Genomic DNA, 53,270 nt, shown 5'->3' with positions numbered 1-53,270 from the left:
CGGCCATGGTGGATCGATGGAGCGTGATCCACCCTACAGTCCGTGCCGTGCGTATAGCGAGTGCCGAAACCTGTAGGAGCGGGCCATGCCCGCGACCCTTACGCACCTCCGATGTCGCGGGCATGGCCCGCTCCTACAGGGGACACCGTCTTGTGCAGGACCGAGGCGCGCCTGTCGCGAACCGCCTTGTTGCGGTGCTCTGGTTCGCGAGCAAGCTCGCTCCTGCAAAAACGCTAGCGAGATGATCAGGCGCGCTGGGCCACCGGCGCGCGGGCCTTGGCCAGCAGGATCAGGGCGATGCCGCCGAGCACTGCCAGCGAGACCAGCAGCAGGCGCGAGGAGATGTGCTCGCCGAGCACGACGGCGCCGGAGAGCGTAGCGAGGATCGGCACGCTGAGTTGCACTGAGGCGCCCTGGATGGCTGACAGACCCGGCAGGGCGCTGTACCAGATGGCATAGCCGATGCCCGAGGTCGCGGCGCCGGAGAGCAGGGCATAGATCAGGCCGGCGGTGTCCAGGCGCAGCTGCGAGTGGAACGCCAGGGCGAGCAGGGCGGCGAAGGGGATGGCGCGAAGGAAGTTGCCGGTCGTCACCGCCAGCGGATCACCGCCGCGTCGGCCGAGCAGCGAATACAGGCCCCAGGCGACGCCGGCCAGCAACATCAGCAGGGCACCTTCAAGCGGCGGCGCGCTGGCGCCAGGCAGCAACTGGGCGAGGAGCCCGCCGAGGGCCAGCAGGAAACCGAGCAGCGCCTGTCCGGCCAGACGCTCCCCGCGCAGCAGGCCGGCCAGGATCATGCTCACCTGTACGGCGCCGAACAGCAGCAGCGCTCCGGCGCCGGCATCCAGTTGCACATAGGCATAGGAGAAGGCCGCCGCGTAGACGAACAGCGCCGCGGCGCCGCGCCAGTCGCCGCCAATCCGGGCGCCACCGCGAAAGCGCAGCAGCAGGCCGAGCATCAGGGCGCCGGAGAGGATGCGGATGCCGGTGAAGCTCGCCGCATCGATGCTGGTGGCCTTCAGGGCGAGACGGCAGAGCAGCGAGTTGCCGGCGAAGGCCAGCATCGCCAGGACGGTCAGCAGCAGGGTGCGGGTGCTGGGCATGGACAGTCCTTAGCGGCGCAGGTAGGTGGAGAAGTCGATATCGCTGGCGCTCAGGATGGCCTGCACGCGGTTGTGCACGTTGAGCTTGCGCAGGATCGCCGAGACGTGGGCCTTCACCGTGGTTTCGGCGATCTCCAGGTTGTAGGCGATCTGCTTGTTCGACTCGCCCTTGGTCATGCGCTCCAGCACCAGCAGCTGCTTGCGCGTCAGCGCCTGCAGCAGTTCCGGTGAAATGCTGTGCTCCTCGTGGCCGCTGCGGCGTGGCGAAGTCTTCTGCGTGCGGATGATGTCCGAGGGCAGGTAGACGTTGCCGTTGAGAATCTGCTCGATGGCTTCGGTCATCTGCCCGCGCGGCGAGGACTTGGTGATGAAGCCCACCGCGCCGTAGGTGATGGCCTGCAGCACCACCTGCTTGTCCTGCTCGGCGGAAACGATCACCACCGGGATGGTCGGGGCTTCGTTGCGCAGGCTCATCAGGCCGCTGAGGCCGTTCATCCCGGGCATGTTCAGGTCGAGCAGGATCAGGTCGAGGTCGTCGTGCTCCTGGGTCAGGCCCAGGGCGCTGTCGAGGTCGGCGGTTTCCATCACTTCGCTGCCGGGAAAGCCATCGGCGATGACGTTGTGGATGGCCTCGCGGAACAGCGGGTGATCGTCGGCGATCAGGATCTTGTACATGGCCTTTCACCTCTTGTTCTGATTATGGCGTGATGGCGGGCGTTGTCAGGGCGTTGCCTGGAGTGGGGCAGGGCGGCAGCCTGCCCGGGAGCGTCGATAGCGTAACCGTACCAGCAGAGGGTGGCGTAGCCCAGCGTACGGAGATGCGCGAAGGGCATCCGGTGCGGCCGGCGGTGCCGGGCGCGCCGGGATGCCGTGGGCGCCAGCGGGGTCCGGCAGCACGAAGCGGGGTAGGCAAGGCAGTGGTCCCGGCATCTTCTGGGTCTTGATGCGTTGTTCCGGGGTCATTAGAAGCGGGTCACGGTGCTTTGGGAATTGTCCGATGGGCGATGAAAACCAGTACCAAAGTAGTAATTCACCCGGAAAGTAGCGGTCGGACAGTACCAAGGTAGGAGCAGGGAGGAGGGTGCGACGACCTAGCATGGTGCTCAGGTTCAGCAAGGTCGAGGTCGCCACCATGCCTACCGTCATCCGTACCCTGAAAACCCTGGTGCCGCCCGTGTTGCTGTTCCTCAGCCTGGTCGGCTTCGATCGCCTGATGGAGCCGCGAGTCGGGCTCGACCAGCCGGGATATCGGGGTGTGCCGGCAAGGATCGTGCAGCCATGAAGGTGCTTCTGGTCGACGATCATGCCGTGGTGCGTCTTGGCTGTGCCGGGTTGTTGCGCGCGGCCCTGCCCGAGGTGGAGATTGCCGAGGCGGCCAGCGGCGAGGAGGCGCTGGTCCAGGTGCAGGCCTGCATTCCCGGTCTGGTGCTGATGGACATCGACCTGCCCGGCATCAGCGGTCTGGAAGCCACGCGCCGGCTACGCCAGCGTTTGCCGCAGTTGCGCGTGCTGTTCTTCAGCCAGCACGACTCGCTGCCACTGGTTCGCCAGTCTCTGGACGCCGGCGGCTCGGGCTACGTGACCAAGTCCGCAGCGCCCGAGGTACTGGTCGAGGCGGTGCGCCGGGTGCTTGCCGGACAACCCTATATCGAGCAGCCACTGGCTACCCGGCTGGCCTGTCAGAGACCCGGCGATCACGGCAGCGATCCCCGCCTTTCGGGCATGACACCGCGCGAGATGGAGGTGTTCATCATGCTCGCCCACGGCGTAGCCGTGCGGCAGATCGCCGAGCGGCTGTGCCTCAGCGGCAAGACCGTCTCCAATCACATGACCCTGTTGAAGAACAAGCTGGGGATCGACTCGCTGGCCGGGTTGGTGCACCTGGCAATCGAAACCGGGGTGCTGCGGGTGGCTGGCGACGCCTCGCCGCCGCATGGCGTTTGAGCCGGGAGCAGCCCATCCACCCGGAACGGCTCAATCCCAGCCCTTGGGGCAGTTCGTGCAGCCTTCCATGTTGGCTTCCTGAAAGTTGCCGAAGCGCGTGCGGGCGCCGGTGAGGTTGGCATTCTCCAGGTTCGAACTGCCAAGCTTGACTTCCTGCAGGTTGGCGTCAGTGAGATCGGCGCCCTTGAGGTCGGCCTTGTTCAGCCAAGTCATTTCCAGGTCGGCTGCGACCAGCTTCACGTCGTGCATCTTGGCCCCGGAGAGACGTGCGAATTCCAGATAGGCGGCGGACAGGTCGGAACCCTGGAATTGAGCGGCCTGGGCGAACAGGCCCCAGCCCTGGACGGCCACCAGCCTCGCCCCGGTGAGGTCCGCCAGACGCAGATTGGCCTGTTGCAGGCTGGCGCGGGTGAGGTTGGCCTTGCCGAGCCTGGCCTTCTCCAGGTTGGCCAGGTCGAGGTTGGCGTGGCGCAGGTCGGCGCCGGACAGATCGGCGCCGGCCAGGTTGATGCGGCGCAGGTCGAAGTTGCGCAGATCGGCACCGCGCAGATCGACTCCGGGGCATTGGCTTTCGGGCTCCATGCGGCATCCGGCGATGACGGTGACGTCGTCCCCTGCGTCCTGCGGGGCAGCGGCGGCAAGGGTGAGGCTGGGAAGCGGGAACAGCAGGCAGGCGAGCAGGGTGCGAGGCAGCATGGCGGTCTCCTGACGGAATGGAAAAGGCCCGCGCCGGATGCGGTGCGGGCCAGGGACTCAGCGGCTGGCAGTCTTGTTGTCCCAGCTGGGCAGCTTGAACACCCAGAAGGACCCGCCCTGGGCCACCGGCCGGGTCAGGTCGGCCATGTCGCCGCCCCAGAGCGGTACCGCTCCACCGTAGCCGACGGTCACGCCGATGTACTGTTCGCCGTCCTGTTCCCAGGTGATAGGCGGAGAGACGATGCCGCTACCGGTCTGGAATTTCCAAAGCTCCTTGCCGGTTTTCGCGTCGAACGCCTTGAGGAAGCCCTCGCCGGTGCCGGTGAACACCAGATTGCCGGCAGTGGCCAGCACGCCTGCCCACAGCGGCAGATGATCCTTGTACTCCCAGACTATCTTGCCCGTCGTTGGGTCCATGGCGCGCAGCGTGCCGACGTGGTCGTCATACATGCGCTTGATGCGGAAGCCCATGCCCAGGTAGGCGCTGCCCTTGGTGTAGTTGACCTCCTCGGTCCAGTAGTCCTCCTTCCAGTGGTTGGCGGGGACGTAGAACAGCCCGGTGTCCTGGCTGTAGGCCATGGGGTTCCAGTTCTTGCCGCCGAGGAAGGGCGGCGAGACTTCCACCGGCTTGCCCTGCTTCTGCCCCGGCTCGGGCAGCGGCGGGCGCTGGCCCTCGTTCTCCACCGGGCGGCCGGTCTTCAGGTCGATGTGGCTGGCCCAGGTGATGTTGTCGACGAAGGGGAAGGCGTTCTGCAGTTTGCCGTTGCTGCGGTCGACCACGTAGAAGAAGCCGTTGCGGTCGGCGTGGGCGGTGGCCTTGATGATCTTGCCGTCCTTGGACTTGTAGTCGAACAGCACCAGTTCGTTGTTGCCGGAGAAGTCCCAGGCGTCATTGGGGGTGTGCTGGTAGAACCACTTCACCTCGCCGGTGCTGGGGTCGACGCCGACCTGGCCGGATGTGTAGAGGCTGTCGTAGTCGTGCGGGTTGCCGCCCTTGGCGGTGCGCGCCCAGGTGTTCCACGGCCCGGGGTTGCCGGCGCCAACGATGATGGTGTTGGTCACGGGGTCGAAGCTGGCGCTCTGCCAGGGCGCACCGCCGCCGTGGTTCCAGGATTCGACCTTGCCGCTGGAAGAGTTCGGGTCGTCCGGCCAGGACGGCGCCTTCACGTTGCCGGTGACGGTGCTGTCCTTGCCGTTGAGGCGGCCCATGTGGCCTTCGACGAAGGGCCGCATCCAGATCTCCTCGCCGGTGTCCGGGTCGCGGGCGAACAGGCGGCCCACCACGCCGAACTCGTCGCCCGAGCTGCCGTGGATCAGCAGTACCTTGCCGGTCTTGCCGTCCTTCACGATGGTCGGGGCGCCGGTCATGGTGTAACCGGCCGCGTGGTCGGCGAACTTCTTCTTCCATACCACCTTGCCGGTCTTCTTGTTCAGCGCCACCACGGAGGCGTCGAGGGTGCCGAAGAAGATCTTGTCGCCGTAGATGGCGGCGCCGCGGTTGACCACGTCGCAGCACGGGCGGATGTCGTCGGGCAGGCGGTGGTTGTAGGTCCACAGGCGCTTGCCGGTCTTGGCGTCGAGGGCGAACAGCCGCGAGTAGGAGGCGGTGACGTAGATCACCCCGTCGCTGACGATGGCCTGGGATTCCTGGCCGCGCTGTTTCTCGTCGCCGAAGGAGAATGACCAGGCCGGGGTCAGCTTGAAGACGTTGTCGGCGTTGACCTGCTTGAGCGGGCTGAAGCGCTGGGCATTGGTGCCCATGCCGTACTGCAGCACGTCGCCGGTGGTCTTGTGGTCGTTGGCGATGTCGTCCCAGCTGACGTCCTTGGCCAGCGCGCTGCCGCCGGCGCCCAAAGCCACGGCGAGTGCGAGGCTGTGCAGGGCAAGGCGCAGGGGGGCGGCAGAGGCGGGTGAAGTTCTTGTTGTCATGGTCGGATTCCCGTTTGAATGAGGGTCGAGAAACGGCAGGCCGCTGCTCGTGCCGCGGCGAATCCATGGTGGAAGGGCGACGGTCGGACGGGAACGGAAATACTCCCGGCGGGAGCGGGACAATTTCCCGGTGCGGGTATGACTTGGGATTGCTGCCAAAGGGCTGGGCGAGGGGTACCGCCGCCTTGGTACGAAGGGAGTAGGCGGCCGCGTCCAAAGCAGGATTCGGCGCCGGGCCGGGCGTTCTTACCATCGTCATCACTGGCGCTCTGTCGGACGCCAAGCCTTGCCAAGCATCTCGATGAGGATGAAGTGATGAACAACAAGAATGCGCTGCGCGGCCTGCTGTTGCTGGCCAGTCTCGGTGCCTCGGCCCTGGCCCTGGCGCATGGCAACGTGACTCCCCAGGCGGTGGACACCACGGGCCTCGAACCGCTGGGCAAGGAATGGCGCGAAACCAATCCCTATCGCGAACCCTACGCCAACCATGAGCTGGCGGTGGAGATCGGCGCCTCGGCCTACAACCAGAACTGCGCGCGCTGCCATGGCCTGGAAGCCAAGTCCGGCGGTATCGCGCCAGACCTGCGGCTGCTCGATCTGGGGGCGGAGGGCGATGAGTGGTTCAAGGAGCGGGTAATCAACGGCGCGGTGCGTGATGGCGCCGTGTACATGCCGAAGATGGCCGACTTCATCAGCCAGGAAGGACTCTGGGCGATCCGCAGCTACCTCGAAAGCGTGCACGTCAACGAGTGACCGCATTCGCCGGACTTCGCTGGTCCGCATCAGGTCGTGACGGGCGCTGTAGCGGCGAGGCGGCCAGGCGCTCGGCGGGAGGTCGAAAGGACAGGGACCGGCCATCGTGCCGGCCCTTTGCTTTTGTTGCGGGATGTGATTGCAGGAGCGCCCTGTGGGCGCTCATCGCGGGCCTGCTCCTACATGGTTTATTGGATGACTCGCTGCGCTCGCCCTTCGGGCCGCACTGAAGTGCGTTCAGCGCAAGCGTTGTCCGCGAACGCGGGAAACCAGAAAACAGTTGCTCCCGCAGACAGAACGGTGCGTTCTGGCGAGGGGTAGGAGCCGCATGCACAGCATCTACTACCAAATGACGAACCCATCGCTCCCATGGGCGCATATCGGGCGGGGAAGGGCGCTGCCTAAGATCGGTCCATGACCCGGCCATCGTGGGCCGGGAACCGACAGGAGAGTTTCGCCATGATCTACGCCCAACCCGGAACCCCCGGCGCCGTCGTCACCCTCAAGCCGCGCTATGGCAACTACATCGGCGGCGAGTTCGTCTCCCCGGTCAAAGGCCAGTACTTCACCAATACCTCGCCGGTGAACGGCCAGCCGATCGCCGAGTTTCCCCGATCCACCGCCGAAGACATCGACAAGGCGCTGGACGCCGCCCATGCCGCCGCCGACGCCTGGGGACGCACCTCGGTGCAGGATCGCGCGCTGGTCCTGCTGAAGATCGCCGAGCGCATCGAACAGAACCTGGAAATGCTCGCCGTCGCCGAAACCTGGGACAACGGCAAGGCCGTGCGCGAAACGCTGAACGCCGACGTGCCGCTGGCCGCCGACCACTTCCGCTACTTCGCCGGTTGCATCCGCGCCCAGGAAGGCAGCGCCGCCGAGATCGACGACGGCACCGTCGCCTACCACATCCACGAACCGCTGGGCGTGGTCGGGCAGATCATCCCGTGGAACTTCCCGTTGTTGATGGCCGCCTGGAAGCTCGCCCCGGCGCTGGCCGCCGGCAACTGCGTGGTGCTCAAGCCGGCCGAGCAGACACCGCTATCGATCATGATCCTGGCCGAAATCATCGGCGACCTGCTGCCGCCCGGCGTGCTCAACATCGTCCAGGGTTTCGGCAAGGAAGCCGGCGAGGCACTGGCGACCAGCAAGCGCATCGCCAAGATCGCCTTCACCGGCTCGACCCCTGTGGGTTCGCACATCCTCAAGTGCGCGGCGGAGAACATCATCCCGTCCACCGTCGAGCTGGGCGGCAAGAGCCCGAACATCTTCTTCGAAGACATCATGCGTGCCGAGCCGAGCTTCATCGAGAAGGCCGCCGAGGGCCTGGTGCTGGCCTTCTTCAACCAGGGCGAGGTGTGCACCTGTCCGTCGCGGGCGCTGGTGCAGGAGTCCATCTTCGAACCGTTCATGGCCGAGGTGCTGAAGAAGATCGCCGTGATCAGGCGCGGCAACCCGCTGGACACCGACACCATGGTCGGCGCCCAGGCTTCGCAGCAGCAGTACGAGAAGATCCTTTCCTACCTCGATATCGCCCAGAGCGAGGGCGCCGAGCTGCTTGCCGGCGGCGCCAGCGAACGCCTTTCCGGCGACCTGGCCAGCGGCTATTACATCCAGCCAACCCTGCTCAAGGGCCACAACAGGATGCGCGTGTTCCAGGAAGAGATCTTCGGCCCGGTGGTCGGCGTCACCACCTTCAAGGACGAAGCCGAGGCCCTGGCGATCGCCAACGACACCGAATTCGGCCTCGGCGCCGGCGTCTGGACCCGCGACATCAACCGCGCCTGGCGCATGGGCCGCGGCATCAAGGCCGGCCGCGTGTGGACCAACTGCTACCACCTGTACCCGGCGCACGCCGCGTTCGGTGGCTACAAGAAGTCCGGCGTCGGCCGCGAGACCCACAAGATGATGCTCGACCACTACCAGCAGACCAAGAACCTGCTGGTGAGCTATGACATCAATCCGCTGGGCTTCTTCTGATCGCCTCTCCTGGCCTGCGTGATGAGAGGCGCGCAGGGCAACTTGCCAGCGCACCAGCGTGTGCGGCTCGCGCCGGGGCACCCCCGCTTTCCCATCAGCGAGCTTGGCGTAACGCGGCCTTCGGGCCGCGTTTTTCTTTTCCGGAGGCTTGCCCCTCGATCGAACGGATGGAACTGCCGCCGCGCGATCGCTACCAAATCAGGGGGGAAACTCCTTCCAAAGTATCATTCGGGCGCCTCGTCCCGGGTGCTTAACTGGACTTGCCGGAATCGACCGGCCAACAAGAAAGAGGACAGACCCATGTGGACCAAGCCTAGCTTTACCGACCTTCGCCTTGGCTTCGAAGTGACCCTGTACTTCGCCAACCGCTGATCCATTCGGCCCCGGTCCCGCCGGGGCCTTCAGCCCACGGGGCAGTCCCATGCACATCAAGATTCTCGGTTCGGCCGCCGGCGGCGGTTTCCCCCAGTGGAACTGCAACTGCCGCAACTGTCGTGGCGTGCGCGATGGCAGTGTCGCCGCGCAGCCGCGCACCCAGTCGTCCATCGCCCTGTCCGACGACGGGGTGAACTGGATTCTCTGCAACGCCTCTCCGGACATCCGCGCCCAGCTCGCCGCCTTCCCGGCATTGCAGCCGGCACGGCGCCTGCGCGACTCGGCGATTGCCGCGATCATCCTGCTGGACAGCCAGATCGACCACTGCACCGGCCTGCTCAGCCTGCGCGAAGGCTGCCCGCACGAGGTCTGGTGCACCGAGCCGGTCCACCAGGACCTGAGCACCGGGTTCCCGCTGTTCCCCATGCTCGCGCACTGGAATGGCGGCCTGCGCCATCGGGCCATCGGCCTGGACTGCGAGCCGTTCACGGTTCCGGCCTGCCCGGGCCTGCGCTTCACCGCCATCCCCCTGCGCAGCAGCGCGCCGCCGTATTCGCCGCATCGGGGCAATCCGCACCCAGGCGACAACATCGGCCTGTTCGTCGAAGACCTGCGTAGCGGCGGCGCGCTGTTCTACGCGCCCGGCCTGGGCCAGGTGGACGAGGCGCTGCTGGGCTGGATGCGCCGCGCCGACTGCCTGCTGCTCGACGGCACCCTGTGGCGCGACGACGAGATGCGCCACTGCGAGGTCGGCGACAAGCTCGGCAGCGAAATGGGCCACCTGCCGCAGAGCGGGCCGGGCGGGATGATCGAGGTGCTCGACGGCATCCAGGGGCCGCGCAAGGTGCTCATCCACATCAACAACACCAATCCCATCCTCGACACCGTTTCGCCCGAGCGCGCCGAGCTGGACGCGCGCGGCATCGAAGTGGCCTGGGATGGCATGGCCATCCACCTCCAGGGAGACCGCCATGACCCGTGAAGCCATGAATCCCGCCGAGTTCGAGCAGGCGCTGCGCGGCAAGGGCGCCTGCTACCACATTCATCATCCGTACCACCGCGCCATGTACGAGGGCCGCGCGACCTGCGAGCAGATCCAGGGCTGGGTGGCGAACCGTTTCTACTACCAGGTGAACATCCCGCTGAAGGACGCCGCGATCCTCGCTAACTGCCCGGACCGCGAGACCCGCCGCGAGTGGATCCAGCGCATCCTCGACCACGACGGCGCGCCGGGCGAGGAGGGCGGCATCGAAGCCTGGCTGCGCCTGGCCGAAGCAGTGGGGCTGGACCGCGAGCAGGTGCTTTCGCAGGAACTGGTGCTGCCGGGCGTGCGCTTTGCGGTGGACGCCTATGTCAACTTCGCCCGCCGCGCCAGCTGGCAGGAGGCGGCGAGCAGCTCGCTGACCGAACTGTTCGCGCCGCAGATCCACCAGTCGCGGCTGGACAGCTGGCCGCAGCATTACCCGTGGATCGACGCGACCGGCTACGACTACTTCCGCAAGCGCCTGTCCCAGGCGCGCCGCGATGTCGAGCACGGCCTGCGCATCACCCTCGACCACTACCGCACCCGCGAGGCCCAGGAGCGCATGCTGGAAATCCTGCAGTTCAAGCTGGACGTGCTCTGGAGCATGCTCGACGCCATGAGCATGGCCTACGAACTGGAGCGCCCGCCGTACCATACGGTCACCCGCGAGCGCGTCTGGCATAGGGGGCTGCTGTGATGAGCCTGCCGTCGCTCAGCAGCGTGCCGGCGTTGCGCAGGGGGTTCCGCCTGCAATTCGAACCGGCCCAGGACTGCCATGTGCTGCTCTACCCGGAGGGCATGGTCAAGCTCAACGGCAGCGCCGGGGAAATCCTCCAGCGGGTGGATGGCCACCGGGATGTGGCGTCGATCATCGACGAGCTGCGCGAAAGCTTCCCCGGCGTGCCGGGTATCGACGAAGACATCCTGGCGTTTCTCGAGGTGGCCCATGCGCAATACTGGATCGAGTTGCACTGAAACGGCCGGCCCGCCGCTCTGGCTGCTGGCCGAGCTGACCTACCGCTGCCCGCTGCAGTGCCCGTACTGCTCCAATCCGCTGGACTTCGCCAGACAGGGCGAGGAATTGACCACGGCGGAGTGGATCGAGGTGTTCCGCCAGGCTCGTGAGCTGGGCGCCGCGCAGCTGGGCTTTTCCGGCGGCGAGCCGCTGGTCCGCCAGGATCTCGAGGAGCTGATCCGCGCCGCGCGGCAACTGGGTTACTACACCAACCTGATCACCTCCGGAATCGGCCTCACCGAGGCCCGCGTCGCAGCCTTCAAGGATGCCGGTCTGGACCATATCCAGATCAGCTTCCAGGCCGCCGACGAGGAGGTGAACAACCTGCTCGCCGGCTCGCGCAAGGCCTTCGCCCAGAAACTGGCGATGGCCCGCGCGGTGAAGGCCGCCGGCTACCCCATGGTGCTGAACTTCGTCACCCATCGGCACAACATCGACAACATCGCGCGGATCATCGAACTGTGCATCGAACTGGAGGCGGATTTCGTCGAACTCGCCACCTGCCAGTTCTACGGCTGGGCCGAGCTGAACCGAGCCGGGTTGTTGCCGACCCGCGCGCAGCTGGAACGCGCGGAGCGCATCACCAACGAATACCGGGCGAAGCTGGCCGCCGAACGGCACCCGTGCAAGCTGATCTTCGTCACCCCGGACTATTACGAGGAGCGCCCCAAGGCCTGCATGGGCGGCTGGGCCAGCGTGTTCCTCGACGTCACCCCGGACGGCACCGCGCTGCCGTGCCACAGCGCGCGGCAACTGCCGGTGCAGTTCCCCAACGTGCGCGAGCACAGCCTGCGGCACATCTGGTACGACTCGTTCGGCTTCAATCGCTTCCGTGGCGACGCGTGGATGCCCGAGCCATGCCGCTCCTGCGACGAGAAGGCCAAGGATCATGGCGGCTGCCGCTGCCAGGCGTTCATGCTCACCGGCGACGCCACCGCCACTGACCCGGTATGCAGCAAGTCCGCCCATCACGGGAAAATCCTCGAGGCGCGGCGCCAGGCCGAGGACGCGCCGCTTGAGCTGGCCGATCTGACCTGGCGCAACGAGCGGGCTTCGCGCCTGATCTGCAAGGCATGAACCAGCGTTGCCTGCCCCACGGCGACTGGCCTAGCCAGTGGAGCGCACACCGTGCGGTTGCCGCCGGTCGTGACTTCGCCGAACTGCATGCGGCCCATGGCGGAGTGCTGTGGGTCGAGTTCGATCCGCCAAGCGCGCGCTGCCGCCTGTACCTGTACCGCAATGGCGCGCGCTGCGAGCTGACGCCGCCGGGCGCCTCGGTGCGCAGCCGGGTCTACGAATATGGCGGCGGGGCCTGCTGCGCCACCGCCGATGGCGTGGCCTGGGTCGAGGAGAGCGACCAGCAGGTGCGCTGGCAGCCGCTCGACGGCGCGCTGCGAACCGTCACCCAGCGCACGCAGAGCCGCTATGGCGACCTGCGGTACGTGCCCGCCTGGAATGCGCTGATTGCGGTGGAGGAAAGCCACGAGGCCGATGCCGTGCGCCACCGCATCGTGCGCCTGGACGCCGACAGTGGGCGGCGCGTGCTGGTCGAGGGCGCCGATTTCTACGCCGCGCCGGTGGCCGATGCCGGCGGGCAGCGCCTGGCCTGGATCGAATGGGACCGCCCGCAGCAACCCTGGACCAGCACCCGTCTGTGCGAGTCGCGCGACGGCATCAGTCGTTGCCTGGCGGGGGAGGCTGGCGGCGAGTCGATCCAGCAACCGCGCTTCGACCCGCACGGCCGCCTGCACTGGCTCAGCGACCGTAGCGGCTGGTGGCGCCCCGAATGCGAAGCGCCGAGCGCCGTCCAGCATGCCGAGGTAGACCACGCCGGCGCACCCTGGCAACTGGGCGCAAGCACGTGGCTACCGCTGGCGGCGGGCGAGACATTTCTCAGCCGCTTCGAGGACGGCTACGGCGTGCTCGCGCTGCGTGCCGCGGACGGCGGCGAACGCCGGCTGGCAACCGGGTACAGCCGCTTTCGCTGCCTGAGCGCCGACGACGGCTTCCTATATTGCGTCGCCGCCGCGCCGGACCGACTGCCGGCGGTGCTGGCGATTCGTCGCGAGGATGGCGCAATCGAGGTGCTGGCGGGAGGCGAGCAGCCGCTGGACGAGGCAGAGCTGTCGCGCGGCGAGCCGTTCCGCTACGAGGTGGATGCCGGCGACCACGGCCACGGCTTCTTCTATTCGCCGCGCAACGCCCAGTGTCGCGGCGAACCGGGACGGCGGCCGCCGCTGGTGGTGTTCCTGCATGGCGGCCCGACCTCCGCCTGCTTCCCGGTGTTCGACCCGCGCATCCAGTTCTGGACCCAGCGTGGCTTCGCCGTGGCCGACCTCAACTACCGGGGCAGCACCGGCTACGGCCGCGCCTACCGCGACAAGCTGCGCGGCGAGTGGGGCAGCCTGGAGGTGAAGGACAGCTGGGCGGCGGTGGAACATCTCGCCAAGAGCGGCCGCATCGACTGTCAGCGGGTATTCGTGCGCGGCGCCAGCGCCGGCGGCTACAGCGCCCTCTGCGCGCTGGCGTTCGTCGGCGGCTTCCGTGGCGGCGCCAGCCTCTACGGAGTCAGCGATCCGCTGGCGCTGGGGCGGGTCACCCACAAGTTCGAGGCCGACTATCTCGGCTGGCTGATCGGCGATCCGCAGCGCGACGCCCGTCGCTACCGGGCGCGCACGCCGCTGCTGCATGCCGCGCGCATCGAGGTGCCGGTGATCTTCTTCCAGGGCGAGCTGGATGCCGTGGTGGTGCCGACGCAGACCGAAGACATGGTCGCCAGCCTGCGGGCGCGCGGCGTGCCGGTGGAATATCACTGCTATCCCGGCGAGCGGCACGGCTTCCGCCAGGCGGGCAACCTGGCCCATGCGCTGGAGGCGGAGTGGCGTTTCTACCTGGCCCGGCTGAGCGTCTGAACCCTGGCAAAGGTCGCATTGCAATAACCCACGGATGAAGTAGGCTGCCGGAAAATTCCGATAAAAATAAGAATGGTCCGTCAGATGAATCACGACCTCAGCCAGCTGCGCAAATTCGTTTCGCCGGAAATCATCTTCGGCGCCGGCTGCCGGCACAGCGTTGCCAATTACGCGAAAACCTTCGGCGCCCGCAGGGTCCTGCTGGTCTCCGATCCCGGCGTCGTCGCCGCCGGCTGGGTAGCCGATATCGAGCACAGCCTGAGCGAGCAGGGCATCGACTACTGCGTTTACACCAATGTGTCGCCCAACCCGCGCGTCGAGGAAGTCATGCTCGGCGCCGAGGTCTACCGCAGCCAGGGCTGCAACGTCATCGTCGCGGTCGGCGGTGGCAGCCCGATGGACTGCGCCAAGGGCATCGGCATCGTCGTCGCACACGGGCGCAGCATTCTCGAGTTCGAGGGGGTGGACAAGATCCGCGTGCCGAGCCCGCCGCTGATCCTCATCCCGACCACCGCCGGCACCTCGGCGGACGTTTCCCAGTTCGTCATCATTTCCAACCAGGACGAGCGCATGAAGTTCTCCGTGGTCAGCAAGGCGGTGGTGCCCGATGTGTCGCTGATCGACCCGGAAACCACCCTGACCATGGACCCGTTCCTCTCCGCCTGCACCGGCATCGACGCCCTGGTGCACGCCATCGAGGCGTTCGTTTCCACCGGCCACGGGCCGCTCACCGATCCCCACGCGCTGGAAGCCATGCGCCTGATCGACGGCAACCTGGTGCAGATGATCGCCAATCCCGACGACATCGCCCTGCGCGAGAAGATCATGCTCGGCAGCATGCAGGCCGGGCTGGCCTTTTCCAACGCCATCCTCGGCGCGGTACACGCCATGTCGCACAGTCTCGGCGGCTTCCTCGATCTGCCGCACGGGCTGTGCAACGCGGTGCTGGTGGAGCACGTGGTGGCCTTCAACTACAGCGCCGCGCCGGAGCGCTTCAAGGTCATCGCCGAGACCTTCGGCATCGACTGCCGGGGCCTCAACCATGCGCAGATCCGCCTGCGCCTGGTGGAACACCTGATCGAACTCAAGCGCACCGTCGGCTTCCACGAAACCCTCGGCCTGCATGGCGTCGGCAGTTCGGACATTCCCTTCCTCTCGCGCCATGCCATGCAGGACCCGTGCATCCTCACCAACCCGCGCGAGTCGAGCCAGCGAGACGTCGAGGTGGTTTATGGCGAGGCCCTCTGACGAGCAGCAGGATGCGCTGACCGGCCTTCTCGGCCTCGGCAGCCATTCCGCGCGCAAGAGCCATTACCCGGAGCTGCTGGCGCGCCTGGAAGAGCTGGAGACCGAGCGCAACCGCTACAAATGGCTGTTCGAGCACGCCGTGCACGGCATCTTCCAGGCCAGCCTCAACCATGGCCTGCGCGCGGCCAACCCGGCGCTGGCGCGGATGCTCGGCTACACCGACCCGCAGCAGGTGCTGTGGACCCTGAAGGACATGGCCAGCCATCTGTTCGTCGACGGCGAGGCGGAGATGCGCCGCATCCGGACGCTGCTGCAGGAGCGAGGTGGGCTGTTCGGTTATGAAACCCGTCTGCTGCGCAAGGACGGCAGCCATGTCGACGTGCTGATGAACCTGCTCATCAAGCCCGACGAAGAGGGACTGGTGGAAGGCTTCGTCGCCGACATCACCGAGCGCATCCAGGCCCAGCAGCGCCTGCAGACCCTCAATGAGGAACTGGAGCAGCGCGTCGCCGCGCGAACCCGCGAGCTGGTAGCGCTCAACCAGCAGCTGTGCGAGGCCCGCGACGCCGCCGAGGCCGCCAACAACAGCAAGGACAAGTACCTGGCCGCCGCCAGCCACGACCTGCTGCAACCGCTCAACGCCGCGCGCCTGCTGGTGGATACCCTGCGCGAGCGGCAATTGCCGGCGGCCGAGCAACTGCTGGTGGAGCGCACCCACCAGGCTCTGGAAGGCGCGGAAACGCTGCTCACCGACCTGCTGGAAATCGCCCGCCTGGACCAGAGCGCGATCCGCCCGGACCTGGACAATCACCACCTCGACGAACTGCTCGGCCCGCTGACCTCGGAATTCGACGGCGTGGCGCGCTCCTCCGGCCTGCAACTGCGTGTGCGCATCCCGCGCCAGGCGGTGCGCACCGACGTGCGCCTGCTCTCGCGCATCCTGCGCAACTTCCTCAGCAATGCCTGTCGCTACACCGAACGTGGCGCCGTACTGCTCGGCGGGCGCAGGCGGGGCGACAAGCTGCGCCTGGAGGTGTGGGACAGCGGCCGGGGCATTCCGGCCGACCAGTTGCAGGCGATCTTCCGCGAATTCAACCAGCTCGATGTCGGTCGCGCCGCCGAGCGCCGGGGCGTCGGCCTCGGGTTGGCAATCGTCGACCGCATCGCCGGCATCCTCGGCTATCGCGTCGAAGTGCGCTCGGTGCCAGGACGCGGCTCGGTGTTCTCCATCGAAGTGCCGCTGGCCGACGAGGCCCCCGCGCCGCCGGCCAGCGAAGCCAGCCCGCGCCCTTCGACCGGCGACCCCTTGCCCGGCCGGCGCCTGCTGGTGGTGGACAACGAGGAAGCGATCCTCTACAGCATGTCCGCGCTGCTCGGCCAATGGGGCTGCGAAGTGCTTGCCGCCACTGACCTGGATGGCGCACTCGCCGTGCTCGGCGGGCGCGCGCCGGAGGCCATCCTCGCCGACTACCACCTCGACCATGGCACCACCGGCTGCCAGGTGGTGAGCGCCCTGCGCGAGCACTTCGCCACCGACCTGCCCGCCGTGATGATCACCGCCGACCGCACCGACGAATGCCGCCGCGCCCTGCAGCGCCTTGGCGTTCCGTTGCTGAACAAACCGGTCAAGCCGGGCAAGCTGCGTGCCGTACTGAGTGCGATGCTCAGCGACTGAAGCACTTCAGCCCTGCTTCGTGCCGCGCACCGTCTGCCGCCGCCGCCAGTTGCGGCCGATCCACCAGCGCCAGTAGCCCATGGTCAGGAAATAGGCGAACACCCCGATCAGCACGCCGCAGACCAGCGAGCCGAGCAGGAACGGCTGCCACAGCGTCGACAGCTCGTCGCAGATCCATTCCCAGGTCAGGTTCTCCGGCAGCGTCCGCGGCGGGACCTGCATCAGCCAGGCGCCCATCTTGTAGGTGCAGTAGAACACCGGCGGCATGGTGATCGGATTGGTCAGCCAGACCAGCCCCACCGAGATCGGCAGGTTGGCCCGGGCCCAGATCGCCAGGCTCGCCGCCAGCAGCATCTGCATGGGAATTGGCACGAAGGCGGCGAACAGTCCCATGCCCATGGCCCGCGACACCGAGTGGCGATTCAGGTGCCAGAGATTGGGCGAATGGATCAGCGGACCGAGGAAGCGCAGGCCCTTGTGTTCCCTGATCACCTGCGGATCGGGCATGTAGCGCTTGAAAAGTCGGCGCGGCATGGGGGAAATCCCTGACAGACAGAAATGGGTCATTATGCCTAGCTGACGAGCACCGTTGATCCGCATTTATGACTCGGTGTAACCGGCGGCGGCTGTCGCCCGGTTGCTCCGCGAGGGAAGCTGTCGATGCGTTCAGGGATGATCGCGCTGGCGCTCGGGCTGCTCGTCCTGCGCTTTCTGCCTGCGTTGCCGCCACTGTGGGCTCTGGCGCTGCTGTCTGCCGCGGCATTTCCGCTGCTGGGCAGGCGTCGCGGCTGGCTGGGGCTGTTCCTGCTGGGCTTCGCCTGGGCCTGCCTGTCGGCGCACTGGACGCTGGCTGACCGCCTGTCGAAAAGCCTCGATGGCAGCACCCTCTGGCTGGAAGGCCGGGTCGCCGGCCTGCCGGACGTTTCGCCCGACGGAGTGCGTTTCGAACTGGAGGATATCGGCGGCGCCCGCGTGCCGCTGCCACGCCGCATGCGCCTGTCGTGGCACGGCGGGCCGCGGGTGCAGGGTGGCGAGCGCTGGCGGCTGGCGGTGCGGCTGAAGCGGGCGCGCGGGCTGGTCAACCAGTTCGGCTTCGACTACGAGGCCTGGCTGACCGCCCGGCGCATCGGTGCCACCGGCAGCGTCAAGGTCGGCGAACGGCTGCAGGCCGCCAGTGGTCCGGCGGCGTGGCGCGAATCCTGGCGGCAGCGCCTGCTGGCGGTGGATGCCAACGGCCGCTCCGCCGCGCTGGCGGCGCTGGTGCTGGGCGATGGCTCGGGACTCGGGCGGCGGGACTGGCAGATCCTGCAGGACACCGGAACCATGCACCTGATGGTGATTTCCGGCTCGCACATCTCCCTGCTGGCCGGGCTGCTCTACGGGCTGGTGGTGCAGCTGTCGCGCCGGGGCTGGTGGCCGCCCCGGCTTCCCTGGCTGCCCTGCGCGTGCGCGCTGGCGGTCTGCGGCGCCTGGGGCTACGCGCTGATGGCCGGGCTGGAAGTGCCGGCCCGGCGGGCCTGCGTGATGATTTCACTGGTGCTGCTGTGGCGCCTGCGCTTTCGCCACCTGGGCTTGTGGATTCCGTTGCTTGCGGCCCTGGCGCTGCTCCTGCTGGTCGACCCGCTGGCCAGCCTGACGCCAGGCTTCTGGCTGTCGTTCGGCGCCGTGGCGCTGCTGATCCTCGGTTTCGCCGGACGCCTCGGGAAATGGTCGTGGTGGCGCGCCTGGACCCGCGCGCAATGGCTGATGGCGCTGGGGCTGGCGCCTGCCTTGCTGATGCTCGGGCTGCCGGTGAGCTTCACGGGAATGCTGGCGAACCTGATCGCGGTGCCCTGCGTGGAGCTGCTGGTGGTGCCGATGGCGTTGCTCGGCAGCCTGCTGCTGGCTGTTCCGTGGCTGGGGGAGGGTGTGCTGTGGTGCGCCGGCGGGGTGCTGGAACTGCTCTTCCGCCTGCTGGCCGCCATGGCCGGGCTGGCGCCGGCCTGGCAGCCGATGGTTGCACCCGGCTGGGCGCTGGCCCTGGCGCTCGCCGGCGCGCTGCTGATGCTGCTGCCGGCCGGCGTGCCCATGCGCCTGCTGGGTATCGCGCTGTGGCTGCCGGTTCTGTATCCGCAGCCGGACGCGCCCGCATTCGGCCTTGCCGAGGTGCGGGTGCTGGACGTGGGGCAGGGGCTTTCGGTGCTGGTCCGCACCCATCGGCATGCCTGGCTCTACGACGCCGGCCCGCGCAGCGGCGACTTCGATCTCGGCGAGCGGGTGGTGGTGCCGGAACTGCGCGGGCTGGGCATCACGCAACTGGACATGCTGATGCTCAGCCACGCCGACAGCGACCATGCCGGCGGCGCCCAGGCGGTGGTTGCCGCCGTGCCGGCTGCGCGGGTGGTCAGCGGCGAGCCGGAGCGGCTGCCCCGCGCGCTGGCCGCCGGGCCATGCCGGGACGAGGAGTGGCAGGTTGACGGAGTGCATTTCTCCAGTTGGCACTGGCCGGCGGCGCGGGACAGCAACGAGCGCTCCTGCGTGCTGCGCGTCGAGGCCGCGGGCGAGAGCGTCTTGCTCACCGGCGATATGCCGGTCGCCGCCGAGCAGGCGTGGCTGGCGGCGCACCCCCGGCCGCACGTGGACTGGCTGCTGGCCGGCCACCATGGCAGTCGCAGCTCTTCCGGGCCGGGATTCCTGCGCGCCCTGGCGCCCGGCGCCTTCCTCATCTCGCGGGGCATGAACAATCCCTACGGCCATCCCCATCCGCTGGTCGTGCAGCGGGTCCGCGATTCCGGCATCGCCATCCACGATACGGCGGCGGAAGGCGGCCTGAGGATCCTCCTCGGGGCCCGCCAGCCAGCGCATGCAGCCCGCGCAGTGCCTCGCTTCTGGCGGGAAAAATGAGAACCGCGGCGGTCGGCGCAGGGTTAGCCCTGTGCTAGAGTGTCGCGACTTTTTTCTTGGGGAATTCGCCACTGTGTGGGAACTGGTAAAAGCCGGCGGCTGGATGATGCTGCCGATCATTCTGAGCTCCATCGCGGCCACCGCCATCATCGCCGAGCGGCTCTGGACGCTGCGCCTGAGCAGGGTGGCGCCGCCCCAGCTGCTGGGGCAGGTCTGGAAGCAGATCAAGGCGAAGAAGATGAACAGCCAGGCCCTCAAGGAGCTCAGGCACTCCTCGCCGCTGGGTGAAATCCTCGCCGCCGGCCTGGCCAATTCCAGGCATGGCCGGGAGATCATGAAGGAGTGCATCGAGGAGGCCGCGTCGCGCGTCATCCACGAGCTGGAGCGCTACCTGAACGCCCTCGGCACCATCGCCGCCATGTCTCCGTTGCTGGGTCTGCTCGGTACGGTGTTCGGCATGATCGACATCTTCAGCGCGTTCATGCGCGACGGCATGGCCAATGCGCCGATGCTCGCCGGCGGTATTTCCAAGGCCTTGGTCACCACCGCGGCCGGCCTGATCGTGGCGATTCCCGCCGTGTTCTTCCACCGCTACCTGCTGCGCCGCATCGATGAGCTGGTGGTGGCCATGGAACAGGAAGCGATCAAGCTGGTGGAAGTGGTGCAGGGCGACCGCGAGGTCGACTACGCCGAGGATGGCAAAGCGTGAAGTTCCGCCGCAGAGCGGGGAGCGCCGCGCGTGACGACGTGTTCCTCAACCTGACCTCGCTGATCGACGTGATCTTCGTGCTGCTGCTGTTCTTCGTGGTCAGCACCTCCTTCACCAAGCCGTCGCAGCTCAAGGTCGAGCTGCCCGAGGCGGTCAGCGGCACGCCGCCGGAGGCCACCGAGATCAGGCAGCTGGAGCTGGCCATCGACACCCAGGGCCACTATTCGCTGAACGGCCAGGTGCTCGCCCGCAGCGACCTGTCGACCCTGATGGCGGCCATGCAGAAGGAGTCGGACGGCGACAACAGCCTGCCGGTGGTGATCACCGCCGACGGCAAGACCACCCACCAGTCGGTGGTCACCGCCATGGATGCGGCCGGCAAGCTCGGCTTCTCGCACCTGCGCATCACCACCGTCGAGGCCCAGGCGGACAAGCCCTGATGGCTTTCGCCGACCGCCTGCTCGACGCCTGGTACCGCGGCCATCCGGCGCTGGCGCTGCTGCGCCCGCTGGAGTGGCTGTACCGCTCGGTGGCCAGGCGCAAGCGCGCGGCGTTCCTGTCCGGGCAGCGCGAGGCCTACCGCGCGCCGGTGCCGGTCCTGGTGGTCGGCAACATCACCGTTGGCGGTACCGGCAAGACGCCGATGATCCTCTGGCTGATCGAGCATTGCCGCTCCCGTGGGCTGCGGGTGGGCGTGGTCAGCCGTGGCTACGGGGCGAAACCGCCGGCCTATCCCTGGCGCGTGCGCGCGGACCAGCAGGCGGGCGAGGCGGGCGACGAGCCGCTGATGATCGTACAGCGCAGCGGCGTGCCGCTGATGATCGACCCGGACCGCCCACGTGCCGTGCAGGCGCTGCTGGCCGAAGAGCCGCTGGACCTGATCCTCTGCGACGACGGCCTGCAGCACTACCGCCTGGCGCGGGATCTGGAGCTGGTGCTGATCGACGCCGCCCGCGGGCTGGGCAATCGCCGCTGCCTGCCGGCCGGGCCGCTGCGCGAGCCGGCCGAGCGCCTGGCGGAGGTCGACGCGGTGCTGCACAACGGCGCCGCCAGCGATCCGGCGGATGGCTTCTCCTTCGTCCTGCAGCCGACCCGGCTGGTCAACCTGGCGTCCGGCGAGACTGCCGCACTCGACCGTTTCCCCCCCGGGCAGGCCGTGCACGCGCTGGCCGGCATCGGCAACCCGCAGCGTTTCTTCGCGACGCTCGAGGCGCTACACTGGCGGCCGATTCCGCATGTCTTCCCCGACCACGCAGCCTATGACGCCGGACAGCTGCAATTCAGTCCGCCACTGCCGCTGCTGATGACCGAGAAGGACGCGGTGAAATGCCGGGCCTTCGCCGCTCCCGACTGGTGGTACCTCGCCGTCGACGCGCAGCCTTCCCCGGCCTTCGTCGCCTGGTTCGACGCCCAGCTCGAGCGTCTCGCCGCGCGCTGACAGGCAGCCCCGCTGCCCCTGCTTTCCAAGGACTCCGACCATGGACCCGAAACTCCTCGACATTCTCGCCTGCCCGCTGTGCAAGGGGCCGCTGAAGCTGGCCGACGACAAATCCGAACTGATCTGCAAGGCCGACGGCCTGGCCTATCCGGTGCGCGACGGGATTCCGGTGATGCTCGAAGGCGAAGCCCGCACCCTGAACGTCGACGAACGCCTGGACAAGTAACCGCGAGCGAGCCGAGCAGCACCGATGAGCAACGCCTTCACTGTCGTAATTCCCGCCCGCTACGCCTCCACCCGCCTGCCCGGCAAGCCGCTGCAGGACATCGCCGGCAAACCGATGATCCAGCACGTCTGGGAACAGGCGCGCAGGAGCGGCGCCACCCAGGTGGTGGTCGCCACCGACGATGCGCGCATCCGCGAGGCCTGCGAGGGCTTCGGCGCCCAGGCGCTGCTGACCCGCGCCGACCACAATTCCGGCACCGATCGCCTGGCGGAAGTCGCCGATGCGCTGGGCCTGGCCGACGACGCCATAGTGGTCAACGTCCAGGGCGACGAGCCGCTGATCCCGCCGTCGATCATCGACCAGGTGGCCGGCAATCTCGCCGCCCACCCGGAGGCCGGCATCGCCACCCTGGCCGAACCGATCCACGAGGTCGCGGCGCTGTTCAATCCGAACATCGTCAAAGTCGTCAGCGACTGCAACGGCCTGGCGCTGACCTTCAGCCGCGCCACCCTGCCGTGGGCGCGCGACGCCCTCGCCGCCAGCCGCGACCTGCTGCCGGCCGGCGTCCCTTATCGCCGACACATCGGCATCTATGCCTATCGCGCGCGCTTCCTGCGCGATTTCGTAGCCTGGGGCCCGTGCTGGCTGGAAGACACCGAATGCCTGGAGCAGCTGCGCGCGCTCTGGCACGGCGTGCGCATCCACGTGGCCGACGCCCTGGAGGCGCCGCAGGCCGGCGTCGATACACCGGAAGACCTCGAGCGCGTGCGGCGCATCCTGGGGGCCTGATGCGCGTCCTGTTCGTCTGCCTGGGCAACATCTGCCGTTCGCCCACCGCCGAGGCCGTGCTGCGCCACAAGGTGCGCGAAGCCGGCCTGGAGGATGTCATCCATATCGATTCCGCCGGCACCGGCGACTGGCACGTGGGCAAGGCGCCCGACCCGCGCACCCGCGTGGCGGCCATGCGCCGCGGCTATGACCTGTCGGCCCTGCGCGCGCGGCAGGTGGGCGCGGTGGACTTCTCCCGCTTCGACCTGATCCTGGCGATGGATCACGCCAACCTGGCCGACCTGCAGCGCCTGCGTGGCGGAGCGGAAGGCGCCGAGCTGGACCTGTTCCTGCGCCGCTACCAGGCTGCGCTGGATGAGGTGCCCGATCCCTACTATGGCGGCGAGTCCGGCTTCGAACAGGTGCTCGACCTGATCGAGCAGGCCTGCGACGGCCTGCTGGTCGAACTGAAGGGGCGCCTGTGAGCCTGGTCCTGCGCGACAACGTTTCGCTGAAACCCTACAACACCTTCGGCGTCGACGTGCGCGCGCGGCTGTTCGCCGAGGCCCACGACGACGGCGAGGTACGCCAGGGCCTGGCCCTGGCGGCCGAGCGCGGCGTGCCGCTGATGGTCATCGGCGGCGGCAGCAACCTGCTGCTGACCCGCGACGTCGACGCCCTGGTCATGCGCATGGCCAGCCGTGGCATCCGCATCCTGTCCGACGATGGCGAACGGGTGGTGGTCGAGGCGGAAGCCGGGGAGGAGTGGGACTCCTTCGTCCGCTGGAGCCTCGCCGAGGGGCTGGCCGGGCTGGAGAACCTCAGCCTGATCCCCGGCACCGTCGGCGCCGCGCCGATGCAGAACATCGGTGCCTACGGCGTCGAGCTGAAGGACGTGTTCGCCAGCCTGGTCGCGCTGGACCGGCAGAGCGGGGCGTTGCGCGAATTCGCCCTGCCGGACTGCGACTTCGCCTACCGCGACAGCCGCTTCAAGCGCGAGCAGGGGCGCTGGCTGATCCTGCGCGTGCGCTTCGCCCTGTCGCGCAAGGCCAGCCTGCATCTGGACTACGGTCCCGTGCGGCAGCGCCTGGAGGAGGAGGGGATTTCCGCGCCTCGGCCGGCCGATGTGGCGCGGGTCATCTGCGCGATCCGCCGCGAGAAGCTTCCCGATCCGGCGGTGCTCGGCAATGCCGGGAGCTTCTTCAAGAATCCACTGGTTTCCGGCGAATGCGCCCGGCGTCTGCGCGAGCGTCATCCGGACCTGGTGGCCTACCCGCAGGCGGATGGCCTGGTGAAGCTCGCGGCAGGCTGGCTGATCGACAAGGCCGGCTGGAAGGGCTACCGGGAAGGCGCGGCGGGCGTGCATGCCCTGCAGGCGCTGGTGCTGGTGAACTACGGCGGCGCCACCGGCGCGCAGCTGCACGCCCTGGCCCGGCGCATCCGCGCCGACATTCTCGAGCGCTTCGGCGTCGAGCTGGAGATGGAGCCGAATCTCTACTGAGCTCCGCCACTGGCGGGTGCTGTTAGCGAGACTTCGTACTTTTCGCGAAGCATGAAAAAGGGGATGCCGAGGCATCCCCTTTTTCGTTGCGCCGAAGGATCAGCTGTGGTGCTTCTCGACGACGCCTTCTTCGGGCTGCTCGTCGGTCTTCTCCGCTTCGGTCGCTTCATCGCTGGCAGGGGCCGCTTCAGCCACTTCAGCCTCGGGCTGGGCGACTTCCGCCGGCTGCTCGTGAGCGGGCTCGACCTCGGCAGGCGCGGTTTCGGCTACGACTGCCTCTTCGGCCTGAACGGCGGGCTCGGCTGCCACTTCCGCCGGCTGCTCGGCTTCGGTCGGCTGCACAGCCTCGACGGCTACCGGGGCGGCAGCGGCGGCTGCCGCAGCGGCCTCTGCTTCACGGGCCAGGCGCTCGGCTTCGCGCTGCAGACGGCGTTTCTCGCGCGGATCGTTGGGCGCACGGCCGCCGGTGGCCGCGGGGCGTGCCGGCTGTTCCACGGCTGGAGCGGCTTCGGCTTCAACCTGGGCCTCGACGACAGGAGCGGGCTCCTGCTCGGCCACGACCGGGACTTCTTCGAGAATGACCTCGACCGGAGCGACGGGGGCTCGCTCGCTCGCTTGCAGGGTGAACTCCACCGCCTGCTCGACCGCGCTATCGGTACGAACTTCCTCGACTGCGGCAACAGCTTCCGGCTGCTCAGCCTGTTCTGCCGGGGCTTCCGCTGCCGGTTGCTCCTCGCTGGTCGGGGCGATCGCCTCGGCGGCTACCACCGCGGAGGCTGCCGCAGCGGCGATGGCCAGGCTTTCCGGGGTGCCGGCAGCGGCTTCCGCCTCGCCTTCGCCCTGGATGAACTCGCCGCCGGCTTCGCGCTGACGCTCGCGACGGTTGCTGCGACGACGCTGGCCACGGGAGCGGCGACGCGGACGTTCGCCATCGGCGCCTTCCATTTCGTCCTGCTGCTCCAGCAGTTCCTCGTTCGGCAACTCCTCGGCTTCCTGGGCAACGGCTTCGCGGGCCTGGCGCTCTTCACGCGGCTGGCGTTCCTCGCGCGGCGGACGTTCGCCACGCTCGCGGCGCTCGCCACGTTCTTCGCGCGGTTGACGCTCTTCACGGGGCTGGCGTTCTTCGCGAGCAGGGCGTTCGGCACGCTCTTCACGGGGCTGGCGCTCTTCGCGGGCAGGACGCTCGGCGCGCTCTTCACGCGGCTGGCGTTCTTCGCGGGCCGGGCGTTCGGCTCGTTCCTCGCGCGGCTGACGCTCTTCGCGGGCGGGACGCTCGGCGCGTTCTTCACGCGGCTGGCGTTCCTCGCGGGCGGGACGTTCGGCGCGCTCTTCACGCGGCTGACGCTCCTCGCGGGCCGGACGCTCGGCGCGTTCCTCGCGGCGGCGTTCGCCACGCTCTTCACGCGGCTTGCGTTCGTCATCGCGGCGACCGCCTTCACGGCCATCGCGGCGACGGTTCTGCTGGCGGCCGCGGCGCTCTTCCTGGCTGCCGGTGCGTTCGGCGGCAGGCTTCTCGACGACCGGTGCCGGCTTGGGCTGTTCCTTGCCGGCGAACAGGCTGACCAGCGACTTCACCAGGCCCTGGAACAGGCTTGGCTCGGGCATCGGCTTGGGCGCCTCGACCGGCTGCGGCTGCTCGACCTGCTGCGGAGCGGGGCGCTCCGGCGAAACGGTCTTGACCGCCGCTTCCTGGCGAACCAGGGTGCGGGTGGAGCTGATCGGCTGGACTTCCTCGTGCTCGACCACGGCCATTTCATAGCTGGTCTGGCCAGCGAGAAGCTCGGGGCTGTCGTCGCGCAGGCGCTGCACTTCGAAGTGCGGAGTTTCCAGGTGATCGTCCGGCAGGATGAAGATGCGCGCACGGGTGCGCAGCTCGATCTTGGTGATGGCGTTGCGCTTCTCGTTGAGCAGGAAGGCGGCGACCTGGAACGGAACGCGGGCGCGGACTTCCGCGGTGCGGTCCTTCAGGGCTTCTTCCTCGATCAGGCGCAGGATGGCCAGCGACAGGGATTCGACGTCACGGATGATGCCCTGTCCATTGCAACGGGGGCAGACGATGCCGCTGGTTTCGCCGAGGGACGGACGCAGGCGCTGGCGGGACATCTCCAGCAGGCCGAAGCGCGAGATGCGGCCGACCTGGACGCGCGCGCGGTCGGCTTCCAGGGCTTCGCGCACCCGGTCTTCCACGGCGCGCTGGTTCTTCGCCGGGGTCATGTCGATGAAGTCGATGACGATCAGGCCGCCGATGTCGCGCAGGCGCAGCTGGCGGGCGATCTCTTCGGCCGCTTCCAGGTTGGTCTGCAGCGCGGTTTCCTCGATGTCGCCGCCCTTGGTGGCGCGCGCCGAGTTGATGTCGATGGAGACCAGGGCTTCGGTCGGATCGATGACGATGGAGCCGCCGGACGGCAGCTTCACTTCGCGCTGGAAGGCGGTTTCGATCTGGCTCTCGATCTGGAAGCGGTTGAACAGCGGGACGCTGTCCTGGTACAGCTTCACCTTGCTCGCGTACTGCGGCATGACCTGGCGGATGAAGTTCAGCGCTTCTTCCTGGGCGTCGATGCTGTCGATCAGCACTTCGCCGATGTCCTGCCGCAGATAGTCGCGGATGGCGCGGATGATGACGTTGCTTTCCTGGTAGATCAGGAAGGGCGCGCCGCGCTCGCCGGAGGCTTCCTTGATGGCGCCCCAGAGTTGCAGCAGGTAGTCGAGGTCCCACTGCAGCTCTTCGGAGCTGCGGCCGAGGCCCGCGGTGCGCACGATCAGGCCCATGTCGCCCGGCACGTTCAGGCCGTTCAGGGCTTCGCGCAGTTCGTTGCGCTCTTCGCCTTCGATGCGGCGGGAAATGCCGCCGGCGCGCGGGTTGTTCGGCATCAGCACCAGGTAGCGGCCGGCGAGGCTGATGAAGGTGGTGAGGGCGGCGCCCTTGTTGCCGCGTTCCTCTTTCTCGACCTGGACGATGACTTCCTGGCCCTCGCTCAGCACATCACGGATGTTGATGCGCCCTTCGGGGTTCTTCTTGAAGTATTCGCGGGAGATTTCCTTGAGGGGGAGGAAGCCGTGGCGCTCTGCGCCGAAGTCGACGAAGGCGGCTTCAAGGCTGGGTTCGATGCGGGTGATGCGGCCTTTGTAGATGTTGGCCTTCTTCTGTTCGCGGGCGCCGGACTCGATGTCCAGGTCGAACAGCCGCTGGCCATCGACCAGCGCTACACGCAACTCTTCGGGTTGAGTCGCGTTGATCAGCATTCTTTTCATGTAGTACCAATGGTTTCCGGGGCCACCGGAAACGGCAATCGGCACACACGACTCTCTCACGGTCGGTGCTCAGGTACGTACTCAGGAACGGCGGACCATTCCCGTGTCCAGCAGCGTTCGGCGGAAGATGCCGGTGCCGCGACTACGTTTCCTGCTTGCTGTCATGAAACAAGCATTCAATCAGGAGGAGGAATCAACTGTCGGAGGCGGACGAGAAGTGCGTCTTGGATCAATGCATGAAAGCTACGCGATCCGACCGTTGTGCATCTCCACCCTGCACGTTTCCCTTAAGAATCGGGTGCCGCTCGCAGAATCCGAGAGCGGGTTGGCTTTTTCACGGCTGCCGGGGCGGCCGTGCGTCAGGCTCGAAGCTTGGGTTCCGAATCGTCGGTGGCGGGGGAATTGCCCCTTCGGCATACCGACGCTTCGCTGGACTGCCTCGCGTCCGTTCAATGTGTTTGCAGGCGGTGGAGATGGCGAATTCGCGCCCATCTGCAGGCCCAGCCGCTTTGGGCGGCGTCCCCGACTATAGCAGCAATGATTAAGTGCTTCAATTGAATGAAAAATTGTTATTATGCGCAGATGACAACTCCCGCCTCTCCGACTTCCGGTGTGCAAATGCTGGAAGTTGCGCCGGAATACGCCGGCCAACGTATCGACAATTTCCTCCGTACTCAGCTCAAGGGCGTGCCCAAGACCCTGATCTATCGCATTCTCCGCAAGGGCGAGGTGCGTGTGAACAAGGGGCGGATCAAGCCCGAATACAAGCTGCAGGCCGGCGACGTGGTGCGCGTGCCGCCGCTGCGCCTGGCCGAGCGCGACGAGCCGGCGCCGCTGGCGCAGGGGCTGCTGGAGCGCCTGGAAGCCGCCATCGTCTACGAAGACAAGGCGCTGCTGGTGATCAACAAGCCCGCCGGCATCGCCGTACATGGCGGCAGCGGCCTGAGCTACGGGGTGATCGAGGCGTTCCGCCAGTTGCGTCCCGAGGCCAAGGACCTGGAGCTGGTGCATCGCCTGGACCGGGATACTTCCGGCCTGCTGATGATCGCCAAGAAGCGCAGCATGCTGCGCCATCTGCACGAGGCGCTGCGCAACGAGCATGCGGTGGACAAGCGCTACCACGCGCTGGTGCGCGGCAGCTGGCCGGCGGCGAAGAAGCAGATCCGTGCGCCGCTGATGAAGAACAACCTGCGTTCCGGCGAGCGCATGGTGGAAGTGAACGTGGAAGGCAAGGACGCGCTGACCGAATTCAAGGTGCTGCGCCGCTTCGGCGATTTCGCCACCCTGGTCGAGGCGCGGCCGATCACCGGGCGTACCCACCAGATCCGCGTGCATGCCAAGCATGCCGGGCATTCGATCGCCGGCGACCCGAAATACGGCGACGAGGACTTCTCCCGCGAGATCCGCGAACTGGGCGGCAAGCGCCTGTTCCTGCATTCCGCCCATCTGCGCGTGCCGATGCCGGATGGTTCGGTGCTCGAACTGGAGGCGCCGGTCGACGAGATGTGGGCGCGTACGCTGGAGCGCCTGGATGCGTGAGTATTCCCTGCTGATCTTCGACTGGGATGGCACGCTGGTCGACTCCATCGGACGCATCGTCGAGTCGATGAAGGTGGCGGCGGTCAATTCCGCGCTGCCGGTGCGCAGCGATGCGGCCATCAAGGGCATCATCGGCCTGGGTCTGCCGGAAGCGATCCAGACGCTCTATCCCGAGGTGGAAGAGGGCGATGCGCTGGCGCGGTTCCGGCGTGACTACAGCGAGCACTATCTATTTCTCGAGCAGCAGCCGTCGCGGCTGTTCCCGGGCGTCGCCGAGGCGATGGTGGAGTTCCGCGAGGCGGGCTATCGCCTGGCGGTGGCGACCGGCAAGAGCCGTCGCGGCCTCGACCGGGTCCTGGCGGGGCAGGGCTGGAGCGATTTCTTCGATATCACCCGCGCCGCCGACGAGTCGGCGAGCAAGCCGGATCCGCGCATGCTGCATGAGATCCTGGCGCACTGCCGGGTGGCTCCGCAGCGGGCGCTGATGGTCGGCGATTCCCCGTTCGATCTGGAGATGGCGCGGCGTGCAGGCATGGACTCCGTGGCGGTGGGCTACGGTGCCCAGTCGCTGGAGGTTCTGCGCGAATTCGCGCCGGCGCTGGAAGTCGAGCATTTCAACGAGTTGCGCGCCTGGCTGGCCGGGCGTGTCGTAACGTCGCGAGTCGAGGTGAGCGAGCATGTCGGATGAATGGAAGGCCGAGGAACCCAGGGCGGGTGACGACAAGAGCTGGAAGCTGCTGGAGAAGGCTGTGCTGGCCGGCGTCCAGGAGCAGCGGAGGGCGCGGCGCTGGGGAATCTTCTTCAAGCTGCTGACGTTCTTCTACCTGTTCGCCGCACTGGCGCTGTTCGGTCCCTGGGGCGGGGTTTCCAAGTCCGCCTCGCGCAGCGGCAGCCACACGGCGCTGATCGAGGTGAAGGGCATGATCGCCGACGACGAGCCGGCGAGCGCCGACAATGTCGTCGGTGCGCTGCGCACCGCCTTCGAGGACAAGGGCACCAAGGGCATCGTCCTGCGCATCAACAGCCCGGGCGGGAGTCCGGTGCAGTCCGGCTATATATATGACGAGATCAAGCGCCTGCGTGGTGAGCATCCGGATACCAGGGTCTATGCGGTCATCAGCGACCTGGGGGCGTCCGGTGCCTACTACATCGCCAGCGCGGCGGACCAGATCTACGCCGACAAGGCCAGCCTGGTCGGCTCCATCGGGGTGACGGCGGCGACCTTCGGTTTCGTCGGCACCATGGAGAAACTGGGCGTCGATCGCCGCGTCTATACCTCCGGCGAGCACAAGGCGTTCCTCGATCCGTTCCAGCCGCCGAAGGAGGAGGAGACCCGCTTCTGGCAGGGTGTGCTGGACACCACGCACAAGCAGTTCATCGACAGCGTGAAGAAGGGGCGTGGCGATCGGCTGAAGGACAAGGAGCATCCCGAGCTGTTCTCCGGCCTGATCTGGTCCGGCGAGCAGGCGCTGCAACTTGGGTTGATCGACGGGCTGGGCAACACCAGCTACGTGGCGCGCGAGGTGATCAAGGAGAAGGAGGTGGTGGACTACACCATCCAGGAAACGCCTTTCGATCGCTTCGCCAAGAAACTCGGCGCCAGCGTTGCCGAGCGCCTCGCCCTGTGGATGGGCTGGCAGGGACCGGCCTTGCGCTGAGTCGTTGCGGTCCTGGAAGCCCGGCCTGGCCGGGCTTTCGCATTTCAGGGGATTTGCACGCCTTCGGCGAGGAGCATGTCCACCAGGCGGATCAGCGGCAGGCCGACCAGGCTGGTGGCGTCCTCGCCCTCGGTGGCGCGGAACAGGCTGACGCCCAGGCCTTCCGCCTTGAAGCTGCCGGCGCAGTCGAAGGGTTGCTCGGCTTCCAGGTAGCGGCGGATGCGCGCCTCGTCGAGTTCGCGGAAGTGCACGGTGAACGGAACGCAGTCCACCTGGCATTGCCCGCTGCGGGTGTTGAGCAGGGCCAGTCCGGTGAGGAAGCTGACACTGGAGCCGCTGGCGGCCAGCAGTTGTTCGGTGGCGCGCTCCAGTCGGTGGGGTTTGCCGAGTATCGTCGAGCCCTGGACGGCGGCCTGGTCCGAACCGATGATCAGGTGTTCGGGATAGTCCGCCGCGAGCGCTCGGGCCTTGGCTTCGGCGAGGCGGCGCACCAGTCGGTCGGCGCTTTCCCCGGGGAGCGGGCTTTCGTCTATATCCGGGCTGGCGCTGACGAATGGCAGGCGCAGGCGTTGCAGCAGTTCGCGGCGATAGGGCGAGCTGGAGGCGAGGACCAGTGGCAGCATGGCGAATCTCCTTCATGGGTCGCCGATTCTAGCGAAAAGAGCTGTCCGCACAGCGGCTTATGGCTAATTTCCTTTGACAGGTGCAGGTGCATCCCTATAATGGCGCGCTTATGTTGAATGGGCCGATACCACCTCACGTCGATCCGCGCAAACTGGTAGAGCGCGAAGCCACCCTCGAGGGTGAGCTTCCGCTCGCCAAGATGCCGCGGGTCTGCGAGCAGTTGACCAGCAGCGACGGCAATGTCCGGGCGAAGTTCTCCTTCTTCCGCGACGAGCAGAAGCTGGCGGTCATGCATGTCTCCGTAGACGCCGAGGTGAGCATGGTATGCCAACGCTGCCTCGAGCCGGCGACCTTCAGGGTCGTTGGCGAGTCCGACTTCGCCATCCTCTGGGAAGGCCAGTCTGCCGAGGGGCTGCCGAAGGGATACGATGTGCTGGAAGTGGGGGAGGACCCCCTCGACCTGCCGCCTCTGGTCGAGGATGAGCTGTTGCTCGCCTTGCCCATCGTTCCGGCCCATGACCCTGAGGAATGCCAGCATCCGGCGGGATTTGCAGCAGCGCCCGAGCCGAGCGAGAACGAGGAAGAGCGTCCCAACCCGTTCAGCGTACTGGCGCAGTTGAAGCGTGACCCAAACGTTTAGGAGTTAATCAATCATGGCTGTTCAGCAGAACAAAAAGTCCCGTTCCGCTCGCGATATGCGTCGTTCCCACGATGCGCTGGAAGCGAACGCTCTGTCCGTGGAAAAGAGCACCGGTGAAGTTCACCTGCGCCACCACGTCTCCCCGGACGGTTTCTATCGCGGTCGCAAGGTCATCGACAAGGGCTCCGACGAGTAATCCTTGTCTGCACCAATCATCGCGATTGATGCAATGGGTGGGGACTACGGTCCCCACTGCATTGTTCCGGCCTGCATTTCCTTCCTGGCCGAGCATCCCTCCCCGCAGTTGGTCCTCGTCGGCCACGCTCCGCTCCTCGAAGAACTGACCGCCCGACTTCCAGCGGCCGACCGTCAGCGCCTGCATATTCACCACGCCAGCGAAGTCATCGCGATGGACGAGCGTCCGTCACAGGCTCTGCGCGGCAAGCCCGATTCCTCGATGCGCATCGCCCTGGAAATGGTTCGCGACGGCACGGCCCAGGCCTGCGTCAGCGCGGGCAACACCGGCGCGCTGATGGCATTGTCGCGCTACCTGCTGAAGACCCTGCCGGGGATCGACCGTCCGGCGATGGTCACGGCCGTGCCGACCGAGACCGGCAGTTGCCATCTGCTCGATCTCGGGGCGAATGTCGACTGCAGTGCCGAGCACCTCTACCAGTTCGCCGTGATGGGGGCGGTCGCCGCCGAGGCGCTGGGCAAGGAGTGGCCGCGGGTCGCCCTGCTGAATGTCGGTACCGAGGACATCAAGGGCAACCAGCAGGTGAAGCTGGCCGCGAACCTGCTTCAGAAGGCCAAGGGGCTGAATTACATCGGCTATATCGAGGGCGATGGCCTCTACCGTGGCCTGGCCGATGTGGTGGTGTGCGACGGTTTCGTCGGCAACATCCTGCTGAAGTCCAGCGAAGGGCTGGCGGCGATGATCGCTTCGCGGCTGGAAACCCTGTTCGCGTCCAGTCTGCCGGCGCGGGCCGTCGGCCTGGTGGCGATGCCGCTGTTGCGCCGCCTGCGTGCCGATCTGACGCCGGCGCAGCATAATGGGGCGAGTTTCCTCGGCCTGCAGGGCATCGTGGTGAAGAGCCACGGCAGTGCGGGCGAGGATGGTTTCAAGAGTGCGCTGCGCCGTGCGCTGGTCGAGGTACGGGAGAATCTGCCGCAGCGCCTGCATGGGCGCCTGGAGCATCTGCTTTGAGGGCGCCCCGATGATGTGACCACGGTTGGCAGGCCGTCATCCAACTGTCAGTCCGTTGCGCCAGGCTATGCCGGCGTTTCCCCTTCAGACGAAACAGACAATAGGGACCCGTTGCAATGTCCGCATCCCGCGCATTCGTTTTCCCCGGCCAAGGTTCGCAGTCGATCGGCATGCTCGCCGACCAGGGCGCTCAGCACGCCATCGTGCGCGAAACCTTCGGCGAAGCTTCCGATGCCCTGGGCTATGACCTCTGGGCGCTGGTGCAGGAAGGCCCGGAAGAGCGCCTGAACCAGACCGACAAGACCCAGCCGGCCATTCTTGCCGCCTCCATCGCCCTGTGGCGTCTGTGGCAGAGCGAGGGCGGCGCCGCTCCTGCGTTCGTCGCCGGCCATAGCCTGGGCGAGTACTCCGCGCTGGTGGCTGCCGGCAGCCTGCCGTTCGCCGCTGCGGTGAAACTGGTGGAGCGCCGCGGCCAGCTGATGCAGGAAGCCGTGCCGGCCGGTACTGGTGGCATGGCCGCAATCCTCGGTCTGGACGATGCCGACGTGGCCGCTGCCTGTGCCGAAGCCGCCCAGGGCGAAGTGGTCAGCCCGGTGAACTTCAACGCGCCGGGCCAGGTCGTGATCGCCGGCGCCGCCAGGGCCGTGGATCGCGCCATCGAGGCGTGCAAGGCGCGTGGCGCCAAGCGCGCCATGGCGCTGGCGGTCAGCGTGCCGTCGCACTGTGTGCTGATGAAGCCGGCGGCCGAGCGTTTCGCCGAATCCGTCGAGGCGATCGAATGGCAGCAGCCGCAGATCGCCCTGGTGCAGAACGTCAGCGCCCAGGTGGCGGCTGACCTGCCGACCCTCAAGCGCGATCTGCTGGCGCAGCTCTACAGCCCGGTGCGCTGGGTCGAGAGCGTCCAGCTGCTCGCGGAAAAAGGCGTCACCGACCTGGTCGAATGCGGCCCGGGCAAGGTGCTGGCCGGCTTGAACAAGCGTTGCGCCAAGGGCGTGACGACCCACAACCTGGACTCCGCGGACGCCTTTGCGGCTGCCCGTGCGGCTCTGGCTTGAACAGGAGGAAAGAGACATGAGTCTGCAAGGTAAGGTTGCTCTGGTCACCGGCGCGAGCCGCGGCATCGGTCAGGCGATCGCTCTGGAACTGGGGCGCATGGGCGCCGTTGTCATCGGCACCGCCACCAGTGCGTCGGGCGCCGAGAAGATCGCCGAATACCTGAAGGAGAACGGCATCGAGGGCGCCGGCCTGGTGCTGGACGTCTCCAACGACGAATCGGTCGCCTCCACCCTCGAACACATCCAGCAGCACCTTGGCCAGCCGCTGATCGTGGTCAACAATGCCGGCATCACCCGCGACAACCTGCTGATGCGCATGAAGGACGACGAGTGGTTCGACGTCATCAACACCAACCTCAACAGCCTCTACCGTCTGTCGAAAGCCGTGCTGCGCGGCATGACCAAGGCTCGCTGGGGTCGCATCATCAACATCGGTTCGGTGGTGGGTGCCATGGGCAACGCCGGGCAGAGCAACTATGCGGCGGCGAAAGCCGGTCTTGAGGGCTTCACCCGGGCGCTGGCGCGCGAAGTGGGCTCCCGTTCGATCACCGTCAACGCGGTGGCGCCGGGCTTCATCGACACCGACATGACTCGCGAACTGCCGGAAGCGCAGCGCGAGGCGCTGCTCGGACAGATTCCGCTGGGTCGACTGGGACAAGCAGAAGAGATCGCCAAAGTGGTAGCATTCCTCGCTTCCGACGGCGCTGCCTATGTCACGGGCGCCACGGTTCCGGTGAATGGCGGCATGTACATGAGCTGAATGTGTGACCTGACCCTTCGCGGATGAGTCATATGCGCTGTCTAAAATCCGTTATATAAACGCAACTGGGTTTAGACAGAGCAAATGGGTGCGCGAAGGGTTCTGGCATTCGGCTTGAAATGCGGAAAACCCTTTCTATACACTTACCCGCAGCCCAGCTGCACGGATTGTCCATAGGAGTGAAAACAAGGTATGAGCACCATCGAAGAACGCGTTAAGAAGATCGTCGCTGAGCAACTCGGCGTGAAGGAAGAAGAAGTCACCAACAGCGCTTCCTTCGTCGAAGACCTGGGTGCCGACTCCCTTGACACCGTTGAGCTGGTGATGGCTCTCGAAGAGGAATTCGAGACCGAAATCCCGGACGAGCAAGCCGAAAAGATCACCACCGTTCAGGAAGCCGTCGACTACATCGTTGCCCACCAGCAATAATTAGTCGTCCTTTCCCGACGGAAGAAGCCGCACGGCCTGTGAAGGGCGTGCGGCTTTTCTTTAGCGCCGGAACCAGCAATCGCGTTCCGGCGCCACTGCCGTGAAATCGAACAAGAGGAAGTCGTAGTGTCGCGTAGACGCGTCGTCGTTACTGGCATGGGCATGCTCACGCCCCTGGGTGTGGATGTGCGAAGCAGCTGGGAAGGTGTTCTCGCCGGCCGCAGCGGCATCGCCCCGCTCGAGCACATGGATCTCTCTGCCTATTCCACCCGCTTCGGTGGTTCGGTGAAGGGGTTCGACGTCGAGCAATACATGTCCGTCAAGGAAGCTCGCAAGCTCGACCTGTTCATCCAGTACGGCCTGGCCGCCAGTTACCAGGCGGTGCGCGATTCCGGCCTGGAAGTCACCGACGCCAACCGTGAACGCATCGGCGTGGCCATGGGCTCGGGCATCGGTGGTCTGACCAACATCGAGAACACCTGCCGTTCGCTGTTCGAGCAGGGCCCGCGGCGCATCTCGCCGTTCTTCGTGCCCGGCTCCGTCATCAACATGGTTTCCGGATTCCTGTCGATCAACCTTGGTCTGCAGGGACCCAACTACGCCATCACCACCGCCTGCACCACCGGCACCCACAACATCGGCATGGCTGCGCGCAACATCGCCTATGGCGACGCGGACGTGATGGTTGCCGGCGGCGCCGAGATGGCCGCCTGCGGCCTGGGCATCGGCGGCTTCGCGGCGGCGCGCGCGCTGTCCACCCGCAACGATGATCCCGCCCGTGCCAGCCGTCCCTGGGACAAGGACCGCGATGGCTTCGTGCTTTCCGATGGCGCCGGCGCCGTGGTGCTGGAAGAACTGGAGCACGCCCGGGCGCGCGGCGCGCACATCTATGCCGAGCTGGTCGGTTTCGGCATGAGCGGCGACGCCTACCACATGACCGCACCGCCGGAGAACGGCGCCGGCGCGGCGCGCTGCATGAAGGCGGCCCTGCGCGATGCCGGCATGAACCCGGACGAGGTCGACTACATCAACGCCCACGGTACTTCCACGCCGGCCGGCGACATCGCCGAGATCGCCGCGGTGAAGTCGATCTTCGGCGAGCATGCCTATCGCCTGTCGATGAGCTCCACCAAGTCGATGACCGGCCACCTGCTCGGCGCCGCCGGTGCCGTGGAAGCGATCTTCAGCATCCTCGCGCTGCGCGATCAGGTCTGCCCGCCGACCATCAACCTCGACCAGCCGGACGAAGGTTGCGACCTCGACCTGGTGCCGCACGAAGCCAAGTCGCGCGCGCTGGACGTCGCGGTGTCCAACTCCTTCGGTTTCGGTGGAACCAACGGCTCGCTGGTGTTTCGCAGGTTCCACGGCTGATGCTGAGCTGGGTCGACGGCAGCCCGGCCGATGGCCTGTCCGTGCGTGATCGCGGCCTGGCATACGGCGACGGGCTGTTCGAGACGATCGCCGTGCGTGCCGGCAAGCCGCGCCTGCTGGCGCGGCACCTGGCACGGATCGGGGAGGGCGGCCGGCGCTTGCGCCTGCCGCTGCCCCTCGACCTCATCGAGCAGGAGCTGCTGGCCTTCTGCGCGACCCTCAACGAGGGCGTGGCCAAGCTGCTGCTGACCCGTGGCGACGGGCTGCGCGGCTATGCCATCGCCGCCGACGCGCCGGTCCGCCGCATCCTCCTTGGCTCCCCCGCGCCGGCCTATCCGCCGGGCAATGCCGAGCAGGGCGTGGTGATCTTCCCCTGCGCCACCCGCCTCGCGGAACAACCGCTGCTGGCGGGACTCAAACACCTGAATCGACTCGAACAGGTGCTCGCCCGGGCCGAGTGGAGCGATCCGGCGATCGCCGAAGGCCTGATGCGTGACGGGAGCGGGCGGGTGGTCGAAGGTGTGTTCAGCAACCTGTTCCTCGCCGCCGGCGGCCAACTGGTGACCGCGGAACTCGGCCGCTGCGGCGTCGCCGGTGTGATGCGCGCGGAAGTCATCGAACGCGCCCGCGCAGCGAAGATTCCGCTGGCGATTCGCGATGTCGATTACGACGAGTTGCTGCGGGCCGACGAGGTTTTCCTCTGCAACAGCCTTTACGGAATCTGGCCGGTCAGGCGACTGGCCGAACATTCCTGGCCGGTTGGTCCGCTGACTCGTAAACTGCAAGCCAATTTACGCGAATTTCTGGATTTCTGACTCGTGATGCGCAAATTGCTGGTGCTGCTGGAAGGTGGCCTGCTGCTCGCCGGACTATTGTTCGGTCTCGCCGCCTGGGAACAGCACCGTGCCCTGCGACAACCCCTGCAACTCACCGAAGAGCGGCTGCTGGAAGTGCCTTCCGGCTATACGCCCGGCCATCTGCTGGCGCGCCTGCAGGACGAAGAGGTCCTGCACGGCGCGCTCTGGCTGCGCCTCTACTGGCGCTTCAATCTTTCCGGCCAGGCCCTGCACAGCGGCGAATACCGCCTGCAGCCGGGCATGAGCGGGGCGGACCTGCTCGAACTGTGGGCCAGGGGCGACGTGGTGCAGTACGACGTGACCCTCGTCGAAGGCTGGACCTTCCGCCAGGTGCGCGAACTGCTGGCGCGCCAGCCGAAGATCGAGCGGACCCTGGACGGGCTCAGCGACGAGGAGGTCATGGCGCGCCTCGGCCAGCCCGGCGTCTATCCCGAGGGACGCTTCTTCCCCGACACCTACCGCTACGTGCGCGGCATGCGCGACGTCGACCTGCTCAAGCAGGCCTACAAGCGCATGGAAGGCATCCTCGGCGAGGAATGGCAGAAGCGCGCACGCGGCCTGCCGTACCGGGAGCCCTACCAGGCGCTGATCATGGCCTCGCTGGTGGAGAAGGAGACCGGCGTGCCGCAGGAGCGCGCGCAGATCGCCGGCGTGTTCGTCCGCCGCCTGCAGAAGAGCATGCTGCTGCAGACCGATCCGACCGTCATCTACGGCATGGGCGAGCGCTACGCGGGGAAGATCACCCGCGACGACCTGCGCAAGCCGACGCCCTACAACACCTATGTCACCCCCGGGCTGCCGCCGACCCCGATCGCCCTGCCGGGGCGCGAGGCGATCCACGCCGCGCTCAATCCCGCCGACGGGCAGAGCCTGTACTTCGTCGCCCGGGGCGATGGCAGCCACGTGTTTTCCGACAACCTGGACGATCACAACAAGGCGGTGCAGGAGTACCAGCTCAAGCGCCGCTCCGACTATCGTTCCAGCCCGGCGCCGATTACGCCGCAGTAGCAGAGAGAAGGAGAGCCGCGTGACCGGCCTGTTCGTTACCCTCGAAGGCCCCGAAGGGGCGGGCAAGAGCACCAACCGCGAATACCTGGCCGCGCGCCTGCGCGAGAAGGGCGTGGACGTGGTGCTGACCCGCGAGCCGGGCGGCACGCCGCTGGCCGAGCGGGTGCGCGAGCTGCTGCTGGCGCCGAGCGACGAGCCGATGGCGGCGGATACCGAACTGCTGCTGATGTTCGCCGCACGAGCCCAGCACATCGCCCAGGTCATCCGCCCGGCGCTGGCGCGCGGCGCGGTGGTGCTCTGCGATCGCTTCACCGATGCCACCTACGCCTACCAGGGCAGCGGTCGCGGCCTGCCGGTGGAGCGCATCGCCGAACTGGAGCGCTTCGTGCTGGGCGACCTGCGCCCGGACCTGACCCTGCTGTTCGACCTGCCGGTGGAAGTCGGCCTGGCCCGCGCCGCGGCGCGTGGCCGGCTGGATCGCTTCGAGCAGGAAGGCCGCGCCTTCTTCGAGGCGGTACGCCAGACCTACCTGCAACGCGCCCGGGCCGATACCGCGCGCTATCGCGTGATCGATGCGACCCGGCCGCTGGACGCCGTCCAGGCCGAGCTCGATGAATTGCTGCCGGCCCTGCTGGAGCGCGTGCATGGCTGACATCCATCCCTGGCAGACGGCGCTCTGGCAGCAGCTGAGTGGACGCAGCCGCCACGCCCATGCCTATCTGCTGCACGGCCCCGCAGGCATCGGCAAGCGCGCGCTGGCGGATCGCCTGGTGGCCTTCCTGCTCTGCCAGCAGGTGCAGGGCGACACCGCCTGCGGCCGCTGCAAGTCCTGCCAGTTGCTGGCGGCGGGTACCCACCCCGACTACTGGCTGCTGGAGCCGGAAGAGCCGGAGAAACCGATCCGCGTCGACCAGGTGCGCGAGCTGGTGGATTTCGTCGCCCAGACCGCGCAGCTGGGCGGACGCAAGCTGGTGCTGCTGGAGCCGGCCGAGGCGATGAACATCAACGCCGCCAACGCCCTGCTGAAGAGCCTGGAGGAGCCCTCCGGCGATACCGTGCTGCTGCTGCTCAGCCACCAGCCGAGCCGCCTGCTGCCGACCATCAAGAGCCGCTGCGTGCAGCAGGCCTGCCCGCAGCCCGATGCCGCGCAAAGCCTGGCCTGGCTGATGCAGGCGTTGCCGGACGATTCGCCCGAGTCGCTGCAGGAACTGCTGGTGCTGGCCGGCGGCTCGCCGCTGACCGCCCGTCGCCTGCACGGGCAGGGCATCCGCGAGCAGCGCGCGCTGGTCACCGAGGGGGTGAAGAACCTGCTCAAGCGCAAGACCGCGCCGGGCCAACTGGCGGAGAGCTGGAACGCGATTCCGCTGCCGCTGCTGTTCGACTGGTTCTGCGACTGGGCGCTGCTGATCCTGCGCTACCAGCTGACCCGCGACGAGGACGGGCTCGGCCTGGCCGACATGCGCAAGGTCGTGCAGTACCTGGCGGAGAAATCCGGCCAGGGCAAGGTCCTGGCGCTTCAGGAATGGTTGCTGGCGCAGCGGCAGAAGGTCCTGGGCAAGGCCAACCTCAACCGTGCCCTGCTTCTCGAAGCCTTGCTGGTGCGGTGGGCAAGCTTGCCGGGGCCGGGCTAGAATCGCGGATAGCATATTCGCCAGGACAGCTGTATGAGCCTCCCACCGAATCTCGGTCCGCGTAACGGAATCCTGTCCCTGACCATCAAGGACAAGTCCGTGCTGTATGCCGCCTACATGCCCTTCATCAAGAACGGCGGCCTGTTCATCCCGACCAACAAGTCGTACAAGCTCGGCGACGAAGTCTTCATGCTGCTCAACCTGATGGACGAGCCGGAAAAGATCCCGGTCGCCGGCAAGGTCGTCTGGATCACCCCGAAGGGCGCCCAGGGCAACCGCGCCTCGGGCATCGGCGTGCAGTTCAACGACGGCGACAACACCGCGCGCAACAAGATCGAGACCTACCTGGCCGGGGCGCTGAAGTCTGACCGGCCGACCCATACCATGTAGACTTGCACGCCGATTGCAGGAAGCGCCCGGACCGGGCGCTTCGTCATTTCCGGAGACCGAAATTCCCCATGCTGGTTGATTCCCACTGCCATCTCGACCGCCTCGACCTGGCGGCCCACGACGGTTCCCTCGATGCGGCTCTGGACGCCGCCCGGGCGCGCGGAGTCGGGCAATTCCTCTGCATCGGCGTCAGCGCCGACAATGCCGCCGCGGTGAAGTCGCTGGCCGAGCGCTATGCCGACGTGCACTGCTCGGTGGGCGTGCATCCGCTGGACCTCGAACCCGGCGCCGCGCCGGCACTCGACTGGCTGCTGCAGGAGCTGAACCATCCGCGCGTGGTGGCGATCGGCGAGACGGGCCTCGACTACCACTACGAGCCGGAAGCCGCCGAACTGCAGCAGCAAGCCTTCCGCCTGCACCTCGAAGCGGCGAAGCTGACCGGCAAGCCGGTGATCGTGCACACCCGCGAGGCGCGCGCCGACACCCTGGCGCTGCTGCGCGAGGCGGCGCTGTCGCAGGCCGGCGTGCTGCACTGCTTCACCGAAGACTGGGACATGGCCAGGGCCGCCCTGGACATCGGCTTCTACATCTCGCTCTCCGGCATCGTCACCTTCCGCAATGCCGAGGCGCTGCGCGAAGTGGCCAGGCAGGTGCCGACGGATCGCCTGCTGGTGGAAACCGATTCGCCCTACCTGGCGCCCGTTCCGCACCGCGGCAAGCCCAATCTTCCGGAGTACGTGCGCGAGGTGGCGGAGTATCTTGCCGTGCTGCGCGGGGTGAGTTTCGAGACGCTGGCCGAGCAGACCACCGCCAATTACCGGCGTTTGTTCCCCCTGGCGGCCTGAAGCGGATTACGAAACAGATGGGCAAAAAAAACCCGGGTTCTGGGGGATGAATCCGGGTCAAGACCATTAGGAGTGTAACAATAAGGTACGCGATCCTCGGTACCTTCACTGGCGGGGTACTTGGGGGGAGATACCCGCGCACCAGTAACTAGAAGTATTGGCGAAGATGCTGCAACGTCCACAACCATTCGGCCGTTTTTTAAACGGATTTGGAATACCCGGCCGAGGCGTCATCAGCTTTGGAAGTGGCCGTATCGGCGTGAAACGGCGGATGTTTCCCGGCTTCAGGCGAGCTTGCGGAGCAACGCCAGCGTCTCCTCGATTACCGTCTCCGTCGTGTAGAAATGCGGCGAGAAGCGGATGCCCGCACCGCGCTGGATGCATACCACCTGCTCATGGCGCAGCCGCTCCAGCAACCGGGCGTTGTCCCAGCCATCCAGGCTGAAGGTGACGATGCCGGCGCGCCGGTCCGGATTCAGCGGACTGTGCAGATGCGCTCCCGGCAATTGCGAGAGGCCGTCCAGCAGCCATTGCACCCGCTCGTGCAGCGCCGCGGCCACCGCCGGCATGCTGACCTCTTCCAGCAGGCTCAGGCTGGCGTCCAGCGCCACGCCGCCGAGCATGTTCGGGCTGCCGCATTCGAAACGCCGCGCGCTGCGGGCCGGGCGCCATTCCGCCAGGTCGTAGTTGCCGGCGTTTTCCAGCATGTGCCAGCCGTATTCGTGCAGTGCCAGTTGCTCGCGTTCGGCGGCGCGGCAGTAGAAGGCGCCGAGCCCCTCCGGGCCGAGCATCCACTTGTGCCCGTCGGCCATGGCGAAGGCACAGTCGTAGGCCTTCACGTCGAAGGGCAGGGCGCCCAACTGCTGGATGGCGTCGATGCAGAACAGCACGCCGCGCTGGCGGCAGCCGGCGCCGAGGCGCTCCAGGTCCATGCGCAGGCCGCTGGCGTACTGCACGGCGCTGATCGACAGCAGGCGCGTGCGCGGGCCGCAGGCGGCGAGCAGGTCGGCCTCGGGATCGACGCCGCCGAGACCGATCTGGATGACCTCCACGCCGCGCGGCTTCAGCGCTTCCCAGACGACCCGGTTGGACGGGAACTCCTGGTCGCTGATCACCACCTGGTCGCCGGGCCGCCAGTCCAGGCCGAAGGCGACGAAGGACAGCGCCTCGGAGGTGTTCTTCACCAGCGCCACGTCCAGCGTCGAGTCGGCGTTGAGCAGGCGCGCCAGGCGTTCGCGCAGGCGTTTCTCGATCTGCATCCACTGCGGATAGTCGCGGGCGCCGAGCTGGATGTTCTCCCGGGCGAAGGCCGCCACCGCATCGGCGGCGCGCTGCGGCCAGGGCGCCACGGCGGCGTGGTTCAGGTAGCGCAGGCCGGGCTGCTGGGGAAACTCGCTGGCAAATCGATTCATGAGGTGGGTGGTCCGTGCAATTTGGCTCTGAATAGGCATAATACCCGGCTTCGAAATCTGACTATTTCGTGCAGAACAGTCTCTTTATGCAGAAAGAACCGCGCAAGGTTCGCGAATTCCGTCGTCGCGAGCAGGAAATCCTCGATACCGCCCTCAAGCTGTTCCTCGAACAGGGCGAAGACAGCGTCACGGTGGAAATGATCGCCGACGCGGTGGGTATCGGCAAAGGCACCATCTACAAGCACTTCAAGTCGAAGTCCGAGATCTACCTGCGCCTGATGCTCAACTACGAGCGTGACCTGGCTGCGCTGTTCCATTCCGACGACGTTGCTCGGGACAAGGAAGCGCTGTCGCGCGCCTATTTCGAGTTCCGCATGCGCGATCCGCAGCGCTACCGCCTGTTCGACCGCCTGGAAGAAAAGGTGGTGAAGACCGCCCAGGTCCCGGAGATGGTCGAGGAGTTGCACAGGATCCGCGAATCCAACTTCGAACGTCTCAACCAGCTGATCAAGGAGCGCATCGCCGACGGCAAGCTGGAAGACGTTCCGCCGTACTTCCACTACTGCGCGGCCTGGGCGCTGGTGCATGGGGCGGTGGCATTGTCCCACTCGCCGTTCTGGCGCGACGTGCTGGAGGATCAGGAAGGTTTCTTCCAGTTCCTCATGGACATCGGCGTGCGCATGGGCAACAAGCGCAAGCGCGATAGCGAAGCGCCATCCTCCTGAGCTGCACCCGTCCGGCGGGCATATACTGATCCGGTAGCCACCGCCGGAGCCGTGCATGATCGTCGATCGCCAGGGCAGGCGTTTCCGCAACCTGCGCATCAGCCTGACCGCCGCCTGCAATTACGCCTGCACTTACTGCGTGCCGAACGGCAAGCGGCTGGTCGCGGCCCAGGATGAACTGTCCGCCGACGCCATGGCCCGTGCGGTCGCCTACCTGATCGACGCGGCCGGCATCGAGCGGCTGCGCATCACCGGCGGCGAACCGCTGGTCAGTCCGAAACTGGATGACTTCCTTCACAGCATGAGCCGCCTCGGCCTGGCCGACATCAGCCTGACCAGCAACGGCCAGCTGCTCTCGCGCCGACTGCCGCTGCTGCTCGAATGCGGCATCCGCCGCCTGAACATTTCCCTCGATACCCTGGACGCCGACGCCTTCCGCCGCATCGCCCGCGGCGGCGACCTGGCCACGGTGCTGAAGGGGCTGGCCGAAGCGAAGGCGGCCGGGCTGAAGATCAAGCTGAACATGGTGCCGCTGCGTGGGCAGAACCTCGACCAGGTGTTGCCGCTGCTGGATTTCGCCCTGGAGCAGGGCTTCGAGCTGCGCTTCATCGAGTTGATGCGCATGGGCCATCTGGCGCGCGACGCCAACGCCTTCCACCAGCAGTTCGTCGGCCTCGACGAACTGCTGGAGCTCATCGCCGGCCGCCATTCCTACGTGCAGGCCGATGCGCCGCTGGACGCCACCGCGGTGCGCTACGGAATCCCCGGGCAGGGCCATTTCGGCATCATCGCCAACGAAAGCGTGCCGTTCTGCCGGACCTGCTCGCGCCTGCGCCTGTCCTCCACCGGCTGGCTGTACGGCTGCCTGTCGTCGAGCAACTGCCACTACATCGGCGACCTTCTGCAGGAGCCCCGCCACGTCGCGCTGCCGGCCCTGCAGCGGCTGCTGGTGAGGGCGCTGGCCGACAAGCAGGACCTGGCCTTCTCTGGCGGCGTGATGGTGATGAAGATCATCGGCGGCTAGCCGCGCTCGAATCCCTGCGCCGCTGGCGCGAAAGTTGCTGCCGGCTGCGCAGACGCCGGCCTTTCGACGCCGTGCCTGGAGATTTCGATGCGTTACCCCCTGCTGATCCTCGTCGTCGCCGCGCTGGCCGGCTGCATGAAGCCCAGTGACCTGGCCGACGGGGCCGATTACTATCTGCGCGACGCAGGATTCCTCGATCACGGCCAGACCCGCCGTCTGGCGAACTGGCGCCTGCAGCCTGATTCCCTGGTCTACATCGCCCAGGGGCCGTTCGTGCCGCGCGGCCATCCCTACGCGCGGCCGAACGTGGTGGCCGAGGAGGCGTTCAAGGGCTTCATCGAGTATTTCCCGCGGGTGCGCCGGGCGCAGTCCCCGGCGGGGCTGGACGCTGCCGTGGACGAGGCGCGCGCCGCCGGCGCCGATTACCTGCTGTATACGCGCTTCGCCCGTGGCGAGGACAATATCGGCAACTGGGAAGAGTTCGAGGATCGCGAATCGCTTACCGACATCGGCCGCGACCGCAGCGTGATCCAGCTGATGCTGCTGGAAACCTCGACCCTGTTCCTGGTCGACAGCGCCACCATCCATTCACGTGGCGGTTTTCTGACGTTCTACGATGCCCAGCCGGACGACCTGCTCGGCCCGCCGCTGGAAGATTACGCCCGCAGTCTGCTGGGGCTGAGGAAATGAGGTTTTGCGATGACTGATCCAGGCAAGGCCGGCGATCTGCTGGCACAGATTTCGGCTCACAAGGAAAAGGGCCTGCCGCCGGTTCACCTGTGGAATCCGCCGTTCTGCGGCGACATCGAGATGCGCGTCGCCCGCGACGGCACCTGGTACTACCTGGGCACGCCGATCGGGCGCAAGCCGATGGTCAAGCTGTTCTCCAGCATCATCCGCCGCGATGGCGACGACTACTTCCTGGTCACGCCGGTGGAGAAGGTCGGAATCACCGTCGACGATGCTCCGTTCGTGGCGGTGACCTTGGCCGTGGAGGGCGAGGGCGAGCAGCAGGTGCTGCGTTTCACCACCAACGTCGAGGACGAGGTGGAGGCGGGCGAGGCCAATCCGCTGCGCATCGAATTCGACCCGCAGACCGAAGAGCCGGCGCCCTACGTGCTGGTGCGCGCCAACCTCGAGGCGCTGATCCATCGCAACGTGTTCTACCAGATGGTGGAACTGGCGGTGCCGCGCATGCTCGACGGCCAGGAATGGCTGGGCGTATGGAGCGGCGGGCAGTTCTTCAAGCTCGGCCCGGCTGTGTGAGCAGGCTGCGGCGCCCGGTTTCACACAGCCGGGCGCCGCTTACCAGTTGTAGCGGACTTGTCCGATCACGCTCCGCTCCACCCCCGGGTAGCAGCCGTCGACCTCGTTGCCGTAGCAGGTGGCGGTGTAGTCGCGGTCGAACAGGTTCTGCACGTTTAGGCCCACGCTCACCTGCGGGGTCAGCTTGTAGCTGGCCGCGGCGTCGACCAGGGTGTAGTCGTCCAGCCGCACATTGTTGGCCGCATCGCCGTACATAGAGCCCACGTAGCGCACGCCGGCGCCCAGGGTGAGATCGCGCAGCGGGCCGTTGTCGAAGCCGTAGTTGACCCACGCCGACGCCATGTTGCGGGGGACGTTGGGCGTCTCGTTGCCCTTGTCGCCGCTGTTGCTCTTGGTGATCTCGGTATCCAGCAGGGTATAGGAGGCCAGCACGTCCCAGTGCTCGTCCAGGCGCGCCTTGGCTTCCAGCTCGATGCCGCGCGAGGTCGCTTCGCCCTGGGCGGTCTGGAAGGTGCGATCGATCGGGTCGAGGGTCAGCACGTTGGTCTTGGTGATGTCGAAGGCGGCGAAGGTCAGCAGGACATTGTCGGTCGGCTGGTATTTCATGCCGGCTTCCCACTGCTTCGCTTCGCTCGGATCGAAGGTGCCGCCGCTGCGGTCGATTCCGCTGTTGGGCAGGAAGGATTCCGAATAGCTGGCGTAGGGCGCCAGGCCGAAGCTGGTGAGATAGGTCACGCCCAGCTTGCCGGTGAAGGCGTGTTTGCGCATGTCGAAGGTGGAACTCGGGTTGAGCTGGTCGTCGTGCTCCTGCTGGTAGTCGTCGTAGCGACCGCCGGCGGTGACGATCCAGCCGTCGCCGAACCTGATCTGGTCCTGCAGGTAGTAGCCGAGTTGCTCGGTGGTCTCGCGATAGTTGATCGCCGGCGTGGTTGGGCGCGGGACGTCCAGGCCGTACTGCGGGTTGTTCGGGTCGAGCAGGTAGGGCTGCAGGGCGGGCAGCGTCAGCGGACCGTAGTAGCGGCGCACGTCGGAGTGGCCGCGGTTGTAGTCGATGCCGCCGAGCAAGGTGTGCTGCAGCGGGCCGCTGGCGAGGTCGAACTGCAGCTGGTTGTCCACCGCGAAGGCGTCCAGGTGTTCGTCCCAGCGCCGCGGCTGGCGCGCCACCAGGCCGCCCAGCGGAGTGCCGGCGAGGGCCGGGGCGAGGTCGGCCACCGAACCCAGCGGCAGCATGTTGTTCATCTTCATGTCGACCTGGCCGTAGCGCAGGTTCTGGCGGAACACCAGGTCGTCGTTGAAGCGGTGCTGGAACTGGTAGCCGATGCTGTGCTGGTCCTGGTCGAAGTGGTTGAAGCTGTGGTCGTTGAGCAGCGTGTTGGTGAGGTGCAGGTTCTTCGTGTAGTAGCTCACGGTGCCGCCGGAACGGTCGCGCAGAACGTCGGCCAGCAGGGTCAGCTGGGTGTCTTCGCTGAAGTTCCAGGTGAAGGAGGGTGCGAAGTAGAGGCGGTCGTCCGGCACCTCGTGGCCGTCCTTGTATTCGAACTGGGTGTTGCTGTCGCGGGCGACGCCGATGACCCGGTAGAGATAGCGGCCGTCCTCGTCGATGCGGTCGCCGATGTCGAACTGCCCCTGCACGCGATCATGGTTGCCGGCCTGCAGCTCGACTTCGTGCACGCCGCCGGCGACCGGCTTCTTGCTGATGCGATTGACCAGACCGCCTGCCTCGCCGGAGCCGAACAGGGTGGAGGAGGGTCCGCGCAGGATGTCGATGCGTTCCAGCGCGTAGGGTTCGCTGCGAAAGAAGCTGTAGCTGCTGTTGATCTGCCGCAGGCCGTCGCGAAAGTCGTTGCTGGTCTGGGCGTTGAAGCCGCGGATGTAGATCCAGTCGTAGCCCTTGGGGTCCATGCCGAAGGTTTCCACCTTGACCCCCGGCACGTAGCGCAGCGCCTCGGTCACGCTCTGCACGTTCTGCGCGTCCATCTGCTCGCGGGTCACCACGGAGATCGACTGCGGGGTTTCCAGGATCGGCGTATCGGTCTTGGTGCCGGTGCGACTGCGCTTCGGCACGTAGCCACGGCTGTCGGATTCCACTGCGCCGGTCACGGTGGAGGCTTCCATGTCCAGGGTGTCGCTGGGGATCAGCCGGTAGCTGCCGTCGTCGCTGCGCTGCAGTTGCAGGCGGTGACCGCCGAGTGCCTTGCGCATCGCCTGCTCGGGTGTGTACTGGCCGTTCACCGGCGTCGACGTCTGGCTGGCCACCAGGCGCGGGTCGATGGCCAGGATCAGCCCGGCCTCGTTGGCGATGCGGCCGAGCACGTCAGCCAGCGGGCCGCCGGGGATCGCGTAGCTGCGGGTCTGCTGCAGGCTGCTCTCGGCAGCGTTGGCCACCTGGCCAGCGAGCAGGCAGGAGAGACCGAGGGCCAGGGCGAGCGGGCTGAGGGAATAGCGGAACGACGACATGTGAATCTGATCCTTGATGACGTGTATTGGCATTTCCAATACCGAACCAGCCGTTCCGATCCACAGGGGGCGATGAATTATTTTTCGTTTTTTTCTGCTGCGACGTTTTCCTGCGGAACGATGCGCGTCCACAGGTCGCCATAGCGCTCGATGCGAATCGGCAGCACGTTGGCCAGGGCGGCCAGGGTGCGATCGCCGTCGTGCAGGGAGAAGCTGCCGCTGATGGCGAGGTCTTCCAGGCCGGGGGCGAGGCTGATGAAGCCGCGCTTGTAGTCCGACAGGATGGCGATTACCTCGCCCAGTGGGCGCTCGTTGACCAGCAGCATGCCGCGGGTCCAGGCATCCGCCGCGGGCGGCGAGGCGCCGAGCGGTTGCAACTGGCCATCGCGCAGGCGCAGGCGCTGGCCTTCGCGGACGACCAGTTCCTGCGCACTGGCGCCCTGGGCGGCGACCGCAGAGCGCAGCACGTCGAGGGTGGTTCCGGCGTCGTCGCGCACCACGCTGAAGTAGGTGCCCAGCGGGCGCATCCGGCCATCCGCGCTGCGCACCATGAGCCGCCGGCCGTCGCCGTGACCGGTACGGATGGCGAGGCTGCCGCGGCGCAGGGTAAGGGTGCGCGAGCTGTCGTCGGATTCGATGTCGACCAGGGTGCGTGGGCCGAGCAGCAGTTCCGTGCCGTCATCCAGGCGCAGCGAGCGCAGTTCGCCGGTGGCCGTCGCGTAGTCGGCGCCCAGTGCGTCCAGCGGTATCTCCCGGTTCACCGCGAACAGGCCGCAGCCCAGCGTGAGGAGTAGCGCGAGGGCCGCGCCAGTGCGCGCCCGGCGCGGCCGGTAGCTGTTGAGCAGGATGCGGCTGCTGGCGTCGTCCAGGCTGGCGAAGGGGGCGTCGAGCTCGCACAGGCGGCGCCAGGCTTCGTCATGCTCCTCGCTGGCCTGGCGCCAGGCGGCGAATTCGGCGAGGGTTTCCGCCGAGGACATACCGGCCTGCAGACGCAGCTGCCAGTCGATGGCCTGGGTGATGGCGCTTTCCGCCAGTCGGCGCTGCTCAGTCATGCTCGGTCTCGAAACGTGCGGCGTAACAATGGCGCAGCGCCTGGGCCAGGTACTGCTGGACGCGGGTCGGTGAAACGCCGAGCTGGGTGGCGATCTGCTGCTGGCTCAATCCTTCCAGGCGATGCAGGAGGAACGCCCGCCTGGCCCGGCCGGACAGGCCGTCCAGTTGCCGGTCGATGGCGCGCAACTGCTCCAGCAGGATCTGCTGGTCCTGTGGATCGGGAGCGCACTGCTCGGGTTGCTGGACGAGGTATTCGAGATAACTGCGCTCCAGCGCCGAACGGCGGAAGAAGTCGATCAGCAGGCCGCGGGCGATCAACGCGAGGAACGAACGGGCGGGGCGCTCAGCCGGCAGTTCCGGCTTGCCCAGCAGGCGGACGAAGGAATCCTGGGAGAGATCGGCGGCGGTATCGCGATTGCCCAGGCGCCGGTACAACCAGCCGAGCAGCCAGGACTGGTGCTGCTGGTACAGGTCTGCGATGAGCGCGTAGTGGGCTGACGTGGAAGTGGGCCGTTTCATCCCGGCCTCGCTGCCGCGGATCAGCTATTAACAAGAAGCGTTATCAATTAGATCATGGCGAGCGCGACAGCGGCAAGAGTGAAGCGGCGGAAACGAAAAGGGCTCCCTGAGGAGCCCTTTCGTCGGTATTACATGTTGGGGTAGTTCGGACCGCCGGTGCCTTCCGGGGCGACCCAGGTGATGTTCTGGGCCGGGTCCTTGATGTCGCAGGTCTTGCAGTGCACGCAGTTCTGCGCGTTGATCTGGAAGCGCTTGCTGCCGTCGTCGTTGGCGACCACTTCGTACACGCCGGCCGGGCAGTAGCGCTGCGCCGGTTCGTCGTACAGCGGCAGGTTCTTGCCGATCGGTACGCTCGGGTCGGTGAGCTTCAGGTGGATCGGCTGGTCTTCCTCGTGGTTGGTGTTGGAGAGGAACACCGAGGACAGCTTGTCGAAGCTGAGTTTGCCGTCCGGCTTCGGATAGTCGATCTTCGGCGCTTCGCTGGCCTTCTTCAGGCAGGCGTAGTCCGGCTTGTTGTCGTGCAGGGTGAGCGGGATCTTGCCGCCGAAGATGTTCTGGTCGACGAAGTTGAACGCACCGCCGACGAGGGCGCCGAACTTGTGGATCGCGGCGCCGAAGTTACGGCTGCGGAACAGCTCGTCGTACAGCCAGCTGGCCTTGAACGCATCGACGTAGTTGTTCAGCAGGTCGCCGCCTTCACGGCCGGCGCCCAGGGCTTCTGCAACGGCGTCCGCGGCGAGCATGCCGGACTTCATGGCGGTGTGGCTGCCCTTGATCTTGGCGAAGTTCAGGGTGCCGAGGTCGCAGCCGATCAGCGCGCCGCCCGGGAAGACCATCTTCGGCAGCGAGTTCAGGCCGCCCTTGCAGATGGCGCGGGCGCCGTAGGCCACGCGCTTGCCGCCTTCCAGGTACTGCTTGATCACCGGGTGGTGCTTGTAGCGCTGGAATTCGTCGAACGGCGACAGGTGCGGGTTGCTGTAGGACAGGTCGACGATCAGGCCGACCACCACCTGGTTGTTCTCCAGGTGATACAGGAAGGAACCGCCCGGGTTCTCGTCGTTCAGCGGCCAGCCGGCGGTGTGCACCACCAGGCCCTGCTGGTGCTTGGCCGGGTCGATGTCCCAGATTTCCTTGATGCCGATGCCGTAGTGCTGGGCGTCCGCTTCGGAGTCCAGCTTGTACTTCCTGATCAACTGCTTGCCGATGTGGCCGCGGCAGCCTTCGGCGAACAGGGTGTACTTGGCGCGCAGCTCCATGCCCGGGGTGTAATAGCCATCCTTCGGATTGCCTTCACGGTCGACACCCAGGTCGCCGGTGATGATGCCGCGGACCACGCCGTTCTCGTCGATCAGCGCTTCCTGGGCGGCGAAGCCCGGGTAGATCTCGACGCCCAGGCCTTCGGCCTGCTGGGCCAGCCAGCGGCACAGGTTGCCCAGGGAGATGATGTAGTTGCCTTCGTTGTGCATGGTCTTGGGTACGAAGAAGTTCGGTACCTTGACCGCGCTTTCGGCGCTCTTCAGCAAATAGATGTCGTCACCCTTCACCGGGGTGTTCAGCGGCGCTTCCAGTTCCTTCCAGTTGGGGAACAGTTCGTTCAGCGCACGCGGCTCGAAGACAGCACCGGAGAGAATGTGAGCACCGACTTCGGAACCCTTCTCGACCACGCAGACACTGATCTCCTGACCAGCTTCGGCGGCTTTCTGTTTCAGTCGGCATGCGGCGGACAGCCCGGCGGGGCCGGCGCCGACGATGACGACGTCGAATTCCATGTACTCGCGTTCCACTATCAATCTCTCCTAACTCAGGCTTCTACGGCATTTTGTTGGTTATGGGGGCAGGGCACTACTACCCGTAAAGAGCGGGGCCGCATTATATCCGGGTCCATTGTCATATCCAGACCCTTGTCGCGCAATACAAACGTTTGTTTGAATTGGCCGGAACCCCGATGGCATCGGGCTTCCGGCCGATATCAGGGTATTCAGACGTATTGACCCGTCAGAACGATACAGTCAAGATACCCCCCGGTTTTGCGGTCGCAGTCTCGCTGGATGTAGTTGCAGATGGCGTGCACTACCTGCCAGGTCTGTCTGGCGACATTCCCCAATCCCCGGAGAGTAACGAGGAATCCATGAAGGTTCTTGTAGCTGTCAAGCGAGTGGTCGACTACAACGTCAAGGTCCGCGTCAAGGCGGATAACTCCGGCGTCGATCTCGCCAACGTCAAAATGTCGATGAACCCCTTCTGCGAAATCGCCGTCGAGGAAGCCGTACGTCTGAAAGAAAAGGGCGTGGCCACTGAAATCGTCGCCGTCTCCGTCGGTCCGACCGCCGCCCAGGAACAACTGCGCACCGCCCTGGCCCTGGGCGCCGACCGCGCGATACTGGTCGAGTCCAATGAAGAGCTGAACTCCCTGGCCATCGCCAAGCTGCTCAAGGCCGTTGTCGACAAGGAGCAGCCGCAGCTGGTCATCCTCGGCAAGCAGGCCATCGACAGCGACAACAACCAGACCGGCCAGATGCTGGCTGCGCTGTCCGGCTACGCCCAGGGCACCTTCGCCTCCAAGGTCGAAGTGGCTGGCGACAAGGTCAACGTCACCCGCGAAATCGACGGCGGTCTGCAGACCGTCGCGCTGAACCTGCCGGCCATCGTCACCACCGACCTGCGCCTGAACGAGCCGCGCTACGCGTCGCTGCCGAACATCATGAAGGCCAAGAAGAAGCCGCTGGACGTGGTCACCCCGGACGCCCTGGGCGTTTCCACCGCTTCCACCGTCAAGACCGTCAAGGTCGAGGCTCCGGCCGCCCGCAGCGCCGGCGTGATGGTCAAGTCCGTTGCCGAACTGGTCGAGAAACTGAAGAACGAGGCGAAAGTAATCTGATGGCTATCCTGGTAATCGCTGAGCACAACAACGGCGCACTGGCCGGCGCCACCCTGAACACTGTCGCTGCCGCCGCCAAGATCGGTGGTGACATCCACGTGCTGGTCGCCGGCCAGAACGTCGGTGGCGTCGCCGAAGCCGCTGCCAAGATCGAAGGCGTGGCCAAGGTGCTGGTCGCCGACAACGCCGCCTACGCCAACCTGCTGCCGGAAAACGTCGCGCCGCTGATCGCTGCTCTTGTTGGCGAGAGCGGGGGCAAGGGCTACAGCCACGTGCTGGCCCCGGCCACCACCAACGGCAAGAACTACCTGCCGCGCGTCGCCGCGCTGCTGGACGTCGACCAGATCTCCGAGATCGTCGACGTGGTCAGCGCCGACACCTTCAAGCGTCCGATCTACGCCGGCAACGCCATCGCCACCGTGCAGTCCTCGGCTGCCGTGAAGGTGATCACCGTGCGCGGCACCGGCTTCGACGCGGTCAAGGCCGAAGGC

At 66.8% G+C, this 53,270-nt stretch carries 53 protein-coding genes and 1 pseudogene; 42 read left to right on the top strand and 12 right to left on the bottom strand.

What is annotated here, in order from left to right; translation table 11 throughout:
- Positions 1-245: 245 nt before the first annotated feature.
- Together BLR75_RS26190 and agmR are read right to left on the bottom strand one after the other, a co-directional pair.
- A complete protein-coding gene (locus BLR75_RS26190; protein ID WP_084315287.1) occupies positions 246-1,103 on the bottom strand; it encodes a DMT family transporter in 858 nt (285 codons plus the stop codon).
- Positions 1,104-1,112: 9 nt separating this feature from the next.
- Complete coding sequence (agmR, locus tag BLR75_RS26185) at positions 1,113-1,778, bottom strand: response regulator AgmR (RefSeq protein WP_084315289.1); 666 nt, start codon at positions 1,776-1,778, stop codon at positions 1,113-1,115.
- A 457-nt stretch (positions 1,779-2,235) separates the two neighbouring features.
- Here agmR and BLR75_RS26180 point away from each other — a divergent pair, with 457 nt between their 5' ends.
- Entirely contained in the window at positions 2,236-2,385 is a 150-nt protein-coding gene (locus BLR75_RS26180) for a hypothetical protein (RefSeq protein WP_217633627.1), read from the top strand.
- Positions 2,382-3,047 carry a response regulator gene (locus BLR75_RS26175; RefSeq protein ID WP_084315293.1) on the top strand — a complete coding sequence of 222 codons (666 nt, stop codon included), beginning with the start codon at positions 2,382-2,384 and terminating at the stop codon, positions 3,045-3,047. The genes BLR75_RS26180 and BLR75_RS26175 overlap by 4 nt, the downstream gene beginning before the upstream one ends.
- 30 nt (positions 3,048-3,077) lie before the next feature.
- On the opposite strand, the gene BLR75_RS26170 is transcribed toward BLR75_RS26175, so the two are convergent.
- Together BLR75_RS26170 and exaA are read right to left on the bottom strand one after the other, a co-directional pair.
- Positions 3,078-3,743: a pentapeptide repeat-containing protein gene (locus BLR75_RS26170; protein ID WP_084315295.1), complete on the bottom strand. Its 666-nt coding sequence runs from the start codon at positions 3,741-3,743 to the stop codon at positions 3,078-3,080.
- 57 nt (positions 3,744-3,800) lie between these two features.
- Complete coding sequence (exaA, locus tag BLR75_RS26165; RefSeq protein WP_084315297.1) at positions 3,801-5,672, bottom strand: quinoprotein ethanol dehydrogenase; 1,872 nt, start codon at positions 5,670-5,672, stop codon at positions 3,801-3,803.
- A gap of 315 nt (positions 5,673-5,987) precedes the next feature.
- Between exaA and pedF the strand changes: the two genes are divergently transcribed.
- The 10 genes from pedF (at position 5,988) to BLR75_RS26115 (ending at position 16,654) form a co-directional block, all read left to right on the top strand.
- Complete coding sequence (gene pedF / locus BLR75_RS26160; RefSeq protein WP_084315299.1) at positions 5,988-6,425, top strand: cytochrome c-550 PedF; 438 nt, start codon at positions 5,988-5,990, stop codon at positions 6,423-6,425.
- Between the two features lie 459 nt (positions 6,426-6,884).
- Positions 6,885-8,405: an acetaldehyde dehydrogenase ExaC gene (gene exaC / locus BLR75_RS26155; RefSeq protein WP_084315301.1), complete on the top strand. Its 1,521-nt coding sequence runs from the start codon at positions 6,885-6,887 to the stop codon at positions 8,403-8,405.
- A 300-nt stretch (positions 8,406-8,705) separates the two neighbouring features.
- Positions 8,706-8,777, top strand: a complete 72-nt coding sequence (pqqA, locus tag BLR75_RS26150; protein WP_003106462.1) for a pyrroloquinoline quinone precursor peptide PqqA — start codon at positions 8,706-8,708, stop codon at positions 8,775-8,777.
- A 49-nt stretch (positions 8,778-8,826) separates the two neighbouring features.
- Complete coding sequence (gene pqqB / locus BLR75_RS26145; RefSeq protein ID WP_084315303.1) at positions 8,827-9,762, top strand: pyrroloquinoline quinone biosynthesis protein PqqB; 936 nt, start codon at positions 8,827-8,829, stop codon at positions 9,760-9,762.
- Positions 9,752-10,501 (top strand): pyrroloquinoline-quinone synthase PqqC, encoded by a 750-nt coding sequence (gene pqqC / locus BLR75_RS26140; RefSeq protein WP_084315305.1) that lies wholly within the window; start codon positions 9,752-9,754, stop codon positions 10,499-10,501. Before pqqB ends, pqqC begins: the two co-directional genes overlap by 11 nt.
- A complete protein-coding gene (pqqD, locus tag BLR75_RS26135) occupies positions 10,501-10,779 on the top strand; it encodes a pyrroloquinoline quinone biosynthesis peptide chaperone PqqD (RefSeq protein ID WP_084315307.1) in 279 nt (92 codons plus the stop codon). Before pqqC ends, pqqD begins: the two co-directional genes overlap by 1 nt.
- Entirely contained in the window at positions 10,751-11,896 is a 1,146-nt protein-coding gene (gene pqqE, locus BLR75_RS26130) for a pyrroloquinoline quinone biosynthesis protein PqqE (RefSeq protein ID WP_084315309.1), read from the top strand. The genes pqqD and pqqE overlap by 29 nt, the downstream gene beginning before the upstream one ends.
- The gene (locus BLR75_RS26125; RefSeq protein ID WP_084315311.1) at positions 11,893-13,731 is read left to right on the top strand and encodes a S9 family peptidase; all 1,839 of its coding nucleotides are present in this window, start codon (positions 11,893-11,895) and stop codon (positions 13,729-13,731) included. Before pqqE ends, BLR75_RS26125 begins: the two co-directional genes overlap by 4 nt.
- An 84-nt stretch (positions 13,732-13,815) precedes the next feature.
- Positions 13,816-14,979 carry an alcohol dehydrogenase-like regulatory protein ErcA gene (ercA, locus tag BLR75_RS26120; protein WP_084315312.1) on the top strand — a complete coding sequence of 388 codons (1,164 nt, stop codon included), beginning with the start codon at positions 13,816-13,818 and terminating at the stop codon, positions 14,977-14,979.
- Positions 14,963-16,654, top strand: a complete 1,692-nt coding sequence (locus BLR75_RS26115; protein ID WP_084315313.1) for a PAS domain-containing hybrid sensor histidine kinase/response regulator — start codon at positions 14,963-14,965, stop codon at positions 16,652-16,654. The genes ercA and BLR75_RS26115 overlap by 17 nt, the downstream gene beginning before the upstream one ends.
- Positions 16,655-16,660: 6 nt before the next feature.
- Here BLR75_RS26115 and BLR75_RS26110 read toward each other — a convergent pair whose 3' ends face one another.
- Positions 16,661-17,188 carry a DUF2062 domain-containing protein gene (locus BLR75_RS26110; protein ID WP_084315315.1) on the bottom strand — a complete coding sequence of 176 codons (528 nt, stop codon included), beginning with the start codon at positions 17,186-17,188 and terminating at the stop codon, positions 16,661-16,663.
- Positions 17,189-17,326: 138 nt separating this feature from the next.
- On the opposite strand from BLR75_RS26110, the gene BLR75_RS26105 reads away from it, so the two are divergent.
- From BLR75_RS26105 to murB, 8 genes are all read left to right on the top strand, one after another.
- Positions 17,327-19,537 (top strand): DNA internalization-related competence protein ComEC/Rec2, encoded by a 2,211-nt coding sequence (locus BLR75_RS26105; protein WP_169720306.1) that lies wholly within the window; start codon positions 17,327-17,329, stop codon positions 19,535-19,537.
- A 73-nt stretch (positions 19,538-19,610) separates the two neighbouring features.
- A complete protein-coding gene (locus BLR75_RS26100) occupies positions 19,611-20,246 on the top strand; it encodes a MotA/TolQ/ExbB proton channel family protein (protein ID WP_084315319.1) in 636 nt (211 codons plus the stop codon).
- Positions 20,243-20,686 carry an ExbD/TolR family protein gene (locus tag BLR75_RS26095; protein ID WP_084315321.1) on the top strand — a complete coding sequence of 148 codons (444 nt, stop codon included), beginning with the start codon at positions 20,243-20,245 and terminating at the stop codon, positions 20,684-20,686. The genes BLR75_RS26100 and BLR75_RS26095 overlap by 4 nt, the downstream gene beginning before the upstream one ends.
- Complete coding sequence (lpxK, locus tag BLR75_RS26090) at positions 20,686-21,684, top strand: tetraacyldisaccharide 4'-kinase (protein ID WP_084315323.1); 999 nt, start codon at positions 20,686-20,688, stop codon at positions 21,682-21,684. Before BLR75_RS26095 ends, lpxK begins: the two co-directional genes overlap by 1 nt.
- Positions 21,685-21,724: 40 nt before the next feature.
- Positions 21,725-21,910 (top strand): Trm112 family protein, encoded by a 186-nt coding sequence (locus BLR75_RS26085; protein WP_084315325.1) that lies wholly within the window; start codon positions 21,725-21,727, stop codon positions 21,908-21,910.
- Positions 21,911-21,934: 24 nt separating this feature from the next.
- Positions 21,935-22,699 carry a 3-deoxy-manno-octulosonate cytidylyltransferase gene (kdsB, locus tag BLR75_RS26080; protein WP_084315327.1) on the top strand — a complete coding sequence of 255 codons (765 nt, stop codon included), beginning with the start codon at positions 21,935-21,937 and terminating at the stop codon, positions 22,697-22,699.
- The gene (locus BLR75_RS26075) at positions 22,699-23,163 is read left to right on the top strand and encodes a low molecular weight protein-tyrosine-phosphatase (protein WP_084315328.1); all 465 of its coding nucleotides are present in this window, start codon (positions 22,699-22,701) and stop codon (positions 23,161-23,163) included. Before kdsB ends, BLR75_RS26075 begins: the two co-directional genes overlap by 1 nt.
- The gene (gene murB / locus BLR75_RS26070; RefSeq protein WP_084315330.1) at positions 23,160-24,179 is read left to right on the top strand and encodes a UDP-N-acetylmuramate dehydrogenase; all 1,020 of its coding nucleotides are present in this window, start codon (positions 23,160-23,162) and stop codon (positions 24,177-24,179) included. The genes BLR75_RS26075 and murB overlap by 4 nt, the downstream gene beginning before the upstream one ends.
- A gap of 99 nt (positions 24,180-24,278) precedes the next feature.
- Here murB and rne read toward each other — a convergent pair whose 3' ends face one another.
- Positions 24,279-27,431 carry a ribonuclease E gene (gene rne, locus BLR75_RS26065; protein ID WP_084315332.1) on the bottom strand — a complete coding sequence of 1,051 codons (3,153 nt, stop codon included), beginning with the start codon at positions 27,429-27,431 and terminating at the stop codon, positions 24,279-24,281.
- Positions 27,432-28,013: 582 nt separating this feature from the next.
- On the opposite strand from rne, the gene rluC reads away from it, so the two are divergent.
- The 3 genes from rluC to sppA are packed head-to-tail and all read left to right on the top strand — an operon-like array spanning position 28,014 to position 30,628.
- Positions 28,014-28,970 carry a 23S rRNA pseudouridine(955/2504/2580) synthase RluC gene (rluC, locus tag BLR75_RS26055; protein ID WP_084315334.1) on the top strand — a complete coding sequence of 319 codons (957 nt, stop codon included), beginning with the start codon at positions 28,014-28,016 and terminating at the stop codon, positions 28,968-28,970.
- Positions 28,963-29,658 (top strand): HAD-IIIA family hydrolase, encoded by a 696-nt coding sequence (locus tag BLR75_RS26050; protein ID WP_084315336.1) that lies wholly within the window; start codon positions 28,963-28,965, stop codon positions 29,656-29,658. The genes rluC and BLR75_RS26050 overlap by 8 nt, the downstream gene beginning before the upstream one ends.
- Positions 29,648-30,628: a signal peptide peptidase SppA gene (gene sppA, locus BLR75_RS26045; RefSeq protein ID WP_084315338.1), complete on the top strand. Its 981-nt coding sequence runs from the start codon at positions 29,648-29,650 to the stop codon at positions 30,626-30,628. Before BLR75_RS26050 ends, sppA begins: the two co-directional genes overlap by 11 nt.
- 44 nt (positions 30,629-30,672) lie before the next feature.
- Here the strand turns inward: sppA and BLR75_RS26040 are convergent, their stop codons facing one another.
- Positions 30,673-31,251: a Maf family protein gene (locus BLR75_RS26040; protein WP_084315340.1), complete on the bottom strand. Its 579-nt coding sequence runs from the start codon at positions 31,249-31,251 to the stop codon at positions 30,673-30,675.
- Between the two features lie 110 nt (positions 31,252-31,361).
- On the opposite strand from BLR75_RS26040, the gene BLR75_RS26035 reads away from it, so the two are divergent.
- The 13 genes from BLR75_RS26035 to BLR75_RS25975 all read left to right on the top strand — a co-directional run bounded on the left by BLR75_RS26035 (position 31,362) and on the right by BLR75_RS25975 (position 41,445).
- Entirely contained in the window at positions 31,362-31,892 is a 531-nt protein-coding gene (locus BLR75_RS26035) for a YceD family protein (RefSeq protein WP_084315342.1), read from the top strand.
- Positions 31,893-31,905: 13 nt separating this feature from the next.
- Positions 31,906-32,088 (top strand): 50S ribosomal protein L32, encoded by a 183-nt coding sequence (gene rpmF / locus BLR75_RS26030; protein ID WP_007160601.1) that lies wholly within the window; start codon positions 31,906-31,908, stop codon positions 32,086-32,088.
- Between the two features lie 3 nt (positions 32,089-32,091).
- Positions 32,092-33,099, top strand: a complete 1,008-nt coding sequence (gene plsX, locus BLR75_RS26025; RefSeq protein WP_084315344.1) for a phosphate acyltransferase PlsX — start codon at positions 32,092-32,094, stop codon at positions 33,097-33,099.
- 116 nt (positions 33,100-33,215) lie between these two features.
- Positions 33,216-34,154, top strand: a complete 939-nt coding sequence (fabD, locus tag BLR75_RS26020) for an ACP S-malonyltransferase (RefSeq protein ID WP_084315346.1) — start codon at positions 33,216-33,218, stop codon at positions 34,152-34,154.
- A 16-nt stretch (positions 34,155-34,170) separates the two neighbouring features.
- Complete coding sequence (fabG, locus tag BLR75_RS26015) at positions 34,171-34,914, top strand: 3-oxoacyl-ACP reductase FabG (RefSeq protein WP_084315348.1); 744 nt, start codon at positions 34,171-34,173, stop codon at positions 34,912-34,914.
- A gap of 192 nt (positions 34,915-35,106) precedes the next feature.
- Complete coding sequence (acpP, locus tag BLR75_RS26010) at positions 35,107-35,343, top strand: acyl carrier protein (protein ID WP_084315350.1); 237 nt, start codon at positions 35,107-35,109, stop codon at positions 35,341-35,343.
- 126 nt (positions 35,344-35,469) lie between these two features.
- Positions 35,470-36,714 (top strand): beta-ketoacyl-ACP synthase II, encoded by a 1,245-nt coding sequence (gene fabF / locus BLR75_RS26005; RefSeq protein WP_084315352.1) that lies wholly within the window; start codon positions 35,470-35,472, stop codon positions 36,712-36,714.
- Positions 36,714-37,529, top strand: coding sequence for an aminodeoxychorismate lyase (gene pabC, locus BLR75_RS26000; RefSeq protein ID WP_084315354.1), 816 nt, complete (start codon positions 36,714-36,716; stop codon positions 37,527-37,529). Before fabF ends, pabC begins: the two co-directional genes overlap by 1 nt.
- Before the next feature lie 6 nt (positions 37,530-37,535).
- Positions 37,536-38,579 carry an endolytic transglycosylase MltG gene (gene mltG, locus BLR75_RS25995; protein WP_084315355.1) on the top strand — a complete coding sequence of 348 codons (1,044 nt, stop codon included), beginning with the start codon at positions 37,536-37,538 and terminating at the stop codon, positions 38,577-38,579.
- 19 nt (positions 38,580-38,598) lie between these two features.
- Positions 38,599-39,231: a dTMP kinase gene (gene tmk / locus BLR75_RS25990; protein ID WP_084315356.1), complete on the top strand. Its 633-nt coding sequence runs from the start codon at positions 38,599-38,601 to the stop codon at positions 39,229-39,231.
- A complete protein-coding gene (locus BLR75_RS25985) occupies positions 39,224-40,210 on the top strand; it encodes a DNA polymerase III subunit delta' (RefSeq protein WP_084315358.1) in 987 nt (328 codons plus the stop codon). The genes tmk and BLR75_RS25985 overlap by 8 nt, the downstream gene beginning before the upstream one ends.
- Positions 40,211-40,243: 33 nt before the next feature.
- The gene (locus BLR75_RS25980; RefSeq protein WP_084315360.1) at positions 40,244-40,600 is read left to right on the top strand and encodes a PilZ domain-containing protein; all 357 of its coding nucleotides are present in this window, start codon (positions 40,244-40,246) and stop codon (positions 40,598-40,600) included.
- Positions 40,601-40,668: 68 nt separating this feature from the next.
- Entirely contained in the window at positions 40,669-41,445 is a 777-nt protein-coding gene (locus BLR75_RS25975; protein WP_084315362.1) for a TatD family hydrolase, read from the top strand.
- Positions 41,446-41,729: 284 nt separating this feature from the next.
- On the opposite strand, the gene BLR75_RS25970 is transcribed toward BLR75_RS25975, so the two are convergent.
- Positions 41,730-42,857 carry an aminotransferase class V-fold PLP-dependent enzyme gene (locus BLR75_RS25970; protein WP_084315364.1) on the bottom strand — a complete coding sequence of 376 codons (1,128 nt, stop codon included), beginning with the start codon at positions 42,855-42,857 and terminating at the stop codon, positions 41,730-41,732.
- Positions 42,858-42,943: 86 nt separating this feature from the next.
- On the opposite strand from BLR75_RS25970, the gene BLR75_RS25965 reads away from it, so the two are divergent.
- The 4 genes from BLR75_RS25965 to BLR75_RS25950 all read left to right on the top strand — a co-directional run bounded on the left by BLR75_RS25965 (position 42,944) and on the right by BLR75_RS25950 (position 45,872).
- A complete protein-coding gene (locus BLR75_RS25965; RefSeq protein WP_084315365.1) occupies positions 42,944-43,582 on the top strand; it encodes a TetR/AcrR family transcriptional regulator in 639 nt (212 codons plus the stop codon).
- Between the two features lie 55 nt (positions 43,583-43,637).
- On the top strand, positions 43,638-44,606 hold the full coding sequence (locus BLR75_RS25960; protein WP_084315367.1) for a GTP 3',8-cyclase MoaA: 969 nt from the start codon (positions 43,638-43,640) through the stop codon (positions 44,604-44,606).
- Between the two features lie 87 nt (positions 44,607-44,693).
- Positions 44,694-45,296 (top strand): DUF4823 domain-containing protein, encoded by a 603-nt coding sequence (locus BLR75_RS25955; protein ID WP_084315369.1) that lies wholly within the window; start codon positions 44,694-44,696, stop codon positions 45,294-45,296.
- 9 nt (positions 45,297-45,305) lie between these two features.
- Complete coding sequence (locus BLR75_RS25950) at positions 45,306-45,872, top strand: DUF1285 domain-containing protein (RefSeq protein WP_084315371.1); 567 nt, start codon at positions 45,306-45,308, stop codon at positions 45,870-45,872.
- A gap of 39 nt (positions 45,873-45,911) precedes the next feature.
- Here the strand turns inward: BLR75_RS25950 and BLR75_RS25945 are convergent, their stop codons facing one another.
- The 4 genes from BLR75_RS25945 to BLR75_RS25930 all read right to left on the bottom strand — a co-directional run bounded on the left by BLR75_RS25945 (position 45,912) and on the right by BLR75_RS25930 (position 51,685).
- Entirely contained in the window at positions 45,912-48,329 is a 2,418-nt protein-coding gene (locus tag BLR75_RS25945; RefSeq protein ID WP_169720305.1) for a TonB-dependent siderophore receptor, read from the bottom strand.
- Between the two features lie 77 nt (positions 48,330-48,406).
- Positions 48,407-49,381 (bottom strand): FecR domain-containing protein, encoded by a 975-nt coding sequence (locus BLR75_RS25940; protein ID WP_084315374.1) that lies wholly within the window; start codon positions 49,379-49,381, stop codon positions 48,407-48,409.
- Positions 49,374-49,901, bottom strand: a complete 528-nt coding sequence (locus tag BLR75_RS25935; RefSeq protein WP_084315376.1) for a sigma-70 family RNA polymerase sigma factor — start codon at positions 49,899-49,901, stop codon at positions 49,374-49,376. The genes BLR75_RS25940 and BLR75_RS25935 overlap by 8 nt, the downstream gene beginning before the upstream one ends.
- A 128-nt stretch (positions 49,902-50,029) precedes the next feature.
- Positions 50,030-51,685, bottom strand: coding sequence for an electron transfer flavoprotein-ubiquinone oxidoreductase (locus BLR75_RS25930; RefSeq protein ID WP_090416178.1), 1,656 nt, complete (start codon positions 51,683-51,685; stop codon positions 50,030-50,032).
- Positions 51,686-52,029: 344 nt separating this feature from the next.
- Here BLR75_RS25930 and BLR75_RS25925 point away from each other — a divergent pair, with 344 nt between their 5' ends.
- Together BLR75_RS25925 and BLR75_RS25920 are read left to right on the top strand one after the other, a co-directional pair.
- On the top strand, positions 52,030-52,779 hold the full coding sequence (locus BLR75_RS25925; protein ID WP_090416177.1) for an electron transfer flavoprotein subunit beta/FixA family protein: 750 nt from the start codon (positions 52,030-52,032) through the stop codon (positions 52,777-52,779).
- A pseudogene (locus BLR75_RS25920) lies at positions 52,779-53,270 on the top strand (electron transfer flavoprotein subunit alpha/FixB family protein); the annotation flags it as partial. The gene BLR75_RS25925 and the pseudogene BLR75_RS25920, both read left to right, overlap by 1 nt.

Source organism: Pseudomonas jinjuensis, assembly GCF_900103845.1.
GTDB classification, from domain to species: Bacteria; Pseudomonadota; Gammaproteobacteria; order Pseudomonadales; family Pseudomonadaceae; genus Pseudomonas; species Pseudomonas jinjuensis.
This window is presented reverse-complemented; position numbering and strand designations above follow the sequence as displayed.

What these genes read in the sequence shown, in the direction of transcription:
- BLR75_RS26190 (WP_084315287.1), bottom strand. Translation starts at nt 1,103, where the DNA reads ATGCCCAGCACCCGCACCCTGCTGCTGACCGTCCTGGCGATGCTGGCC.
- agmR (WP_084315289.1), bottom strand. Translation starts at nt 1,778, where the DNA reads ATGTACAAGATCCTGATCGCCGACGATCACCCGCTGTTCCGCGAGGCC.
- BLR75_RS26180 (WP_217633627.1), top strand. Translation starts at nt 2,236, where the DNA reads ATGCCTACCGTCATCCGTACCCTGAAAACCCTGGTGCCGCCCGTGTTG.
- BLR75_RS26175 (WP_084315293.1), top strand. Translation starts at nt 2,382, where the DNA reads ATGAAGGTGCTTCTGGTCGACGATCATGCCGTGGTGCGTCTTGGCTGT.
- BLR75_RS26170 (WP_084315295.1), bottom strand. Translation starts at nt 3,743, where the DNA reads ATGCTGCCTCGCACCCTGCTCGCCTGCCTGCTGTTCCCGCTTCCCAGC.
- exaA (WP_084315297.1), bottom strand. Translation starts at nt 5,672, where the DNA reads ATGACAACAAGAACTTCACCCGCCTCTGCCGCCCCCCTGCGCCTTGCC.
- pedF (WP_084315299.1), top strand. Translation starts at nt 5,988, where the DNA reads ATGAACAACAAGAATGCGCTGCGCGGCCTGCTGTTGCTGGCCAGTCTC.
- exaC (WP_084315301.1), top strand. Translation starts at nt 6,885, where the DNA reads ATGATCTACGCCCAACCCGGAACCCCCGGCGCCGTCGTCACCCTCAAG.
- pqqB (WP_084315303.1), top strand. Translation starts at nt 8,827, where the DNA reads ATGCACATCAAGATTCTCGGTTCGGCCGCCGGCGGCGGTTTCCCCCAG.
- pqqC (WP_084315305.1), top strand. Translation starts at nt 9,752, where the DNA reads ATGACCCGTGAAGCCATGAATCCCGCCGAGTTCGAGCAGGCGCTGCGC.
- pqqD (WP_084315307.1), top strand. Translation starts at nt 10,501, where the DNA reads ATGAGCCTGCCGTCGCTCAGCAGCGTGCCGGCGTTGCGCAGGGGGTTC.
- pqqE (WP_084315309.1), top strand. Translation starts at nt 10,751, where the DNA reads ATGCGCAATACTGGATCGAGTTGCACTGAAACGGCCGGCCCGCCGCTC.
- BLR75_RS26125 (WP_084315311.1), top strand. Translation starts at nt 11,893, where the DNA reads ATGAACCAGCGTTGCCTGCCCCACGGCGACTGGCCTAGCCAGTGGAGC.
- ercA (WP_084315312.1), top strand. Translation starts at nt 13,816, where the DNA reads ATGAATCACGACCTCAGCCAGCTGCGCAAATTCGTTTCGCCGGAAATC.
- BLR75_RS26115 (WP_084315313.1), top strand. Translation starts at nt 14,963, where the DNA reads ATGGCGAGGCCCTCTGACGAGCAGCAGGATGCGCTGACCGGCCTTCTC.
- BLR75_RS26110 (WP_084315315.1), bottom strand. Translation starts at nt 17,188, where the DNA reads ATGCCGCGCCGACTTTTCAAGCGCTACATGCCCGATCCGCAGGTGATC.
- BLR75_RS26105 (WP_169720306.1), top strand. Translation starts at nt 17,327, where the DNA reads ATGATCGCGCTGGCGCTCGGGCTGCTCGTCCTGCGCTTTCTGCCTGCG.
- lpxK (WP_084315323.1), top strand. Translation starts at nt 20,686, where the DNA reads ATGGCTTTCGCCGACCGCCTGCTCGACGCCTGGTACCGCGGCCATCCG.
- BLR75_RS26085 (WP_084315325.1), top strand. Translation starts at nt 21,725, where the DNA reads ATGGACCCGAAACTCCTCGACATTCTCGCCTGCCCGCTGTGCAAGGGG.
- kdsB (WP_084315327.1), top strand. Translation starts at nt 21,935, where the DNA reads ATGAGCAACGCCTTCACTGTCGTAATTCCCGCCCGCTACGCCTCCACC.
- BLR75_RS26075 (WP_084315328.1), top strand. Translation starts at nt 22,699, where the DNA reads ATGCGCGTCCTGTTCGTCTGCCTGGGCAACATCTGCCGTTCGCCCACC.
- rne (WP_084315332.1), bottom strand. Translation starts at nt 27,431, where the DNA reads ATGAAAAGAATGCTGATCAACGCGACTCAACCCGAAGAGTTGCGTGTA.
- rluC (WP_084315334.1), top strand. Translation starts at nt 28,014, where the DNA reads ATGACAACTCCCGCCTCTCCGACTTCCGGTGTGCAAATGCTGGAAGTT.
- BLR75_RS26050 (WP_084315336.1), top strand. Translation starts at nt 28,963, where the DNA reads ATGCGTGAGTATTCCCTGCTGATCTTCGACTGGGATGGCACGCTGGTC.
- sppA (WP_084315338.1), top strand. Translation starts at nt 29,648, where the DNA reads ATGTCGGATGAATGGAAGGCCGAGGAACCCAGGGCGGGTGACGACAAG.
- BLR75_RS26040 (WP_084315340.1), bottom strand. Translation starts at nt 31,251, where the DNA reads ATGCTGCCACTGGTCCTCGCCTCCAGCTCGCCCTATCGCCGCGAACTG.
- BLR75_RS26035 (WP_084315342.1), top strand. Translation starts at nt 31,362, where the DNA reads ATGTTGAATGGGCCGATACCACCTCACGTCGATCCGCGCAAACTGGTA.
- rpmF (WP_007160601.1), top strand. Translation starts at nt 31,906, where the DNA reads ATGGCTGTTCAGCAGAACAAAAAGTCCCGTTCCGCTCGCGATATGCGT.
- fabD (WP_084315346.1), top strand. Translation starts at nt 33,216, where the DNA reads ATGTCCGCATCCCGCGCATTCGTTTTCCCCGGCCAAGGTTCGCAGTCG.
- fabG (WP_084315348.1), top strand. Translation starts at nt 34,171, where the DNA reads ATGAGTCTGCAAGGTAAGGTTGCTCTGGTCACCGGCGCGAGCCGCGGC.
- acpP (WP_084315350.1), top strand. Translation starts at nt 35,107, where the DNA reads ATGAGCACCATCGAAGAACGCGTTAAGAAGATCGTCGCTGAGCAACTC.
- pabC (WP_084315354.1), top strand. Translation starts at nt 36,714, where the DNA reads ATGCTGAGCTGGGTCGACGGCAGCCCGGCCGATGGCCTGTCCGTGCGT.
- mltG (WP_084315355.1), top strand. Translation starts at nt 37,536, where the DNA reads ATGCGCAAATTGCTGGTGCTGCTGGAAGGTGGCCTGCTGCTCGCCGGA.
- BLR75_RS25985 (WP_084315358.1), top strand. Translation starts at nt 39,224, where the DNA reads ATGGCTGACATCCATCCCTGGCAGACGGCGCTCTGGCAGCAGCTGAGT.
- BLR75_RS25980 (WP_084315360.1), top strand. Translation starts at nt 40,244, where the DNA reads ATGAGCCTCCCACCGAATCTCGGTCCGCGTAACGGAATCCTGTCCCTG.
- BLR75_RS25975 (WP_084315362.1), top strand. Translation starts at nt 40,669, where the DNA reads ATGCTGGTTGATTCCCACTGCCATCTCGACCGCCTCGACCTGGCGGCC.
- BLR75_RS25970 (WP_084315364.1), bottom strand. Translation starts at nt 42,857, where the DNA reads ATGAATCGATTTGCCAGCGAGTTTCCCCAGCAGCCCGGCCTGCGCTAC.
- BLR75_RS25965 (WP_084315365.1), top strand. Translation starts at nt 42,944, where the DNA reads ATGCAGAAAGAACCGCGCAAGGTTCGCGAATTCCGTCGTCGCGAGCAG.
- BLR75_RS25960 (WP_084315367.1), top strand. Translation starts at nt 43,638, where the DNA reads ATGATCGTCGATCGCCAGGGCAGGCGTTTCCGCAACCTGCGCATCAGC.
- BLR75_RS25955 (WP_084315369.1), top strand. Translation starts at nt 44,694, where the DNA reads ATGCGTTACCCCCTGCTGATCCTCGTCGTCGCCGCGCTGGCCGGCTGC.
- BLR75_RS25950 (WP_084315371.1), top strand. Translation starts at nt 45,306, where the DNA reads ATGACTGATCCAGGCAAGGCCGGCGATCTGCTGGCACAGATTTCGGCT.
- BLR75_RS25945 (WP_169720305.1), bottom strand. Translation starts at nt 48,329, where the DNA reads ATGTCGTCGTTCCGCTATTCCCTCAGCCCGCTCGCCCTGGCCCTCGGT.
- BLR75_RS25940 (WP_084315374.1), bottom strand. Translation starts at nt 49,381, where the DNA reads ATGACTGAGCAGCGCCGACTGGCGGAAAGCGCCATCACCCAGGCCATC.
- BLR75_RS25935 (WP_084315376.1), bottom strand. Translation starts at nt 49,901, where the DNA reads ATGAAACGGCCCACTTCCACGTCAGCCCACTACGCGCTCATCGCAGAC.
- BLR75_RS25925 (WP_090416177.1), top strand. Translation starts at nt 52,030, where the DNA reads ATGAAGGTTCTTGTAGCTGTCAAGCGAGTGGTCGACTACAACGTCAAG.